43 protein-coding genes and 1 pseudogene (2 of these 44 cut by a window edge) are annotated in these 57,671 nt (G+C 60.8%); 22 read left to right on the top strand and 22 right to left on the bottom strand.

The window, feature by feature from the left end; all coding sequences use genetic code 11:
* On the bottom strand, positions 1 to 1,268 hold the 5' portion of the coding sequence (recQ, locus tag GKKCFE_RS05990) for a DNA helicase RecQ (protein ID WP_445577590.1). Its footprint begins 859 nt before the window's first position; the window shows 1,268 of its 2,127 coding nt (coding positions 1–1,268); the start codon lies at positions 1,266 to 1,268; its stop codon lies beyond the left edge, outside the window.
* A gap of 420 nt (positions 1,269 to 1,688) precedes the next feature.
* Between recQ and GKKCFE_RS05985 the strand changes: the two genes are divergently transcribed.
* Together GKKCFE_RS05985 and GKKCFE_RS05980 are read left to right on the top strand one after the other, a co-directional pair.
* The gene (locus tag GKKCFE_RS05985) at positions 1,689 to 2,276 is read left to right on the top strand and encodes a UPF0149 family protein (protein ID WP_047226200.1); all 588 of its coding nucleotides are present in this window, start codon (positions 1,689 to 1,691) and stop codon (positions 2,274 to 2,276) included.
* 8 nt (positions 2,277 to 2,284) lie between these two features.
* Positions 2,285 to 2,680, top strand: a complete 396-nt coding sequence (locus GKKCFE_RS05980; RefSeq protein ID WP_188251122.1) for a YbaN family protein — start codon at positions 2,285 to 2,287, stop codon at positions 2,678 to 2,680.
* A gap of 128 nt (positions 2,681 to 2,808) precedes the next feature.
* Here the strand turns inward: GKKCFE_RS05980 and GKKCFE_RS05975 are convergent, their stop codons facing one another.
* Positions 2,809 to 9,924, bottom strand: coding sequence for a retention module-containing protein (locus GKKCFE_RS05975; protein ID WP_445577589.1), 7,116 nt, complete (start codon positions 9,922 to 9,924; stop codon positions 2,809 to 2,811).
* Between the two features lie 452 nt (positions 9,925 to 10,376).
* Between GKKCFE_RS05975 and GKKCFE_RS05970 the strand changes: the two genes are divergently transcribed.
* The 3 genes from GKKCFE_RS05970 to GKKCFE_RS05960 all read left to right on the top strand — a co-directional run bounded on the left by GKKCFE_RS05970 (position 10,377) and on the right by GKKCFE_RS05960 (position 15,356).
* Positions 10,377 to 11,735 (top strand): TolC family outer membrane protein, encoded by a 1,359-nt coding sequence (locus GKKCFE_RS05970; protein ID WP_047227895.1) that lies wholly within the window; start codon positions 10,377 to 10,379, stop codon positions 11,733 to 11,735.
* 27 nt (positions 11,736 to 11,762) lie between these two features.
* A complete protein-coding gene (locus GKKCFE_RS05965) occupies positions 11,763 to 13,922 on the top strand; it encodes a type I secretion system permease/ATPase (protein ID WP_445577588.1) in 2,160 nt (719 codons plus the stop codon).
* A 69-nt stretch (positions 13,923 to 13,991) separates the two neighbouring features.
* A complete protein-coding gene (locus tag GKKCFE_RS05960) occupies positions 13,992 to 15,356 on the top strand; it encodes an HlyD family type I secretion periplasmic adaptor subunit (RefSeq protein ID WP_047227896.1) in 1,365 nt (454 codons plus the stop codon).
* A 150-nt stretch (positions 15,357 to 15,506) separates the two neighbouring features.
* Here GKKCFE_RS05960 and GKKCFE_RS05955 read toward each other — a convergent pair whose 3' ends face one another.
* Positions 15,507 to 16,103 (bottom strand): tRNA-uridine aminocarboxypropyltransferase, encoded by a 597-nt coding sequence (locus GKKCFE_RS05955; RefSeq protein WP_139050857.1) that lies wholly within the window; start codon positions 16,101 to 16,103, stop codon positions 15,507 to 15,509.
* Between the two features lie 9 nt (positions 16,104 to 16,112).
* A complete protein-coding gene (locus tag GKKCFE_RS05950; RefSeq protein ID WP_047227898.1) occupies positions 16,113 to 17,006 on the bottom strand; it encodes a LysR family transcriptional regulator in 894 nt (297 codons plus the stop codon).
* Between the two features lie 341 nt (positions 17,007 to 17,347).
* On the opposite strand from GKKCFE_RS05950, the gene speB reads away from it, so the two are divergent.
* The 4 genes from speB (at position 17,348) to GKKCFE_RS05930 (ending at position 21,883) form a co-directional block, all read left to right on the top strand.
* Complete coding sequence (gene speB / locus GKKCFE_RS05945) at positions 17,348 to 18,298, top strand: agmatinase (protein ID WP_003198979.1); 951 nt, start codon at positions 17,348 to 17,350, stop codon at positions 18,296 to 18,298.
* A gap of 9 nt (positions 18,299 to 18,307) precedes the next feature.
* Positions 18,308 to 18,733, top strand: coding sequence for a YybH family protein (locus tag GKKCFE_RS05940; protein ID WP_445577587.1), 426 nt, complete (start codon positions 18,308 to 18,310; stop codon positions 18,731 to 18,733).
* Between the two features lie 51 nt (positions 18,734 to 18,784).
* A complete protein-coding gene (locus tag GKKCFE_RS05935; protein ID WP_171061410.1) occupies positions 18,785 to 20,299 on the top strand; it encodes a purine-cytosine permease family protein in 1,515 nt (504 codons plus the stop codon).
* A gap of 195 nt (positions 20,300 to 20,494) precedes the next feature.
* A complete protein-coding gene (locus tag GKKCFE_RS05930; RefSeq protein ID WP_076385892.1) occupies positions 20,495 to 21,883 on the top strand; it encodes a sodium:solute symporter in 1,389 nt (462 codons plus the stop codon).
* Positions 21,884 to 22,197: 314 nt separating this feature from the next.
* Here GKKCFE_RS05930 and GKKCFE_RS05925 read toward each other — a convergent pair whose 3' ends face one another.
* Entirely contained in the window at positions 22,198 to 22,326 is a 129-nt protein-coding gene (locus tag GKKCFE_RS05925) for a PA1414 family protein (protein ID WP_256222727.1), read from the bottom strand.
* Positions 22,327 to 22,466: 140 nt separating this feature from the next.
* Positions 22,467 to 23,360 (bottom strand): putrescine utilization regulator PtrR, encoded by an 894-nt coding sequence (gene ptrR, locus GKKCFE_RS05920; RefSeq protein ID WP_139050859.1) that lies wholly within the window; start codon positions 23,358 to 23,360, stop codon positions 22,467 to 22,469.
* Positions 23,361 to 23,463: 103 nt separating this feature from the next.
* Between ptrR and GKKCFE_RS05915 the strand changes: the two genes are divergently transcribed.
* Positions 23,464 to 24,636 (top strand): MFS transporter, encoded by a 1,173-nt coding sequence (locus tag GKKCFE_RS05915; RefSeq protein ID WP_445577586.1) that lies wholly within the window; start codon positions 23,464 to 23,466, stop codon positions 24,634 to 24,636.
* Here GKKCFE_RS05915 and GKKCFE_RS05910 read toward each other — a convergent pair whose 3' ends face one another.
* On the bottom strand, positions 24,637 to 26,082 hold the full coding sequence (locus GKKCFE_RS05910) for an NCS1 family nucleobase:cation symporter-1 (RefSeq protein WP_445577585.1): 1,446 nt from the start codon (positions 26,080 to 26,082) through the stop codon (positions 24,637 to 24,639).
* A gap of 421 nt (positions 26,083 to 26,503) precedes the next feature.
* Positions 26,504 to 27,340 (bottom strand): CvfB family protein, encoded by an 837-nt coding sequence (locus GKKCFE_RS05905; protein WP_047227905.1) that lies wholly within the window; start codon positions 27,338 to 27,340, stop codon positions 26,504 to 26,506.
* Positions 27,341 to 27,692: 352 nt separating this feature from the next.
* Between GKKCFE_RS05905 and GKKCFE_RS05900 the strand changes: the two genes are divergently transcribed.
* The 3 genes from GKKCFE_RS05900 to GKKCFE_RS05890 all read left to right on the top strand — a co-directional run bounded on the left by GKKCFE_RS05900 (position 27,693) and on the right by GKKCFE_RS05890 (position 29,755).
* A complete protein-coding gene (locus tag GKKCFE_RS05900) occupies positions 27,693 to 27,881 on the top strand; it encodes a hypothetical protein (protein ID WP_018607615.1) in 189 nt (62 codons plus the stop codon).
* Positions 27,882 to 28,075: 194 nt separating this feature from the next.
* Positions 28,076 to 28,792: a TorF family putative porin gene (locus tag GKKCFE_RS05895; protein WP_139050861.1), complete on the top strand. Its 717-nt coding sequence runs from the start codon at positions 28,076 to 28,078 to the stop codon at positions 28,790 to 28,792.
* Positions 28,793 to 28,888: 96 nt separating this feature from the next.
* Positions 28,889 to 29,755 carry a DUF6279 family lipoprotein gene (locus GKKCFE_RS05890; RefSeq protein ID WP_445577584.1) on the top strand — a complete coding sequence of 289 codons (867 nt, stop codon included), beginning with the start codon at positions 28,889 to 28,891 and terminating at the stop codon, positions 29,753 to 29,755.
* 136 nt (positions 29,756 to 29,891) lie between these two features.
* Here the strand turns inward: GKKCFE_RS05890 and GKKCFE_RS05885 are convergent, their stop codons facing one another.
* Positions 29,892 to 30,284: a transcriptional regulator gene (locus GKKCFE_RS05885; RefSeq protein WP_076385904.1), complete on the bottom strand. Its 393-nt coding sequence runs from the start codon at positions 30,282 to 30,284 to the stop codon at positions 29,892 to 29,894.
* Positions 30,285 to 30,471: 187 nt separating this feature from the next.
* Between GKKCFE_RS05885 and GKKCFE_RS05880 the strand changes: the two genes are divergently transcribed.
* Positions 30,472 to 31,203 (top strand): DUF899 domain-containing protein, encoded by a 732-nt coding sequence (locus GKKCFE_RS05880; RefSeq protein WP_139050862.1) that lies wholly within the window; start codon positions 30,472 to 30,474, stop codon positions 31,201 to 31,203.
* A 199-nt stretch (positions 31,204 to 31,402) separates the two neighbouring features.
* Here the strand turns inward: GKKCFE_RS05880 and GKKCFE_RS05875 are convergent.
* Both GKKCFE_RS05875 and GKKCFE_RS05870 read right to left on the bottom strand, forming a co-directional pair.
* A pseudogene (locus tag GKKCFE_RS05875) lies at positions 31,403 to 31,528 on the bottom strand (BrnA antitoxin family protein); the annotation flags it as partial.
* 293 nt (positions 31,529 to 31,821) lie between these two features.
* Complete coding sequence (locus GKKCFE_RS05870) at positions 31,822 to 34,308, bottom strand: exo-alpha-sialidase (protein WP_445577583.1); 2,487 nt, start codon at positions 34,306 to 34,308, stop codon at positions 31,822 to 31,824.
* A gap of 288 nt (positions 34,309 to 34,596) precedes the next feature.
* On the opposite strand from GKKCFE_RS05870, the gene GKKCFE_RS05865 reads away from it, so the two are divergent.
* A complete protein-coding gene (locus GKKCFE_RS05865) occupies positions 34,597 to 34,872 on the top strand; it encodes a hypothetical protein (protein ID WP_139050863.1) in 276 nt (91 codons plus the stop codon).
* 231 nt (positions 34,873 to 35,103) lie between these two features.
* Here the strand turns inward: GKKCFE_RS05865 and GKKCFE_RS05860 are convergent, their stop codons facing one another.
* Complete coding sequence (locus tag GKKCFE_RS05860) at positions 35,104 to 36,450, bottom strand: DEAD/DEAH box helicase (RefSeq protein ID WP_445577582.1); 1,347 nt, start codon at positions 36,448 to 36,450, stop codon at positions 35,104 to 35,106.
* Positions 36,451 to 36,643: 193 nt separating this feature from the next.
* Here GKKCFE_RS05860 and GKKCFE_RS05855 point away from each other — a divergent pair, with 193 nt between their 5' ends.
* The gene (locus tag GKKCFE_RS05855) at positions 36,644 to 37,942 is read left to right on the top strand and encodes a mechanosensitive ion channel family protein (protein WP_047227913.1); all 1,299 of its coding nucleotides are present in this window, start codon (positions 36,644 to 36,646) and stop codon (positions 37,940 to 37,942) included.
* A gap of 117 nt (positions 37,943 to 38,059) precedes the next feature.
* Here GKKCFE_RS05855 and GKKCFE_RS05850 read toward each other — a convergent pair whose 3' ends face one another.
* The 3 genes from GKKCFE_RS05850 to GKKCFE_RS05840 form a co-directional block, all read right to left on the bottom strand.
* On the bottom strand, positions 38,060 to 38,926 hold the full coding sequence (locus tag GKKCFE_RS05850; protein WP_047227914.1) for a carboxylate/amino acid/amine transporter: 867 nt from the start codon (positions 38,924 to 38,926) through the stop codon (positions 38,060 to 38,062).
* A gap of 348 nt (positions 38,927 to 39,274) precedes the next feature.
* Positions 39,275 to 39,874, bottom strand: coding sequence for an FMN-dependent NADH-azoreductase (locus GKKCFE_RS05845; RefSeq protein WP_047227915.1), 600 nt, complete (start codon positions 39,872 to 39,874; stop codon positions 39,275 to 39,277).
* A gap of 151 nt (positions 39,875 to 40,025) precedes the next feature.
* Positions 40,026 to 40,340 (bottom strand): hypothetical protein, encoded by a 315-nt coding sequence (locus GKKCFE_RS05840; RefSeq protein WP_047227916.1) that lies wholly within the window; start codon positions 40,338 to 40,340, stop codon positions 40,026 to 40,028.
* A 50-nt stretch (positions 40,341 to 40,390) separates the two neighbouring features.
* Between GKKCFE_RS05840 and GKKCFE_RS05835 the strand changes: the two genes are divergently transcribed.
* The 5 genes from GKKCFE_RS05835 to aqpZ all read left to right on the top strand — a co-directional run bounded on the left by GKKCFE_RS05835 (position 40,391) and on the right by aqpZ (position 45,620).
* The gene (locus GKKCFE_RS05835) at positions 40,391 to 41,314 is read left to right on the top strand and encodes a LysR family transcriptional regulator (RefSeq protein ID WP_445577581.1); all 924 of its coding nucleotides are present in this window, start codon (positions 40,391 to 40,393) and stop codon (positions 41,312 to 41,314) included.
* Positions 41,315 to 41,328: 14 nt separating this feature from the next.
* Complete coding sequence (locus GKKCFE_RS05830; RefSeq protein WP_445577580.1) at positions 41,329 to 42,132, top strand: alpha/beta fold hydrolase; 804 nt, start codon at positions 41,329 to 41,331, stop codon at positions 42,130 to 42,132.
* Between the two features lie 4 nt (positions 42,133 to 42,136).
* Positions 42,137 to 42,700 carry a peptidylprolyl isomerase gene (locus tag GKKCFE_RS05825; protein ID WP_076385914.1) on the top strand — a complete coding sequence of 188 codons (564 nt, stop codon included), beginning with the start codon at positions 42,137 to 42,139 and terminating at the stop codon, positions 42,698 to 42,700.
* An 84-nt stretch (positions 42,701 to 42,784) separates the two neighbouring features.
* Entirely contained in the window at positions 42,785 to 44,617 is a 1,833-nt protein-coding gene (locus tag GKKCFE_RS05820; protein ID WP_076385916.1) for an ABC transporter ATP-binding protein, read from the top strand.
* Positions 44,618 to 44,930: 313 nt separating this feature from the next.
* Positions 44,931 to 45,620, top strand: coding sequence for an aquaporin Z (gene aqpZ, locus GKKCFE_RS05815; RefSeq protein ID WP_445577579.1), 690 nt, complete (start codon positions 44,931 to 44,933; stop codon positions 45,618 to 45,620).
* 16 nt (positions 45,621 to 45,636) lie between these two features.
* Here aqpZ and GKKCFE_RS05810 read toward each other — a convergent pair whose 3' ends face one another.
* From GKKCFE_RS05810 to aceK, 7 genes are all read right to left on the bottom strand, one after another.
* On the bottom strand, positions 45,637 to 46,761 hold the full coding sequence (locus GKKCFE_RS05810) for a GNAT family N-acetyltransferase (RefSeq protein WP_445577578.1): 1,125 nt from the start codon (positions 46,759 to 46,761) through the stop codon (positions 45,637 to 45,639).
* A gap of 143 nt (positions 46,762 to 46,904) precedes the next feature.
* Entirely contained in the window at positions 46,905 to 48,215 is a 1,311-nt protein-coding gene (locus GKKCFE_RS05805) for an OprO/OprP family phosphate-selective porin (protein ID WP_139050900.1), read from the bottom strand.
* A 221-nt stretch (positions 48,216 to 48,436) separates the two neighbouring features.
* A complete protein-coding gene (locus GKKCFE_RS05800) occupies positions 48,437 to 48,673 on the bottom strand; it encodes an anti-sigma factor family protein (protein WP_445577577.1) in 237 nt (78 codons plus the stop codon).
* Complete coding sequence (locus tag GKKCFE_RS05795) at positions 48,667 to 49,278, bottom strand: RNA polymerase sigma factor (protein ID WP_047227925.1); 612 nt, start codon at positions 49,276 to 49,278, stop codon at positions 48,667 to 48,669. The genes GKKCFE_RS05800 and GKKCFE_RS05795 overlap by 7 nt, the downstream gene beginning before the upstream one ends.
* 173 nt (positions 49,279 to 49,451) lie before the next feature.
* Complete coding sequence (locus GKKCFE_RS05790; RefSeq protein ID WP_047227926.1) at positions 49,452 to 50,573, bottom strand: beta-ketoacyl-ACP synthase III; 1,122 nt, start codon at positions 50,571 to 50,573, stop codon at positions 49,452 to 49,454.
* A gap of 262 nt (positions 50,574 to 50,835) precedes the next feature.
* Positions 50,836 to 54,747, bottom strand: a complete 3,912-nt coding sequence (gene hrpA / locus GKKCFE_RS05785) for an ATP-dependent RNA helicase HrpA (protein ID WP_339491762.1) — start codon at positions 54,745 to 54,747, stop codon at positions 50,836 to 50,838.
* Between the two features lie 207 nt (positions 54,748 to 54,954).
* Positions 54,955 to 56,676 (bottom strand): bifunctional isocitrate dehydrogenase kinase/phosphatase, encoded by a 1,722-nt coding sequence (gene aceK / locus GKKCFE_RS05780; protein WP_139050903.1) that lies wholly within the window; start codon positions 56,674 to 56,676, stop codon positions 54,955 to 54,957.
* A gap of 130 nt (positions 56,677 to 56,806) precedes the next feature.
* Here aceK and GKKCFE_RS05775 point away from each other — a divergent pair, with 130 nt between their 5' ends.
* On the top strand, positions 56,807 to 57,671 hold the 5' portion of the coding sequence (locus GKKCFE_RS05775; protein ID WP_047227928.1) for a DMT family transporter. Its footprint extends 53 nt past the window's final position; 865 of the gene's 918 nt are visible here — the first part of the coding sequence; the start codon lies at positions 56,807 to 56,809; its stop codon lies beyond the right edge, outside the window.

Below are 57,671 nucleotides of genomic sequence, written 5' to 3'. Positions count from 1 at the left end.
TAGCGCTGGCCGGTGCGATAAATCGCCGACAACGCCTGACGGGCCGGTTCGGTGGCGTCCCAGGTTTCCACGCCGTCGACGCAGTTGTCGCAATGTCCGCAAGGCTGGGGCATGTCTTCATCGAAATAGGCCAGCAAGGTCTGGCGCCGGCAGCGGGTCTCTTCGCACAGCGAAAGCATGGCGTCGAGCTTGTGCTGTTCAAGACGCTTGTGGCGCTCGTCGCCCTCGGAGTTCTGCAGCATCTGCTTGAGCATCACCACGTCTTGCAGGCCGTAGGCCATCCACGCGTCGGCCGGCAAGCCATCACGGCCGGCGCGCCCGGTTTCCTGGTAATACGCCTCGAGGGATTTGGGCAGGTCCAGGTGCGCGACAAAACGCACGTTGGGCTTGTCGATGCCCATGCCGAACGCCACGGTGGCCACCATGATCAGGCCTTCCTCATTGAGGAAGCGCTTCTGATGATAGGCTCGCAGGTCATTGGGCAGGCCGGCGTGATACGGCAATGCCGGAAAGCCTTGCTCGCAGAGAAACGCCGCCACTTCATCGACCTTTTTGCGCGACAGGCAATAAACGATGCCGGCATCGCTGCGCCGTTCGGCAATAAACGCCAGCAACTGCTTGCGCGGCTGCTCCTTGGGCACGATGCGGTAGAAAATGTTGGGTCGGTCGAAGCTGGAAAGGAAGCGTTCGGCGTTCTGCAAGTGCAGGCGTTCGACGATTTCTTCGCGGGTACGTTTGTCGGCGGTGGCGGTCAGGGCGATGCGTGGCACGTCGGGAAACAGTTCGGCCAGTTGCCCCAGTTGCAGGTATTCACGGCGGAAGTCGTGGCCCCATTGGGACACACAGTGGGCTTCGTCGATGGCAAACAGAGCGATTTCCAGGCTCTGCAGGAAGGCCAGCATGCGCGGCTGCACCAGGCGTTCCGGGGCCAGGTAGAGCATTTTTATTTCACCGCGCTTGATTCGCGCCGCCAGGTCCCGTTGCTGCTCGGCGCTGAGGGTCGAGTTCAGCGAAGCGGCTGCAACCCCCAGCTCTTCAAGGGTCGCGACCTGGTCGTCCATCAACGCAATCAGCGGCGAGACCACTACCGCCAGGCCGTTGCGCAACAGCGCCGGCACCTGGAAGCACAACGATTTGCCGCCGCCGGTGGGCATCAGCACCAGGGCATCGCCACCGCTGGCCACGCGCTCAATAATGGCACCCTGGCGGCCACGGAAACTGTCGTAGCCGAAGATGTCCTTGAGGACGCGTTGAGCCTGTTCGAGCATAAAAACTCCAAAAATCACCGAAACATCCCTGCAAGGCTGGTTCAGAATCAAAAACGCTGCACCGGCAAATCGTAAGTGCGCGTTTCGAAACGCCGGGACGCCGCAGGGCATCACAAAACGCGGCAGTATACCCGAGGGTTTCGTTGTGAAGGGTGATGCTGACAAGAGGTGTCGGGGGTCTTCCGGTTGCCATCAGTCCCTGTGGGAGCGAGCCTGCTCGCGATGACATCGGCCCATTCAACATCAATGCAAGCTGCTCCACCGCTATCGCGAGCAGGCTCGCTCCCACATTTGATCTGTGGGCGAGCGCAAATTTGTGTCCACCCCGGGCATTGGAGAGGCAAATACACCACGCGGCTGGCCTGGGCGCTCAAGAAGGCCTAGAATTCCCGCATTGTTTATTCCCCAAGGTAGCCTGTAATGTCCTTCGCTGAGCAACTGACCCGCCTGCAAGTCTTCCTCGACGCCGATGAGCTGCACGAAGAGGCGCTGGATTACGTGGCCGCTCACGGCTACCTGACCGCCCTGTCCATCTGCTCCGAACAGGTGCCGGAGCGTGAGTGGATCGACGCGCTGTTCGCCGAAGAGCCGCATTACGCCGACGATGCCGAGCGTGAGGTCATCGAAACCACGCTGGTGTTGCTCAAGGCCCACATCGCCCGTCAGTTGGCTTCCGACGAAGAATTCGAACTGCCATGCGAGCTGGACCTGGGCGATGACCCGGACGATTCGGAACTGCGTGGCTGGTGCATCGGTTTCATGGAAGGCGTGTTCCTGCGCGAAGCCGCCTGGTTCGAAACCGCCGAAGAAGAAGTCAGCGAAATGCTGCTGCCGATCATGGTCGGTTCCGGTCTGTTCGACGAGCAACCGGAGTTTTCCGACATCGCCGCCGACGCGAACCTGATGGACGACATGATCGTGCAGATCCCTGAAGCCCTCACCGCCCTGTACCTGCTGTGCAACGCCCCGGACGAGAAACCGGCGATCCTCAAGCCGCGCCACCACTGAGCCACCGGGTGCCCGCGCCCATCGGCAACCGCTCGCTGATCCTGCGCTACGCCCTGCTGGCCATTGGCTGGTTGAGCGTGGTGCTGGGGGTCATCGGGATCTTCATTCCCGTATTGCCCACTACCCCTTTCCTGCTACTGGCCGCGGCCTGCTTCGCCCGCAGTTCGCCACGTTTCTATCGCTGGCTGGTGGGCCATCCGCGGCTCGGGCCCTGGATCGCTGACTACCTCAGCGGCAACGGCATCCCGCTCAAGGGCAAGGTCTACGCCATCGGGCTGATGTGGGTGAGCATCCTGTTGTCCTGCTATCTGGTGCCCCTGCCGTGGGCGCGGGCATTCATGCTGACCAGTGCGGTGCTGGTGACGGTTTATATCCTCAAGCAAAAAACCCTGCATAAGCCCTGAAGCCGGCGCGAAGCTCCCTCGCCACAGGAGTATGGATGTCCTTCACCCGAAAAGCGTGCATCCCCCTCGGAAACAAAAACCCGCCATGTCCTATTTGAACATGACGGGTTTTGTCGTTTCAGCTCACCTCACACGGTGTCCACCTTCAACGAATGATCATTCAACATTCCGTTGATGATGGTCGCTGTATCCGCGCCGGCGATCATGCCGTCCACGCCCGGTGTGACGCCGTAGTAGCTGGCGAGGTTGACGCCGGCCAGGTCGATGGTCTGGTTCGGCGCGGCGCCAGCCGTGGAGCTGACGTCGATGCTGGTCATGACCGACGCACCACTGCCGGTGACGCTGAAGTGCAGGTAGTCGTCCAGGGACGCGCTGCTGCCGTTTTCCCCCAGCAACAGTTGCGACAGGTCGAGTTTGTCGAGACCTGGAGTGAAGTCCGTGACCAGGTCATGGCCGCTGTTGCCCACCTGCCATTGGAAGGTATCAGCGCCGCTGCCTCCGGTCAGGGTGTTGTTGCCCAGGCCGCCGATCAACACGTCATCGCCACCACCGCCATTGAGCACGTCGTCGCCCAGGCCGCCGTTGATGCGGTTGCTGGCACTATCGCCGGTGAGGGTGTCGTTGAAGTTCGAGCCGACCAGGTTTTCGATGCCCGCCAGGGTGTCGATGCCGGCGCCCACGGTGTTTTGCGCGGCTAACAGACCCAGGTTCACCGTAACCCCGGCACTGGCGTGGGCGTAGCTGGCGGTGTCGTTGCCGGTGCCACCGTCGAGCAGGTCGTTGCCGGCGCCGCTGTAGAGCAAGTCGTTGCCCGCCTCGCCGTGCAAGGCGTTGTTGCCCGAACCGGCGCTGAGTATGTCGTTGCCGTCGCCCGCGTTGAGGATGTTGTCCCCCTCACCGGCGATCAGCACGTCGTCCCCTGTCGTACCCGTCAGGGTGTGGCCTGCCTGATAGCTGATGCCGACCGCTGCGCTGTCGCTGCCACCGTGATTGTCGCTGGCGGTGTAGCTGCCATGGTAATCCGGCGTGCTGTCCTGGGCGCCGGCGTAGTTGACGGTCAAGGTCAGTTGGTAGTTTTCCGCGCCGTTGGGGTTGCCACCACTGCCATTGGCGATGTTGGTGACGTGGATCTGGTAGTTGCCATCCGCCGCCGCGGTGAACGAGGCACCGTCGGTGATCGCGATGAAAGGCCCGCCGTTGAGGGAGTACTCCAGGGCGATCCGTCCGGCCGCCAGGTTGTGGTCCAGGGTGAGGGTTTCCCCCTGCTTGAGGCTGATGTTGAGCCGGTCTTCATCGTTGGTGTTGTGGTTGGACACCATCCCCAGTGCGCCGCTGACCACCAGCACCGCGGTCATGGTCGCGGCATTGGCGACAAAAGCGCCGCGGTTGAGGTTGATCGACTGCACGTTGTTACCGGTGAAGCTGACCGTGCCGGTACTGCCGGTGAAGTCTGCGCCCCTGGCAACCCAGCCGGTGTTGAAGCCGGTGGGCGACGCCGTGAGCGGGTCGCCGTTGGCGTCGCTGTCGTTGCCCAGCAGCATTTCTCCCGGGATCACGATGTTGCCCGACAGGACGTTGGTGATGATGTTGTCGTCGACTGCCACGGGCGGGCTGTTGGGGAGAACCTTGATCACCAGGCTGGAACTGGCCAGGTCGCCGTCGTGGTCGCTGACAGTGAAGCCGATGGTCTCGGTGATCAATGTGCTGGTGGCGGTCTGGGAGGTGTAGCTGTACTCGCCGGTGTCGAGATTCACCACCAGGGTGCCGTCGTGGTCGGTGGCGATACTCAGCGTGTTGTTGGCCTTGTTGAAGGTGCCATGGTTGGCCCCGCCGCTGGCGGTCAGCGCACCCTGTCCGGCGTTGGCGGCCGGATCGTAGCTGTAGGTGGTGCCATCGACCACCAGGCTTTTGACAAACCCGCCGTCGGCGCCGAACGAGCCGCCCTCGCCCAGCAGGCTACCAGTGACCGGCACACCCTGCACGGTGCCGGAGAGCACCGAGTTGAGCTGGTTCAGGTCGGTGACCAGCACCGCGTCGGTGTTGGTGTGGGTACTGCCGTCGTAGGCCAGCGGGTCAAGGTGAGTGTCACTGACCCCACCGCCCAGACCGATGGCGTAGTTCTTGATGCCGTTGGCGTCGAGGAATGCTTTCCACGCCGCTTCGTCCGCCGCATCGATCCCCTGGCCCGTCGTGGGCTTGCCGTCGGAGAAGAAATAGCCAATGTTCTGTGCGCCGGTCAGTTGCCCCGAGGTGACAAACGCGGTCTTGGCCGCCGCTACCGCCGCATCGTAGTTGGTCCCACCGCCCGCTGACAGGCCGGAGAGGAGCGACTTGGCGGTCGCCACGTCCACCCACACGGAAGTCTGGTCGGTGGCGCTGCTGCTGAAGGTCACGAGCTGGACTTTCACATCCCCCAGATCGTCGTATTTATCGAGCAAGGCACTGATGGCCTGTTTCGCCAGGTCCAGCCGCGAGAGCCCCGGTACACCCGAGGGGTCGGCCATGCTCCCGGACACATCGAGCACAATCAACAGGTTCGAGTCGATCTCCACCGCCGTCACCGAACGCTCGGACGCGACGGCCGTGGGCACGTCGTCGACGATGCTCACCACCAGGTTGCCGGTGACACTGTTGCCCAAGGCGTCCGTGGCTTGGTAGGTGAAGCTTTCGCTCAATACATTTGGGCCGTCGTTGGCGTTGGGCGCCGTCGTGGCGGGCGAAGTCAGCGTGTAGGTGTAAGAGCCATCGGGGTTGAGCAACAACTGGCCGTAAGCGCCGGTGGCGTTGCCCACCAGACTGAACGTCAGCGCACCACTGGCACCAGTCACCGAACCGACCAGGCTACCGCTGGCGGTTTCGCTGGTGGCGCTCGGCTCGCTGCCGGTGACGGTACCGGGAGCCAGGTCCTGGCCGTCCTGATTCAGGTCCAGGGCTTTTTCGTAGACGGTGATGTCCTGATCGGTTTCGGCGACGAGGCAGCTGTTGTAGACATCAATGGTGATGGTGGTGGTGCTTTCATCGCCGTCGGCATCGCGCACGGTGTAGGTGAATACGTCAGTGGCCCCCGGCGCGCCGACGGCGTCCGGGTTGCTGTGGTAGACCGCGTTGCCATTGGCGTCGAGCGTGAGATAGCCGTAGGTGCCGTTGATCTGGGAGTTGAGGCCACCTATTGCAGGGTTTGAGGTGTCGTTGCCGGCACGTACGCCGATCACTGCGCCACCGTCGGCGCCGAGCACGTCGTTGTCCAGCACATTGCCATTGACCGTGCCGCCCTCCACTACCGAAGCCAAATCGGCCTGGGCGTTGGGCACGTCGTCGACGATGTTGATAACGATGGTGCTGGTGACGGTATTGCCCAGCGAATCAGTGGCTTGATAGGTAAAGCTTTCACTCAGGACATTCGGACCATCGTTGGCCGAAGGTGCGGTGGTGGCTGGCGAGGTCAGGGTGTAGGTGTACGAACCGTCGGGGTTGAGCATCAGTTGGCCATAGGCACCGGTGGCGTTGCCTACCAGGGCGAAGGTGACGGCGCCGATTGCACCTGTGACCGAGCCGACAAGACTACCGCTGGCGGTTTCGCTGGTAGCGTTCGGCGCACTGCCGGTGACGGTACCGGGAGCCAGGTCCTGGCCGTCCTGATTCAGGTCCAGGCCTTTTTCGTAGACGGTGATGTCCTGATCGGTTTCAGCGACGAGGCAGCTGTGGTAGACATCGATGGTGATGGTGGTGGTGCTTTCATCGCCGTCGGCATCGCGCACGGTGTAGGTGAATACGTCGGTGGCACCGGGTGCACTGACGGTGTTCGGGTTGCTGTGGTAAACGGCGTTGCCATTGGCGTCCAGCGTGAGATAGCCGTAGGTGCCGTTGATCTGGGTGTTGAGGCCGCCAACCGCCGAGGTTGAGGTGTCGCTGCCAGCACGCACACCGATCACCGCGCCGCTTGCGGCGGGTCCGTCGGCACCGCCCACATCGTTGTTCAGAACGTTGCCGCTGACCGTCCCGCCTTCGTCCACCGAGGCGGAATCAGCATGGGCGGTGGGCAAATCATCAACGATATTCACGTCCAGGTTGCCGGTGGCCGTGGTGCCGTTGTCGTCGGTGACCACGACGGCAAATTGCTCGCTAAGGCTGTTGGCGCCGTTGGCATTTGCGTGGGCTTCGTTGTCCAGCAAGGTGTAGCTGTAACTCACCACGCCCGTGGCGGCGTTGAAGCCGGTAATGGTCAGTGTGTTACCCAAGGCCGTGGTGATGGATTGTGGGAAACCGGCCGCAACACCACCCGTGACGACATTGATGCCACCCACGCTCAGGGTCTGCACACCGTCCAGCGCGGTGATGGTGAAGGTGCCGCTTTGGGTCAGCGCTGGAGCGTCCGGGCTGGTGCCGTCGCTGAGGTTTTTCTCCTGAAGGTTCAGCTCACCGCCTTCGGTGTCCAAGCCTTCGATGATCACCGGGTCGTCGTTGTTGTGTACCTGCAACACCAGGTTGGCGGTGCTGGTGTCGCCATCGGCGTCGGTCAGGGTGTAGGTGAAGGTTTCGCTACCGCTACCGCCGCCGTGCAGGCCTTTGAAGTCGGCGTCGGCGGTGTTGAGCGTGTAGGTGTAGGAACCGTCAGCATTGAGAACCAGCGTGCCGTAAGTGCCGGCGAAGGTACCGGGCGTGACCGGGCCGGACGCCACACGATCCGCGCCTTCGGTGTCATTGGTCAGCACGCTGCCCGTCAGGGTCAGGTTGGTTTCCGAGGCGGTGCCGGCGTTGCTGTCGTCCACGGCTTGAGGCAAATCATCAACGATATTCACGTCCAGGTTGCCGGTGGCCGTGGTGCCGTTGTCGTCGGTGACCACGACGGCAAATTGCTCGCTAAGGCTGTTGGCGCCGTTGGCATTTGCGTGGGCTTCGTTGTCCAGCAAGGTGTAGCTGTAACTCACCACGCCCGTGGCGGCGTTGAAGCCGGTAATGGTCAGTGTGTTACCCAATGCCGTGGTGATGGATTGTGGGAAACCGGCCGCAACACCGCCCGTGACGACATTGATGCCGCCCACGCTCAGGGTCTGCACACCATCCAGCGCGGTGATGGTGAAGATGCCGCTTTGGGTCAGCGCTGGAGCGTCCGGGCTGGTGCCGTCGCTGAGGTTTTTCTCCTGAAGGTTCAGCTCACCGCCTTCGGTGTCCAAGCCTTCGATGATCACCGGGTCGTCGTTGTTGTGTACCTGCAACACCAGGTTGGCGGTGCTGGTGTCGCCATCGGCGTCGGTCAGGGTGTAGGTGAAGGTTTCGCTACCGCTACCGCCGCCGTGCAGGCCTTTGAAGTCGGCGTCGGCGGTGTTGAGCGTGTAGGTGTAGGAACCGTCAGCATTGAGAACCAGCGTGCCGTAAGTGCCGGCGAAGGTACCGGGCGTGACCGGGCCGGACGCCACACGATCCGCGCCTTCGGTGTCATTGGTCAGCACGCTGCCCGTCAGGGTCAGGTTGGTTTCCGAGGCGGTGCCGGCGTTGCTGTCGTCCACGGCTTGAGGCAAATCATCAACGATATTCACGTCCAGGTTGCCGGTGGCCGTGGTGCCGTTGTCGTCGGTGACCACGACGGCAAATTGCTCGCTAAGGCTGTTGGCGCCGTTGGCATTTGCGTGGGCTTCGTTGTCCAGCAAGGTGTAGCTGTAACTCACCACGCCCGTGGCGGCGTTGAAGCCGGTAATGGTCAGTGTGTTACCCAATGCCGTGGTGATGGATTGTGGGAAACCGGCTGCAACACCACCCGTGACGACATTGATGCCGCCCACGCTCAGGGTCTGTACACCGTCCAGCGCGGTGATGGTGAAGGTGCCGCTTTGGGTCAGCGCTGGAGCGTCCGGGCTGGTGCCGTCGCTGAGGTTTTTCTCCTGAAGGTTCAGCTCACCGCCTTCGGTGTCCAGGCCTTCGATGATCACCGGGTCGTCGTTGTTGTGTACCTGTAGCACCAGATTGGCGGTGCTGGTGTCGCCATCGGAGTCGGTCAGGGTGTAGGTGAAGGTTTCAGTGCCACTTCCGCCGCCGTGCAACGCCACGAATTGCGGGTCGCTGGTGTTGAGGGTGTAGGTGTACGTGCCGTTGGGGTTCAGCACCAGGGTGCCGTAGGTGCCGGTGAACGTGCCGCCAATGATCGGCCCGCTGTCAGGACCGGTGGGGATGCGGTCGGCGCCTTGGTGATCGTTGGGCAAGACGTTGCCGGTGAGCGTGACAAGACTTTCCGATGCGGTGCTGGCGTGGCTGTCGTCAATCGCCTGGGGTACGTCGTCGGTGATGTTGACGTCCAGGGTCCCCGTAGCTGTATCGCCATCGCTGTCGACGGCCACGACGGGGAACTGCTCGCTGATGGTATTGGTCCCACCACCGGCTGGATGGCTTTCATTGTCCGTCAGGGTATAGCTGTAGCTGACCACACCGGTCGCGGGGTTGTAACCGGTGATGGTCAACGTGTTGCCCAGCGCCGAGGTGATGGATTGGGGAAAACCTGCGGGCACGCCACCGGTGATCACGGCGACTCCACCGATACTCAGGCTGCTCAGCCCATCGGGCGCGGAAATGGTGAAACTCCCGCTTTGCACCAGCGCGCCGGGATTGCTGGCGGAACCGTCAGACAGGTTCGCCTCATTGGCGGTCAATTCACCGCCATCCACGGTCAAGCCATCAAGGGTAACGGGGTTGTCCGGGGTTTCAGGGTCTACCGGTGGCACGATTGCATCGTCGCCGCCGTCATCCGGATCACCGGCCAGACGCAGGTCTGGAAACTCGGGTATCCCGTTGAACCCGGCGGTGGGAAAACCGATCTGCGGATCGACTTCCCCGCCGACCTCTTCCAGCAACACAAAACTGTGCCCGCCACCCACGCCCCCCGGATTACCGCCCTCGGCGCCTGCAGCCGTCGCCTCGCCGGTCTGGGTCGGGTCAGCGCCGGCGGCGATGGCTTGTTGCAGTTTTTGCACATCGGTCAGTTGCGCATCACTGGGTGTGGTGGCCTCAGGCGTATCGCTAGCAGAGGCCTGGTTGGCGAGCAATTGCGGGCTCAGCGTCAGGTCACTTCCGCGGCCCAGGGTCAACTCCTTGCCGTTTTGCAACTGCACAGCCACCGCCCCTTCGGCCCCGGTGATCAGGTGCTCGCCGGCATAGAGCCGATCACCTTCAACCAGAGGTCGCCGCAGACCGCCGACGGCTTCTGCGAAAACCTGTCCTACCACCTTGCTGACGGTACCGATGAGCGCTGCCATGTGCATTCCTCCGTTGCCAACCGCAGTCGGCACCTGTCTGGGTGAAGAATTGGTGCTCGGGTTGGCAGCCAGGGAATCTGGAAAATCTGCCAGCTTTCGGGGACGTAAAAGGCGCTAGCTATTCGCCACAATGACAAAAAACCGTCACTTAAAATCGCCTTTCAAGTCGTCCTTTTCGGCACCTCTTCACATCGCTTCAAAATGATTATGGAACTTTATTGACGCCCAAAATCCGTCAGGACCCGCAGATTCAAAGGCTTTCGCTTTGAACAATGTGCCGCTTTTTTCCAAGCACATAAGTTTTTTTTGGCATAAGTCTTATGAGAAATTCTTCTTAGGTTTTGCGCAGGATGTTCTTAGCTGTGTTGTTACAAGCTTGAAACGGTTTTGATCTTAAATACGTCAATATTTTGGCGACAGCGAAGCACAACAGACCTTAGGAGATGCACCCCATGCGCGTTCTTTCCCCCCTCTGCAGCGCGGTTTTGCTGGCCATGGCCTGCTCTTCTTCAGCGCAGGCCATGTCGTTGACCGAAGCGATCCAGAGCACCATTGCTACTCACCCGGAACTGGCGCAACGGGTCGATAGCCGTCTGTCGGCCAATGAAGACGTCAAGGTCGCCAGAGGGGGGTTCTTCCCATCGGTGGACTTGAATGCCGGCTACGGGCGCGGCTACAGCGACAACACCAACACCCGGGCGCTGGGCAATCACCACACCAATATCCTGACTTACACCCAGTCGGAGCTGCGCCTGCGGCAGATGCTGTTTGACGGGTTCAACACTGCCAATGAAGTGGAACGCACCAAAGGCGTGGTCAATTCCCGGGCCTACTACGCCCAAGGCACCGCCCAGGACCTGGCGCTGCGCACCATCGAGGTTTACCTGGAAGTGCTCAAGCGTCGCGAGCTGGTGACCCTGGCCAAGAACAACCTGCAGGCTCACCTGCGCGTCAACGACCAGATCGGCCTGCGCACCGAGCGTGGCGTGGGCAGTACCGCCGACTCCGATCAGTCCAATGCTCGCCGGGCCCTGGCGGAAAACAACTACGACACCGCCCAGGTCGACCTGGCCGACGCCGAGGCTAACTTCTACAGCGTGGTCGGACGCATGCCCGATGAGCTGGAAACACCGCCCTCGACCAAAGGCGAGATGCCCGCTGACCTGCGCGAAGCCCAGCAAAGCATGGTGGACAACAACCCGTACCTGAAATCGGCCCAGGCCGACGTGCAGTCCGCCGAAAGCCAGTATGAAGTGGCCAAGTCGCCGTTCTATCCGCGGTTCGACGCCGAGGCGGCGGTGGGCGCCAATAACAACCTCGGCGGCGAAGAAGGCCACGACAACAACTGGCGGGTCGGCGTGGTGATGAACTACAACCTGTTCCGCGGCGGCAGCGACAAGGCCCGGTTGGCGTCCAATGCCCACCAGATCAACCAGGCCATGGACATCCGCAACAACGCCCTGCGCCAGCTCAACGAAGACACCCGCCTGGCCTGGAACGCGATGCTCAACGCCCGCAAGCAGACCCCCACCGCCCGGGAATACGCCGAAACCACTTCCCGCGTACGCGCCGCCTATCAGGATCAGTTCGGTCTCGGCCAGCGGACCCTGCTCGATGTGCTCGACAGCGAAAACGAGCTGTACAACGCCAACCGTCGCTACACCGAAGTGCGCTACACCGAGGAATACTCGATGTATCGGGTATTGGCGAACATGGGCCAGCTGTTGAGCAAACAGCGGGTGGTGCTGCCGGCCGACGCGGTCGCTCAAACAGAAGTCAAAAACGAAGCGCGGCTGCCAGAACTGAAGTAGCCCCCCAAAAAAATGGGAGCGATCAATGTGACCAGCATGGAACCCGCAACCCCCAGCACCGATCCGCGGCTGAATGTCGATGATCCCTTGCTGGACGGTCTGTTGATCCTCTGCAAACTCCATGGCGCGACAGTCAGCCGCGCCAGCCTTGGCGCCGGGCTTCCAATGGCGCACCAACGCCTGAGCCTGGACCTGCTGCCGCGCGCAGCGGCCCGGGCCGGTTTGCAGGCGCGCTTGCTGCGCCGAGAACTGGCCGATATTTCGCCACTCAACCTGCCGGTGATGCTGATTCTGGCCGGTGGTCGTTGCGCCGTGTTGCGGCGCTGGAGCGAGGACGGCCAGGCGCTGATCCTGCCCAGCGAAGCCGATGGCGGCGAGCAGTGGGTCAGCCGCGACGAACTGAGCGCCGTCTACAGCGGCCAGGCTTTGTTCGCCCGGCCGCGCCATGAACTCGAAGACCTGCGTGCACCCTTGGTTCCACGGGTCGAGGCCTGGTTTCGTGACACCTTGAAACTGTCACGCTGGCTGTACAGCGACGCGATCCTGGCAAGTTTGCTGATCAACCTGCTGGGGCTGATGGTGCCGCTGTTCGTCATGCAGACCTACGACCGCGTGGTGCCGAACCAAGCCACATCGACGTTGTGGGTGCTGGCCGTGGGGCTGTTGATCGGCACGGGTTTCGAACTGGTTTTGCGCGTGGTGCGCGCCCATCTGCTGGACACCGCCGGCAAGAAAACCGACGTGATCCTCTCCGCGACCCTGTTCGAACGCATCACCGGCATGGCGATGAAGGCCAAACCGGTGACCATCGGCGGGTTCGCCCAAAGCATCCATGACTTCCAGGGTCTGCGCGAATTCCTGACCGCTGTCACCCTCACCAGCCTGATCGACCTGCCCTTCGCCGTGCTGATGCTGGTGGTGATCGGGTTGCTGAGTGGCTGGCTGGTGGTGATTCCGGTGGTGGCTTTTCCGCTCACCATTATTTTCGCCATGATCATCCAGGCACGCCTGCGTGACACCGTGCAGAAAAGCCTGGCCCTGGGCGCCCAGCGCCAGGCATTGCTGATTGAAACCCTCGGCGGCCTGGAAACCCTCAAGGCTTGCAGCGCCGAAAGCGAGCGCCAGTATCAGTGGGAAAGCACCCATGGCGCCCTCACCCGCCTGGACAGCCACGCCCGCAGCCTCTCGGCGCTGGCCACCAACGGCACGCTGTTTTTGCAACAACTGGCCGGCATGGCGACCATCGTTGCCGGGGTCTACAGCATCATCGCCGGTAACCTCAGCGTCGGCGCGCTGGTGGCGACCTACATGCTCGGCAGCCGGGTGCTGGCGCCGCTGGGGCAGATCGCCGGGCTGATCACCCGCTACCAGCAGGCACAGCTGACCATGCGCAGCACCGATGCGCTGATGGCGCTGCCCCAGGAGCGCGATGCCAAACAACGGCCGCTGGATCGCACCCAATTGCAGGGCGCGCTGGACGTCAGCGGCGTGACCTTCCATTACAACGGCCAGAACGCCCCGGCGCTGGCGAATGTGAGTTTCAGCCTCAAGCCCGGCGAACGGGTCGGGATCATCGGTCGCAGTGGCTCGGGCAAAAGCACCCTGGCGCGCCTGGTGATGGGATTTTATGAGCCCCAGGAAGGCCAGTTGCTGCTCGATGGGCTCGACCTTCGGCAACTGGACGTGGCGGACCTGCGCCAGCAGATCGGCTATGTCGCCCATGACCTGCCGCTGCTGGCCGGCAGCCTGCGGGACAACCTCACCCTCGGCGCCCGCTACATCAGCGATGCACGCATGTTGGAAGTGGCGGAACTGACCGGCGTTACCGAACTGGCCCGCCAGCATCCCCAGGGCTTCGACCGCCCGGTGGGCGAGCGCGGGCAGTTGCTCTCCGGTGGGCAACGCCAGGCCGTGCTACTGGCCCGAGCCCTGTTGCTCGACCCGCCGATCCTGCTGCTGGACGAACCCACCAGCGCCATGGACAACAGCAGCGAAGACGTGTTGCGGCAAAAGCTCCATACCCATGTGCAGGGTAAGACGGTGCTGCTGGTGACCCACCGCACGTCGATGCTGAGTCTGGTGGATCGGCTGGTGGTGCTGGACAACGGCCGGATTGTGGCCGATGGGCCGAAGGAAGCGGTGATCGATGCACTGCGTAAAGGACGGGTGGGGTCTGCGGCGGTGTAACAGCCCACACAGTTCCCTCACCACAAAAGCCGCACCGACCTTAGCTCTTTTAACTGACGGGTATCGCCCATGTCTGCTCAAACACCCGATTCAGCGGCCCGAAGCTACTTCGGCAGTTTCAGCAAAAGCGCCGAAAGCGAGTTCATGCCAGAAACCGCCGGTGCCGCGTTGCAGGATTCACCCCGTCGCTCGCGGGTCACGGTGTGGCTGGCGGCCGGACTGATCATCACCGCGTTGGTGTGGGCCAAACTGGCAGTCTTGCAGGAAGTCACCACCGGTGAAGGCAAGGCCATTCCCTCGAGCAAGATTCAGGTGATCCAGAACCTGGAGGGCGGCATCGTCACCGAGATTTTCGTGCGCGAAGGGCAGATGGTGAACAAGGGCGACACCCTGCTGCGCCTGGACGACACACGGTTTCTGTCGAACAAGGGCGAAAGCGAGGCCGACCGTTATGCCCTGACCGCCCAGGTCGAACGCTTGTCGGCCGAAGCCGAAGGCCGGCCTTTCGAACTGTCCGCTGAAGTCATCAGCAAGGCCCCGCAAGTGGCCGAGGACGAACGCTCGCTGTATGAACAACGACAGCGGCGCCTGGCCAGCGAACAGCGGACGCTGTCCGAACAACTGCGCCAGAAAACCCAGGAGCTGGCGGAGTTTCGCTCCAAGCAGGGCCAGTTCAGTTCCAGCCTGGCCTTGCTGCAAGAAGAGATGAACATGTCGGCACCACTGGTGCGCACCGGGGCGGTGTCGCCGGTGGAAATCCTGCGGCTCAAACGCAGCGCGGTGGAAATCCGTGGTTCGCTCAACGCCACCACCCTGGCGATTCCTCGGGCCGAATCGGCGATCAACGAGATCAAGAGCAAGATCGACGAATCGGAACAATCCTTCCGCTCCGAAGCGGCCAAGGAACTCAATGAGAAACGCACGGAGTTGTCAAAAATCACCGCTTCGAGCATTGCCATCGACGACCGCGTGACCCGCACCACCGTGGTCTCGCCGGTACATGGGGTGATCAAGCAGCTCAAGGTCAACACCATCGGCGGCGTAGTGCAGCCGGGCAGCGACATGGCAGAAATCGTGCCGCTGGAAGACAACCTGCTGATCGAAGCCAAGGTCCGCCCCCAGGACGTGGCCTTCCTGCATCCGGGCCAGAAAGCCATGGTCAAGTTCAGTGCCTATGACTACACGATCTACGGCGGGATGAGCGCCAGGCTCGAACTGATCGGCGCCGACACCATCACCGATGACAAGGGCAACAGCTTCTACCTGATCCAGGTGCGCACAGATAAAAATCACTTGGGCGGCGATGCCAAACCGTTGTTGATCATTCCTGGGATGGTGGCGACGGTGGACATCATTACCGGGGAGAAAAGTGTCCTGGATTACCTGCTCAAGCCGGTGTTGAAGGCGCGGACTGAGGCGATGCGTGAGCGGTAGGCCTTGAGCTGAGACTTTGGTTGATTGTGCTACCGCTATCGCGAGCAAGCTCGCTCCCACATTGGATCTGTGGTGTTAGCAGATTTTGCATGCCCTGGAGATCAACTGTGGGAGCGAGCTTGCTCGCGATGAGGCCAGCAAAGGCACCACTCATTTCTCGGCATGATTACGCCGAAAAACCTCCTCCCCCATCGCAGCGATCTGCCCCTCGATCAACGCCTCGAACGGCCTCAGCAACGGCTCAAAACGGGCCGGTGCCTCAAGGGTTTGCAGCGCCTGGACAACCGCCTCCACCGTCGACAACGCCCCTGGCCCTGGCGCCTTGCGCAAGCGGTATCGAGACACACTGCCCGCGGCCAGTGTCACCCTCGGCAGCGCCGCCAACAGAGGGTTGAGGTGCAGCAACTTGCGCGCCTTGCGCCAGGTGCCGTCCGGGACGACCAGTAGCAGCGGATCCTCAGACAGAGCATAAGCATGCATGGGCTGCGCCTCTTCGCCGGGAAACAAAAGCCGCGCCTGATAACCCGGTTGATTGAGCAGCCCAGGCAAATCCTCGAACACCTCGCCCACGATCAACTCGGCATTATTGAGCCCCAACGCCGCCAGCCGCGCGGTGTTCAGGGCATGGTTCACCTCGCTGGGATGCTGCAACAACAGCACCCGAGTGCGGCTGTCGAGGCTGGGGATCAGCGGGCACAAACAATGGCTTTGCGGCCTGTGGCAGCGCGGACAATGAATTCTGGACATGACGGCACCTCAGGCCTGGTTGAGCTGCGCCTTGAGCAGATCGCGAAAAGTCTGGATCAGCGGCTCACGGCTGCGGCCACGGCGTACGATCATCGAAAACGGTGCCTGATAACCAAAAGTGGCCGGCAACAACACGCGCAAATCGCCCTTGTCCACCCAGGCCTGGGCATAGTGTTCGGGCAGATAGCCGACGTAGGCACCGGACAATACCAGGATCAACTGCGCCTCCATGCTCTCCACCGTCGCCGCGCTGTGCTTGAAACCGTGGCGGGCCAGTTCGGCCTGGCTCCAGTAACCGCGCCCGACCATGCGTTGCTGGGTGATGAGTTGCTCAGGGATACGCCGCTCGTTGAACAGCGGGTGACGGTTGCTGCAATACAACCAGTGCTGCTCACGGTACAGCGGCATGTAGACCAGGCCGCTCATGCGCGTGGAAAACGCGCCGATGGCCAGGTCCAGGCGGTTGTCCTGCACGCCCAGTTGCAGTTCGTACGGGCTCATGACCGACAGGTGCAGGTGGACTGCCGGATGCTCCTGGCTGTAGGCGCCGATGGCTTCGGCGAACGGCAGGGCTTTGTCGCTGACGGTGGAATCAATCACCCCCAGGTTCAGCGTGCCGCGCAACTCGCCCTTCAGCGCGGCGGCGTATTGCTCGAACCCTTCAAGCTCGCCCAACAGACGCAGGGTCTCCTGGTGGAACAACTCGCCCTTGCTGGTCAGGCTGAACCCACCCCGCCCACGATGACACAGCACCAGGCCCAGGGCCGATTCGAGCTGGCTCATGTAGGTGCTAATGGCCGACGTGGAAAGGTTGAGCTCGTGCTGGGCATTGGCGAACCCCTGGTGCCGCACGACGCTGACGAAAATGCGCAACAGTTTCAGGTCGGGTAGAGCGTTGGCCATGGGGAACTCCAGATTACACAATGCATAGAACTTGCCGTGCCCTTGTGGCGAGGGAGCTTGCTCCCGCTCGACGGCGCAGCCGTCGCAAAACCTGTCGACGCGATTTAACTGATGCGCCGAGGTGAATGATTTTGGGGCTGCTTCGCAACCCAGCGGGAGCAAGCTCCCTCGCCACAGGGGACATCATGTCCCCCAGGACTGCGCTGAAGCGGAGTCTATCGCCCCATCCCGCATTAGTTTAGAAAAATCTGAACTAAGTATTTGCCCCCAGCGATTCTTCCACTCCCAGGCTTTTCGCAGAATCGACCCCTGATAAATAAAACAACGATGAGGCCCTACCCGTGGACAAGATTCTTCACCAACCACTGGGCGGCAACGAAATGCCGCGCTTCGGCGGCATCGCCACCATGATGCGACTCCCCCATTTACAAACCGCTGCCGGCCTGGACGCTGCTTTCGTCGGCGTGCCGCTGGACATCGGCACCTCCCTGCGCGCCGGCACCCGTTTCGGGCCCCGCGAGATCCGCGCTGAATCGGTAATGATCCGTCCCTACAACATGGCCACCGGTGCCGCGCCGTTCGACTCGCTGTCGGTGGCCGATATCGGTGATGTGCCGATCAACACCTTCAACCTGCTGGACGCCGTGCGGATCATCGAAGAGTCGTACCACAAGATTCTGGAACACAACGTCATTCCCCTGACCCTGGGCGGCGATCACACCATCACCCTGCCGATCCTGCGGGCGATCCACAAGAAACACGGCAAGGTCGGCCTGGTGCACATCGACGCCCATGCCGATGTGAACGATCACATGTTCGGGGAGAAAATCGCCCACGGCACCACCTTCCGCCGCGCGGTGGAAGAAGGCCTGCTCGATTGCGACCGCGTGGTGCAGATCGGCCTGCGGGCCCAGGGCTACACCGCCGATGACTTCAACTGGAGCCGCAACCAGGGTTTCCGCGTAGTCCAGGCCGAAGAGTGCTGGCACAAATCCCTCGCCCCGCTGATGGCCGAAGTCCGCGAGAAGGTCGGCGGCGGCCCGGTGTACCTGAGCTTCGATATCGACGGCATCGACCCGGCCTGGGCCCCTGGCACCGGCACCCCGGAAATCGGTGGTCTGACCACCATCCAGGCCATCGAAATCGTGCGTGGCTGCCAGGGCCTGGACCTGGTCGGTTGCGATCTGGTAGAAGTCTCGCCGCCTTACGACACCACCGGCAACACCTCGCTGCTGGGCGCCAACCTGCTGTACGAGATGCTCTGCGTACTGCCCGGTGTGGTCCATCGCTGAGGCGCGGTCATGAACGATCAGGCTCAAGTGCTCAAGGCCGCCGCTGAACTGGTGTCGGCCTTCGCCCGCAATGACCGTGACGCCTACTTCGGCACCTTCACACCCGACGCGAGTTTCGTGTTCTACACCCTCGAACAACCTCTGCTGTCTCGCAATGCCTACCAGGCGTTGTGGGACCGCTGGCGGTCCGAGGATGGCTTCGAGGTGCTGTCGTGTACCTCGAGCAACGCCTTCGTCAGCCTGCAAGGGGACGTGGCGATTTTCATCCATGACGTGGCCACCGAGTTGCGCATGCAAGGGGAGCGACACTTTAGCCAGGAGCGCGAAACCATTCTGTTCCGCAAGCAGGAAGGACGCACACAAGAACAACAGGGCCTATGGCTGGCCTGCCATGAACATTTGTCCGCTATGCCGGAAGGGCTGCCACCCCCTTAGCCAAACAGACGACGCTCGCACACGATGGGCGCGCCTTTATGATCGGAGCAGATCATGCATAACAATAATGACAAAAGCCTTACGCAAATCGAAACCAACGGGGTCGAACAGATCCCGGACCATGAGCGAACCGCTGGCCCGACGGATCTGTTTCGACTGATCTTCGGCGGCGCCAACACCTTCGCCACCGCCGTGCTCGGCAGTTTCCCGGTGCTGTTCGGCCTCTCGTTCCAGGCCGGGGTCTGGGCGATTGTGCTGGGGGTGGTGCTCGGTTCGATCATCCTCGCGCCCATGGGCCTGTTCGGCCCGCTCAACGGCACCAACAACGCGGTGTCCTCCGGGGCGCATTTCGGCGTACACGGGCGGATCGTCGGCTCGTTCCTGTCGCTGCTGACGGCCATCGCGTTCTTCTCCCTGTCGGTGTGGAGTTCGGGAGATGCGTTGATCGGTGGCGCCAAGCGCTTGATCGGCGTACCGGAAACCGACTTGAGCCTGGGCCTGGCCTACGGCCTGTTCGCCTTGCTGGTATTGACGGTGTGCATCTACGGCTTTCGTTTCATGTTGTGGGTCAACCGCATCGCCGTGTGGGCCGCCAGCCTGCTGTTTCTGCTGGGCATCGCCGCCTTCGCGCCGGCCTTCGACAGCCAGTTCGCCGGCACCGTCGGCCTAGGCCAGCCGGGCTTCTGGGCGGCGTTCATCGGCGCGGCACTGGTCGCCATGAGCAACCCGATTTCCTTCGGCGCGTTCCTCGGTGACTGGTCGCGTTACATCCCGCGCAACACGCCCAAGCGACGCATCATGCTGGCGGTGATCGCCGCTCAACTGGCGACGCTGATCCCGTTCCTGTTCGGCCTTGCCACGGCCACCATCGTGGCGATCAAGGCACCGGACTACATCGCAGCCAATAACTATGTGGGCGGCCTGCTGGCGGTTTCGCCGGGCTGGTTCTTCCTGCCGGTGTGCCTGATCGCGGTGATCGGCGGCATGTCCACCGGTACCACGTCGCTGTATGGCACCGGGCTGGACATGTCCAGCGTGTTCCCACGAGTTCTGTCGCGGGTCAAGGCAACACTGCTGATCGGCGTGCTGTCGATTGCCTTCATCTTCATCGGGCGCTTCGCCGCGAACCTGGTGCAGAGCGTATCGACCTTCGCCGTGCTGATCATCACCTGCACCACGCCATGGATGGTGATCATGATCATCGGCCTGCTGGTGCGCCGCGGCTTCTACTGCCCGGATGATCTGCAAGTGTTCACCCGTGGCGAAACCGGCGGGCGCTACTGGTTCAGCCACGGCTGGAACTGGCGCGGCCTGGGGGCCTGGATTCCCAGCGCGCTGGTGGGGCTGTGCTTCGTCAACCTGCCTGGGCAGTTCGTCGGACCGCTGGGCGAACTGGCCGGTGGCATCGACATCGGCCTGCCGGTGACCCTGGGCCTGGCCTCGGTGATTTACCTGGTGCTGCTTGGGTTGTTTCCCGAGCCGGCGGCGGTGTATGGGCCGGATGATCCGCGTAGCAAGGGTTCTTCGGTGCCAATCGAGAAACCCTCCCTCAGACAGACCGCCTGACCTGAGCAAACGAAATACCCGTGGCGAGGGAGCTTGCTCCCGCTCGACTGCGCAGCAGTCGCCATCAGGGGCAGCTTCGCAGCCCAGCGGGAGCAAGCTCCCTCGCCACAAAAGCGCGTTCACACAGAGGTTGCAGTGCCAGGGCACGGTACCAACCGACTTCACTATAAAAAAGATAATCGGAGACACGCCATCATGGCTTTGGATTTAATCGTCGTTCTCATCTATGCCACCGGCATGATTGCCCTGGGTTGGTACGGCATGCGCCGTGCCAAGACTCGTGACGACTACCTGGTCGCAGGGCGCAACCTCGGCCCGGGCTTTTACCTGGGTACCATGGCCGCCACCGTTCTGGGCGGCGCCTCCACCATCGGCACGGTGCGGCTGGGCTACGTCCATGGGATTTCCGGGTTCTGGCTGTGCGGCGCCATCGGCCTGGGCATCGTCGGCCTGAGCCTGTTCCTCGCCAAGCCGCTGCTCAAACTCAAGATCTACACCGTGACCCAAGTGCTGGAGCGCCGCTACAACCCCGCCGCGCGCCACGCCAGTGCACTGATCATGCTGGTTTATGCGTTGATGATCGGCGCCACCTCCACCATCGCCATCGGCACGGTGATGCAGGTGTTGTTCGGCCTGCCGTTCTGGGTGTCGATCCTGGTGGGCGGCGGTGTCGTCGTGCTGTATTCCACCATCGGCGGCATGTGGTCGCTGACTCTCACCGACATCGTGCAATTCTTGATCATGACCGTCGGCCTGGTGTTCCTGCTGATGCCGATGTCCATCAGCGATGCGGGCGGCTGGGACGCGATGGTGGCGGCCTTGCCGGCCAGCTACTTCGATTTCACCGCGATTGGCTGGGACACCATCCTCACCTACTTCCTGATCTACTTCTTCGGCATCTTCATTGGCCAGGACATCTGGCAGCGGGTGTTCACCGCCCGTAGCGAAGGCGTGGCGAAAGTGGCCGGTACCGCCGCAGGCCTGTACTGCGTGCTGTATGGCCTGGCCGGGGCCTTGATCGGCATGGCCGCCAAGGTATTGCTGCCGGACCTGGAAAACGTCAACAACGCCTTTGCCAGCGTCGTCCAGACCAGCCTGCCCAACGGCATTCGCGGGTTGGTGATCGCCGCCGCCCTGGCGGCCTTGATGTCCACCGCCGCGGCCGGCCTGCTGGCAGCCTCCACCACTGTGGTCCAGGACCTGCTGCCGCGTCTGCGCCAGGGTCGTGAAAGCGGCAATGGCGACGTTCATGAAAACCGCATCGCGACCCTGCTGCTGGGTGTGGTGGTGTTGGGCATCGCCCTGGTGGTGAGCGATGTGATCAGTGCCCTGACCCTGGCCTACAACCTGTTGGTGGGCGGCATGCTGATTCCGCTGATCGGCGCCATCTACTGGAAACGCGCAACCACGGCCGGCGCGATCACCAGCATGTCGCTGGGCTTTTTGACCGCGCTGTTCTTCATGATCAAGGACGGCCTGGACGCCAATACGCCGATCTACTACAGCCTGAGCGTGGCGCTGGTGAGTTTCGTGGTGGTGAGTCTGTTGTCACCACGGTCGAAAATGATGGCCAAGGCGGTCTGAAAGCAGTTTTTCTTCGAGGGTGTGGCGTCGGTTGCCACACCTTTTTTTTTTTGCTTTTTTACCGAAGCAGCCAGCCCAAACACTGTCCCCGTGGCGAGGGAGCTTGCTCCCGCTGGTGCGCGAAGCGCGCCCAAAGCCAGACACCTCGGGTGTGCCAGATAAGTTGAGCGCCCTGTTTTGGGGCTGCTGCGCAGCCCAGCGGGAGCAAGCTCCCTCGCCACAGGTTTAGCTACAAAACAAAAAAAGATCGCAGTCTCAGGCTGTTTCAACTGAAACAGCCTGAGACTGCGATCTCTCCGATATTCGCGGTGTTTTTACCGACGGCGCGGCTGGCGGCGGCGCTGCTCGTCATCGGTGCGGATAGGGATCGGTTGCATGGGCGGCTCGATCAGGCCGAGCGCGACACCCAAGTCGTGAAGCCAGTTCTGGATTTTCTCTTTCATCGTGGTGCCCCCTTCAGGGTGGTACGAGCGGCAAAATTCTGTGGCCCCTTCGCACTGATAATAGTCCGAAGTCCTACGCAATGCTCGTCACACATTGCAATGATCTGTTACTGAATTGATCCAAATCCACCTCCCGGAGTTCAAGCTGATCGCGTCGTCATCACGGGCGCCCGCGGCCAGGCCTGTTGCTGCAGTTCAATCCAGGCGGTGAGATTGGCCCCCACCATCCCTTTGCGCCACATCAGCCAGGTCGTGGCACTGGCAAACGGCTCGGCCAACGGATGCATCCTCACACGCTCGCGGCCCGGCAGGCTGGCGAGCATCGACTCGGACATCAGCGCCACCCCGGAGCCGGCAATCACACAGGCCAGCATCCCCTGATAAGACTCAATCTCCATCGCCCGGCCCATGGCCGCATGGTCATGGGCAAACCAGGCTTCCAGACGCATGCGGTAGGAACAGCCCTGGCGAAAGGTGAATACCGAGCGGCCCTGCACATCCAACGCACTGCGCACTGGCGGGTGGTCGGCCTCGGTGATCAGCACCAGCCGCTCGTCGCACAACGGCACCCCGTCCAACCCCGCCAGCTCCAGCGGGCCGTCCACCAGCGCCGCGTCAAGGCGCCCGGTGAGCAAGCCTTCGAGCAGTTCACCGCTGGGCGCCGACTGCACCTGCAAGTTCACCGCCGGGTACGTGCGGTGATAACCGGCCAGCAGGTCCGGCAAATGAATCGCCGCCGTGCTGTACATCGTACCCAACACAAAATCCCCGGCCGGTTGCCCGCCCTGCACGGCAGCATGGGCTTCGTCGTGCAGAGCAAAAAGCTTGATCGCATAGTCCAGCAGGACTTTTCCCGCCGGCGACAGCTGCAAACGCTGACGCTCGCGCAGGAAAAGATCCACGCCCAGTTGCTCCTCAAGCTGCTTGAGCCGGGTCGAGAGGTTCGACGGCACCCGATGCAACCGCTCGGCAGCGCGGGTAATGGAGCCTTCCTCGGCCACGGCCTGGAAAATCCGCAATTGGCTGAACTCCACGACATTCTCCAAAAATGAACAAGTTACTCACTATTATTCATTTTTAATGAAAGTCAATCAGTCCTAGCCTGACGGTCATTCGCCTCAACGCTGGAGACCCGCCATGTCACCTCTGATTCGCCTGCTCGGCAGTTTCATCGCCCTGATGATGGCCATGGGTATTGGCCGCTTCGCCTTAACACCGCAGTTACCTCATTTAATCGGCGAAGGTCAGATCGACTTGACCGCCGCCGGTCTGATTGCCGCGGCCAACTACCTGGGTTACTTCCTCGGCGCGCTGGACGCCATGTTCGCCCGCCGTCCGGAACAGGTGCGCCGGCGTTTGATCGGGGGGCTGTGGCTGTCCGTGCTGCTGACCCTGGCTTCGTTCTGGGCCTGGGGCTTCTGGCCACACTTGGCACTGCGCTTTGGTACCGGAGTGGCAAGCGCCTGGGTGTTGGTGATGATCACCGCCCTGAGCCAACCCTTGGCTGCGGCGGCGGGACGGCCACGGCTCGGCGCCCTGGTGTTTGCCGGCCCAGGGTTGGGGATTTTTCTGACCGGTTTGCTCGCCTTGGGCTCGAACCTGCTCGGCCAGACCTCCGCGACCCTGTGGCTGGTGTATGCCGGCGTGGCATTGGCGATGCTGCTGGTGATTCTGCCCATTCTGCCGCAACCCGCCGCAGCCGCGACCGCTACAGCGCCCGTCAGCACCTCGCCGAACCGTGGCATCGCTCGACTTGGCGTGGTGTATGCCCTGTACGGCTTGGGCTACATCATTCCCGCCACCTTCCTGTCGCAGATGGCCTCGGCGCAGTTCCACGGGCAATGGCAAGCAGACCTGTTCTGGCCCTGCTTCGGCCTGGCCGCCGCCACTGGCGTGTTGCTGGTCAGCTTGCGTCGCCCCAACCCGAACACCACCGGTCGCTGGCTGATCGGTACACTCTGGCTGCAAGCCGCCGGAGTGTTCGCCTGCCTGCTGGGCAGCGGGCCGGGACTGGCGCTGGGCGTAATCCTGTGTGGAGCACCATTCCTGGCCTGCATGCAACTGGTAATGCTGCGTTCCCGGGAACTGGCACCCCACGCCACCCAGCGCAACGCGGGCCTGTTGACCGCCTGCTTTGCCTTGGGCCAGCTCAGCGGGCCATTGCTGGCGGCGTTGAGCAGCCACTTCAGCGGTGGCTTGCAACCGGCGCTGATCATTGCCGGCAGTGGCCTGCTGCTGGCCGGCGGGCTGTTACTGCGGCCCGCCAGCCGGGCTACGGTGAGCCCTTGCGCCCAGACCGCCCTGCGTTAATCAGGCCTGGCCGAGCGATGGGCTCAGGTGCACGGTCGAGTCACGCCGTGCCAAGGCGAAATACAACACCCCGCCCAGGAAGCAACCGGTGAACCAGGCGAAATTGGCCATCGGTTGCAACATCGGCGTGAAGGTAATCGCCACGCCCATCAACGTCGCCGGCACCAGCGCCTTGACCGCCGTCCAGTTGATGCCGCCGCTGTAGTAATAGCGCCCGCTGGGCCCGTCATTGAACAGCGCATCGACGTCGATCTGCTGTTTTTTGATCAGGTAGTAATCCACCAGCAAGATTCCGAACAACGGACCGATGAACGCTGCCAGCACGTCCAGGGTGTAGTGGATCACTTCGGGGTTGTTGAACAGGTTCCACGGCGTGATGAATATCGATGCAATCGCAGCAATCATGCCGCCGGCACGCCAGCTGATCTTGCTGGGGGCGACGTTGGCGAAGTCGAACGCCGGGGAAACAAAATTGGCGACAATATTGATGCCGATGGTGGCAGTCACAAAGGCAAAGGCGCCCAGCAACACCGCCACGTCGTTGTCAATACGCGCCACGGTGGCGATCGGGTCATGGAGCATTTCGCCGAACACCGGCAACGTCCCGGAAACAATCACCACGGTCACCAGGGAGAATGCCAGGAAATTCAACGGCAGCCCCCAGAAATTGCCACGGCGCACGTCCGACATGCTCCGGCAGTAGCGACTGAAATCACCAAAATTGAGGGTCGGGCCGGAGAAGTACGACACCACCAACGCCGTCGCGACGATCACCTGACCGAACGCTTGCCAGCCGGACAAGGACTTCTCCGCCAGAGTGAAATTGATGTTGCTCCAGCCGGCTTTCCATACGATCCAACCCGCCAACAGGAACATCACGGCGTACACCACCGGTCCGGCCCAGTCGATAAAGCGACGGATCGACTCCATACCGGCCCAGAACACCAGCGCCTGGACGAACCACAAGCTGAGGAAACCGAACCAGCCCAAGTAGGACAATCCGGCAAATTGCGGCGTGGCATAGACTTCCATGGAAGGAAAAAACCGCAGCACCACAATGATCAGCGCGCTGGAAGCCAGGTACGTCTGAATGCCGTACCACGCCACAGCGATCAAGCCGCGGATCACCGCAGGAATATTCGCCCCGAATACCCCAAACGCCAGGCGACAGATCACCGGATACGGCACCGCCGCTTGCTGGCTCGGCTTGGCAACCAGGTTGGCGATCAACTGCACGATGCAGATGCCGCAGAGCAACGCAATCAACACCTGCCAACTCGCCAGCCCCAACGCGAACAGGCTTGCAGCGAACACATAACCGCCGACACTGTGCACATCACTCATCCAAAACGCGAAAATGTTGTACCAGTTCCATTTCTGCGGCAGCGGACCCAGGTCTTCGTTATAGAGACGAGGGCTGTAGCCGTTGGGCAGTTGCTCGGACATTGCGAGGCTCCTTTTGAGGACCGCCGTGCCCCCGTATCAACCTGCTCACCATACTGCGCACGGGAGCCGGCATGGTTTGTATACGGGTTGCTACGCAGAATGCGTGCCAGAGGTGGGGAATATGAGACAAACTGCGGTGTGTGGCGGGGACTAAAGCCGGGCAGGAGCAGGCACGCGCCCACGAACAGGGCGCGGGTGCATGCTAAAGGTGCAGGGTTTTGTATACAGAGGAGAGCCGAACACCGCTCCTGTGGCCAGGAGATTTTGAGGAACGGCGCACCGCTGTGGGAGCAAGGCTTGCTCGCGAAACAGGCGCCTCGGTATCAGAAAGACCGCATCGTCTCCATCGCGAGCAAACCTTGTTCCCACAGCGGCCTCCCCTGGCCACATGAATCCTTATTTGCCGTGGCTCGACTGAAGATCAGCTCAACTCAATCCGATCAGCATGAATGACAATTTGCCCATTCTTGTAGAGCGCACCAATGGCTTTCTTGAAGTTGCCCTTGCTGACACCAAACAGGCTGCTGATCAGCACCGGGTCGCTCTTGTCGCTGACCGGCAGCGTGCCGTTGTTTTCGCGCAACTTGGCGAGGATCTTGGCATTGAGGCTGGTCGCCGCTTCCTGACCCACCGGTTGCAAACTCAAGCTGATCTTGCCGTCCGGGCGGATTTCCTTGATGAAACCTTTTTCCTGCTTGCCGGCGCGCATGAACTTGAAGATTTCGTTCTTGTGAATCAGGCCCCAGTGCTTGTTATTGATGATCGCCTTGAAGCCCATGTCGGTGGCTTCGGCGACCAGCAAATCGACTTCCTGCCCCGGCGTGTAGTTGGCCGGGGTCTTGTCCAGATAACGGTCCAGACGCGCCGTGGCGGTGATGCGGCGGGTGTGCTTGTCGAGGTAGACGTGCACCACGCAATATTCGCCGGCGGTCATCTGGCGCTTTTCTTCGGAATACGGCAGCAGCAAGTCCTTGGGCAGGCCCCAGTCCAGGAATACACCGATGCTGTTGACTTCAACCACTTTCAGGCTGGCAAACTCACCGACCTGAACCTTGGGTTTTTCCGTGGTAGCGATCAGTTTGTCGTCGCTGTCCAGATAAATAAAAACATTGAGCCAGTCTTCATCTTCGCTGGGAATATCCTTGGGGATATAACGATTGGGCAGCAGAATTTCGCCGTCCGCACCGCCGTCCAGATATAAACCGAAGTGAGTGTGTTTAACCACTTGCAAACTGTTGTAACGCCCGACTAAAGCCATTTCCAATACCCTCATTGCGTGGGCGGCATTCTACCCGGTTTTGCGGCGTGATTCGTGGCCTCTGGCGCGGGCGGCCGGAAGGGCCTTGTGCAGCCGTTGATTTCCCTGGGTTTTCCTCGCGTATGCGGCCATTCGTCAGGCGGACAACGGCCCTCCAGGCCGTTTCGGCCAGCCGTTTTTAAGTTATACAGTCCAAAGGGTTGCTATTTAAAACAGTGGCTTAGGGCAATAATGACGGCATAAACCGCCCCTTATTCCAGCGCCCGGCGTGATAATTGAGGGAGTATATTTGCCAAGCAATTGTCAAGTATTTCCTGTACGATGCCTGGCCCAATTAATTATTTACAGGTTAATGGCCGTCATGCGCGTAAAAGCATCCAACAGCAAAGCAAAGCCCGCTCCAGCCGTGGAAACCAGCGAGTCTATCAACGACCAGATCGCTGCATTCCTCAAGTCCGGCGGTGAAATCCAGCAAATTGCCAAGGGCGTCAGCGGCCAGACATTCGGCCCGTCCAAGCAGATCAGCCTGGGCAAAAAGTAACCCGCGCGTCACCTGGTCCCAAAGCGCTTTGAGCTTCGAAGCGCTTGGACTGGAACCTCCCCGCTTACCCTCATCCTGCAAAAATCGACGAACGGCCCTCGCTGCCGAGCATTCGCCGGTATGCTTGCACCTCTCTAGCTCAAGTGTTTCAGCTTGATGACCGATCCTGCTCCTCGCTATCCATGGAGTGAAGCATGCGCATTCCCATTGTCTCCCTGACGCTCAGCCTGCTGGCGTGCCCCTTCGCCCATGGGCAGGTGTTTCAGCGCGAGCTCGGCGACTTCGACCTCAAACTCGGCACCACGCCCAGCCGCAGCATGGCCCAGGGCCTGGTCACGCCGTCGAGCACCGGCTCGTTTCATGGCGGCCTGGACCTGAGCCACGACAGCGGCTGGTACGTGGGCCAGTGGTCGCCCAGCGTTGGCCTGAGCCCATCGAGCAATCTTGAAGTCGATTCCTACATGGGCTTCAAACAGCCCTTCGACCAGACCCTGGGTTACGAAATCGGCCTGATCCACTACAGCTACCCCACCCTCGACACGCTCGACAGCCAGGAATTCTTTGGCGGCCTGACCGTGCTGGGCAGCCGGTTCGGCGCGGCCTTCAGCAACGACCCGGATAAACAGAACAGCACCTTGTTTGCCGACCTGGGCGGCAACGTGCCGTTTGGCATTGGTGTCAGCGCCAAATACACCACCCACCAGTACAACTCACCCGTGTCGGTGGAGGACGGTTATGTAGGCAGTTTCAGTGACTGGTCGTTGAAAATTTCCCGCCCCTGGAGAGGCATCGACCTGGACCTGATCTACAGCGACTCAAGCCTGAGCGGCAGCAGTTGCTCGGCGTACTCCGGCCACAACAGCGAATGCGACGGCCTGCTGACCCTCAAGATGGCCCACCCTTTTTACTAAGCGTTACTTATTCGACCGGCTGAACTGCCGCGCACCTGCCATGCTCAAACAAGACAGTTACGCCTTCGCAACCCATGCCTTCGCAAGGACTCGCTCATGTCGCGCTGGTTCACCCGCATCGCCCTGCTCATGGCCCTGCTGCTCACCGTCACCGCCTGCAGCCGCGTGGGCCTGGCCTACCGCAACCTCGACCTGATCATCCCCTGGACGCTCAACGACTATCTGGACATCAATGGCGAGCAAAAGGACTGGTTCAACGACCGTCTCAATGAACACTTGAACTGGCATTGCACCACACAACTGCCCGGCTACCTTGACTGGCTGGACCGCTTGAAGAACATGGTGCAAACCAACCAGGTGACCGACCAGGCCCTGCAACAGCGTACCCGGGAAGCCAAGGCCGCCATCGCCGAAACCGCCCGGGAAATCACCCCGTCGGCCATCGAGTTATTACAGGGATTGAACGACGATCAGGTCGCGGACATGGACGCCGCGTTCGTCAAAGACCAACGCAAACGCCAGCAGCAATACCTCAAGCCGACGTTGCAGCAGCAAATCCAGGAGCGCAGCGAACGCATGGAGAAACGCCTGAACGACTGGCTCGGCCCGCTCAGCGAAACCCAGCGCCAACGCGTGCAGGCCTGGTCCCGCGCCTTGGGCGATCAAAACCAGCAATGGATCGCCAACCGCGCGCACTGGCAAAACCAGTTCAGCGAAGCTGTGGCCCAACGCCACAACCCCGATTTCCCCAAGCGCATCGAGCAACTGCTGGTCGACCGCGAAAGCCTCTGGACCCCCGCCTACCGCCAGGCCTTCGACAAAACCGAAGCCCAGGCCCGCAGCCTGCTGGTGGACGTGATGGCCGACAGCACCCCGACGCAACGCGAACACTTGCTGAGGAAGATCGACCGGGTGAAAAAGGATTTCAGTGATTTGAAGTGCCTGAAGGCAGCACGCTCATAACACCACTGAGATGCATGTGGGAGATCGAATGTGGGAGCGAGCTTGCTCGCGATAGCGGCAGAACAGGCAACACACCTGTTGATGTCAGACCGCTATCGCGAGCAAGCTCGCTCCCACAGGGCTCAGTGCAGGCCTGTCAGGCAATCTGCGCCTTCGAAGCCACCTCATCAAAAGTAAACTCATCCAGCGCATCTTCCTGCTCATCCAGCACCTGGCGCGGATGATCATTGCCCGGGATGCTGCTGTCGATCAGGCTCAACAACCGCGAGCCACGGGGCGTCAGCACAAAGTTCTCGCCGTTACCGCCCTCTTCCTCCGGCCGAGGCTCGATATAGTTACGCTCCAACAGCAGCTTTTCGTACTCCCCGGCGACCGCTTTCAGATGATCGAGGTTCTCGATCGGCTCGCCTGCGGCTGCCTTCTCTGCCGCGTACTGCTCCGCATAAGGCCGAGGGGTAAAGCTGTGGCCGGCGCCGTTTTGCACTTCGTGCAACAACCGTTCGATCAAGTCCCAGTTATAAGTCGTCATCCTGGTCCATCCTCCAAAGAGTGAGATGCCTACTTAAAGTGTGACCCAGGCGCTGCGCTGCCGTTCAGCCGGGCTTACCGGTGGGCTATTGCCCAAGCCGACCAACGGCCTGTCGAATTCACACTGGGCCAAACGACCACTGACAGAAGTGCCGAATCAGCGGCTCTGCCACGCAGGAGAATTCACCATGAACGTAGAAAATCATGCCGTCGTCTCGCGGGAAGAATGGCTCACCGCCCGTCGCCAGCACCTGATCCACGAAAAAGCCTTCACCCGCGAACGCGACAAACTCAGCGCAGAACGCCGCGCCCTGCCCTGGGTAAAAATCGAAAAACCCTACCGTTTCCAGGGCCCCAACGGCGAACTGAGCCTGGCCGACCTGTTCGGCGGCCGCAGCCAACTGATCATCTACCACTTCATGTTCGGCCCCGGCTGGACAGAAGGCTGTGATGGCTGCTCATTCCTGTCCGACCACATCGACGGCGCCAACCAACACCTGGCCCACCACGACGTCGCCGTGGTCGCGGTGTCCCGCGCGCCGTTCGCCGAGTTCCAGCCGTTCAAACGTCGCATGGGCTGGGTCTTCGACTGGGTCTCGTCAGAAGGCTGCGACTTCAACTACGACTTCGGCGTCAGCTTCAAACCCGAAGACACCGCCGCCGGAAAAGCCACCTACAACTACGAAAAAACCGACACCACCGAAGGCGAACTCCCCGGCCTGAGCGTCTTCTATCGCAACAAAGCCGGCGATATCTTCCACACCTACTCCACCTACGCCCGTGGCCTCGACATCCTGGTCGGCACCTACAACTACCTCGATCTCACGCCCAAGGGCCGCAACGAAGACGAAATCATGGACTGGGTGCGGCATCACGATAAGTACGAAGAGGCTAAACCCCATAGCTGCTGCCACAGCTGACGCGCCAACCTGCCCAGTCGAGCGCGAACCCTGTGGCGAGGGAGCTTGCTCCCGCTGGATTGCGCCGCAATCGCCAGTTTTGCCTTAACCACAGCGCTGCGCGATAGGTTTGATGTCATCGGGGGAGGTGCGGACGCAGGTAACAGAATTAACGACAACGGGCGACTTCTCAGTCGCCCGCTTCATAGCATTAATTTGCTCACCGACGATGGCCCTGCTGATCCTGCATGTATTGGCGAAGAAGCTGATTGATGCGTGTCTGATAGCCCGCGCCCTTCCCCTTGAACCACTCGACCACATCGGCATCAAGGCGAATAGTCACCGCCAGAGGTGGAAACCTCCTGCGAAACGGACAGATATGTTGGCAAACAGGTCGTAGTAGGAAACGGGGGGACTGACTTCGCATCACGGTGAATACGAAGGAGGAAAGCCCCACGGTTGCTGATACGACTAAGCACAATCCTCAAGTCGATCATCGCTCCCTCGCCATAAAAGGCAGAGCCAAATTCAGGTTGGGATTTCAATAAAAAACCGGACTCAAGGTCCGGTTCTTTATCGAAAGGGCTATCGCGCCGGCCTCAGAAAGCAGGGCTATCTCGCTTCGCCGATGTTTGGCGGCTACTTGCTTGCCTCCTCGACGGCTGCCGTATTCTGAGGACCGAAAGAGTATTTCAGGGCCCGTGCCTTCGAGGTCCGCGGATCAGGTAAACCTACGGTCTCCGGGTTCGCAAAACCGGTGGTGCCCTTGGCAAGCGTGGGATTGATCGCATCGAAGAGGAAACTGAAACCCTGTTTCAGCGAGCTCTGGGCAATGCCGTGACAGCCCATACAGCCGCCCATGGTCAGGCTTTGAGTGCTGTGCTCGTAATCCGGCACCATGATGTTGGGTTGCTCACGCGCATTGGTCAGGGTGTTGTCATTCGGGATGGGGAACACGTTGCTCCCGCGAAACAGCTGAATGCCCGGCTGGCTGCTTTCGACCATGATATTGGCCAGGTAATAATCCGGGTCGGTTGAAGTCATCGAGGGGATAGCCTGCACCCCTTTAAGCCGATAGTGCTTCCAGACCGAATTGGTGAATTCGCTGCTGGCATCCATGAGCTGCTTGACCTGGTTGTTCACCGCTGCGACTTCGGAATAGATAGTCAGCGGTTGCACGACACGGATCGGGCCGGCTTGCCCCTCGGGGATTCCGTTAGTGCCGGAATAGACGGGCGGATCAAGGTTTGGATTGGCGACTGCGCCCGCTGCGGGCAGGGAAACCGTATAGTTTTTGTTACCGTCAGAGAACATCGCAGTCGGGGGATTTTTTTCATCGTAACCGGGGTAGGCGATCTCGTCATAGTTAGCGACGTAGTAGAGACCGGTCGGCGAGGTGCCATCGGGCAATGTCAGAGCATCTTCGTGCTCGAATGTGGCAAAGATGAAAGTCGGGTAGTTGGGTGTTTTATGGATGATATGCAGGGCTACCAGAGCGTAGTCTTCATTGTACGCCACCGGTGCATCATCTTTGCCCTGATAGGTCACCACAGTCGCCGTATGGTAGCGCGCGCGATTCTGTACCGGGATGTCTGCCAGCTTGCGCCATGCCGCCTTGACCTCTACTGCGCCGTCGGGCAGGAGTATGTGTTCCGGGTAACGGGTCAAGCCTTTGGCATACTCGTAAACGACGGGATTCGCCTTGGCTTCAAACAGGATCTGGCTATCGTTTGAAGGGGCATAGTCACTCCCTGTCTTGGCGATCTGCGGAGGGTTGACCGGGAAAAATATAGCGTTCTGGCCTATCTGGGTCGCTTCATCCAGATTGTTGTAATAAGCATAACTGGCGCCAGGCGCCAAAGGCGCACCGGTGGGAAACTTGATATAGCTGTATTGCGGCTCGGAAGTAAACGGACGCGTAGGACCACCCACGGAGTTTGGATTTAGCGCTGGAAACAACTCGCTGCGGTGGGCGAAGGTTTGCCACAACAACGGACTGGGAGATTTTGGAACCTTGCCCGAGTCGGCGAAGCTGCTTTCCGGATTGCCTACACCACGGTTAGCGGGCAATGGCGCCTTGGCCGTATTGTTCAGGGCGAAAAAGCTTCGCCAGGCGAAGGTGGCATAATCGGTATGGCTGAGGCCCGTCGCCAGATCTGCTGGCAGCTGCGGGTTGTCCATCGTTAGATCGTTTGGGGTAATGGTATAGGAAACGCCCAATCCCGATGGGCCGGTCAAATTGTCAGAGAATCGCCTGGAATAATAGGGACTCCAGTTGACCCCATCGCTTGAACCATAAGTGCTAGGGCCACTGCTGATAAAAACGCGGTTACCGGTGATGGTTGCGCGGTTCAGGAAAAGCTCGCTTTTTGCCAGGCCCGATAGTCTTTGCTCATCTCCCCAGTGACCGCCCCGGTCGTAACTGCGCACGGCAAAATTACTAAGATCATAAGAGTAATAGACCAACAGCTCACCGTTATAGACCACGGGCACCAAACTCAACACTCGGAAAGCGTTTGCACTGAACCCGAGATTTTCCTTACTCCACAGCACGCCATCATCCGAGGTGACATAGTTAATCGTGTGATCATCTTCCTCGCTGTAGAGGACAAATAACTTTCCGTTGTATACCACAGGACTGTTATTAGCGGCGTCGCTGGAGACCGCGATAGGTTTAACGTTGGACCAGGTTATGCCGTCTTCAGAGCTGATGCTATTTATGTGACTCTTGTCGGTAAAGGTCAGTACCAGCTTTTGCTGAAACACGGTCACTGAGACATTACCCAGGATGTCAGACACGGGAATGGGCTGTGGGGGGGACCAATTACTGCCCTGCGCCGAAGTGGAAAAATAGATAGTGGAATCACTATCGTTGGCCCAAAACATATAAACCTTACCCTTGAACGATTGCACCGCGGGTGTAGCCAACCCTATCGAGGTAAATGGCACCATGCCCGACGAAGAAGGTAAGGCGTTTACGGCATCAGGACTGTCAAACACATCAACTACGATCCCCTCATCGGGTCGCGACGTGGCGATAATCACACTTTCCGCATAAGCCGATGAGACCGCGAATAAACCACACAGGCACAACATCAGTCGACTGAGTATCGATCTAAGGTTCATGAGTTTCATTCCTTTGAATTGTTGACTATGACAGGCCGCGGGTACGTCCTGACAGCACTTACATCCTGTGTTAAAGAGCGCCCCTGCGTTGCCGGCACCGGGCTATCCTCGCATTCTCCATGGTAGACGAGTGTTTAATATCGGCGAGGGAAATCCTGAAAAAGACTTCCACTCATGGTTGCGCCTGCGCAGCAAGGGAACGCCAGCCAAGCGCCAGGCTAATGAACTTTCCACCCGGCAGCGGCCTCAACCCATTACCTGCTCAACAAGAAATACGAGGCCCCTGCCATGAAAACCCTCCTCAAACTCACCCTCGCCGCCACCCTCAGCTGCGCCCTGCCTGCCTGGGCCACTTGCACGCCCGAGCAAGCCACCGCCAAGCGTGAACAATTGGCCAAGGAAGTGACCAGGCTCACCGAACAGAACCCGGAGAAGGCTAAGGAAATGAATAAGGAACTGCAGGCCATGGACCTGGAGACCGCCAGCAAAGATGTGCCGGACAAGTGCCAGTTGATTGATGAGCGTCTTCAAGAGCTCAAGAATGCGGAGAAGAAAGCGGGGTGACGCCCGGAGCAGATACAGCTTGCTTTTGTGACGAGGGAGCTTGCTCCCGCTGGGTGCGAAGCGCCCCCTGAAATCGAAGCGTCAACTCGTTAGATGATTGTAAATTCCACTTTGTTGGGGCTACTGCGCAGCCCAGCGGGAGCAAGCTCCCTCGCCACGGGTTTCAGATTCAGTTATCCATAAAAAACCGGACTCAAGGTCCGGTTTTTTTTATCAAGCGCTGACGCAGCTTCACTCAGCCGCTGGCGCCTCCGGCTTGCGGCGCTTGAGTGGGGCCATGCCGTCCTTGCTGACCAGCGACAAAGCGTCGGTCTTCGGGCGGTTGGCGATCTTGCGCTTGGTCGGGGCCTTGGCGCCGGTTTTCTTCTTGTCGCCCTTGGCGTCGACCTTTTTCTTCTTCACGCCAACGGCCTTGCCCGAGGCCTTGACCTTTTTCGGTCCGCCGTAGGTGCCTTTGACTTCCTTGATCGTGCGGCGCTCGAAGCTCTGCTTGAGGTAGCGCTCGACGCTCGACATCAGGTTCCAGTCGCCATGGCAGATCAGCGAAATCGCCAGGCCATCGTTGCCGGCGCGTCCGGTACGACCGATACGGTGCACGTATTCGTCGCCGCTGCGGGGCATGTCGAAGTTGATGACCATGTCCAGGCCTTCCACGTCCAGGCCGCGGGCGGCGACGTCGGTGGCGACGAGGATTTTCACGCCGCCCCGCTTGAGGCGGTCGATGGCCAGTTTGCGGTCTTTCTGGTCCTTCTCGCCGTGCAGCACGAACGCCTTGTATTCCTGGGCCACCAGGCGACCGTAGAGGCGGTCGGCCATGGCGCGGGTGTTGGTGAACACGATGGCTTTTTCGTAAGTCTCGTTGGCCAGCAGCCAGTTCACGATCTGTTCTTTGTGCTGGTTGTGGTCAGCGGTGATGATCTGCTGACGGGTCGTGGAGTTTAGCTGGCTGACCGCATTGAGCTGCAAGTGCTCAGGATTGTTCAGCACCTTGGCGATCATTTCCCGCAGGCCCGAACCGCCGGTGGTGGCGGAGAACAGCATGGTCTGCTGGCGGTTGGTGCATTCGTCCACCAGGCGCTGCACGTCTTCGGCAAAACCCATATCGAGCATGCGGTCGGCTTCGTCCAGCACCAGTACTTCGACTTCTTTCAGGTCGAGGTTGCCGGCGTTCAGTTGCTCGATCATCCGCCCTGGCGTGCCGATCAGGATGTCCGGTACTTTGCGCAACATGGCGGCCTGGACCTTGAAGTCTTCGCCACCGGTGATCAGGCCAGACTTGATGAAGGTGAACTGCGAGAAGCGTTCCACTTCCTTGAGCGTTTGCTGGGCCAGTTCACGGGTCGGCAGCAGGATCAGGGTCTTGATGCTGACACGAACCTTGGCCGGGCCGATCAGGCGGTTGAGGATCGGCAACACGAACGCCGCGGTCTTGCCGCTGCCGGTCTGCGCCGTCACCCGCAGATCACGCCCCTGGAGCGCGAGCGGAATAGCCGCTGCCTGCACCGGCGTTGGCTCGACAAATTTAAGCTCGGCCACGGCTTTGAGCAGGCGTTCGTGCAGGGCGAATTGGGAAAACACGGGTGCTACCTCGAAGAAATGCAAAAAAACAGCTGCATAGGGTAACGGTTTCGAGCGCGAAGGCCGAGTTTCTTTATACGAACGGCGCTAATCAGTGGCTTTTTTGTGAGCCGATTCGTCATCAAGGGTCACTTAACCTGGCTTAAATGCTCTAATCGCACCGTCGCGTCTTTATAGAAGAACCGTTTCGTCCATGGACATCAAACAGCTCTGGGTCAACATTCAAGACCTTTGGGGTGCTCTCGATAAGCATCCCCTCCTGCATTCCAGCCTTGCACTGATACTGCTGCTGGTGATTGCCCTGGTGCTGGGGCGCGTGGCGCGCTACCTGATCCTGCACGGTGCCAAATTGCTGGGTCGCCAGCCGGCCCTGCACTGGGTCAACGACTTGCGCCAGAACAAAGTTTTCCATCGCCTGGCGCAGATGACGCCCTCGCTGGTCATCCAGTTCGGCCTGCACCTGGTGCCGGAACTGAGCAAGACCAGCATGATTTTCCTGGGCAATGTTGCCCTGGCTTTCACCATCCTGTTCATGGTGCTGGCCATCAGCGCCCTGCTCAGCGCCCTTCTGGATGTCTACGCCCGCACCGAACACGCCCGCACCCGCTCGATCAAAGGCTACGTGCAACTGACGAAAATGGTGCTGTATGTGTTTGGCGCGATCATCATTGTTGCCACCCTGATCGACCGCTCACCGCTATTGCTGCTGTCGGGTTTGGGGGCCATGTCGGCGGTGATTCTGTTGGTCTACAAGGACACCTTGCTGTCGTTCGTCGCCAGCGTGCAACTGACCAGCAACGACATGCTGCGGGTCGGTGACTGGATCGAGATGCCTCAGGTGGGGGCCGACGGTGATGTGGTGGACATCACGCTGCACACGGTCAAGGTGCAGAACTTCGACAAGACCATCGTCTCGATCCCCACCTGGCGCCTGATGTCCGAGTCGTTCAAGAACTGGCGCGGCATGCAGCAATCAGGCGGGCGGCGGATCAAGCGCAGCCTGTTCATCGATGCCGGCGGCGTGCGGTTTTTGCAGGACGAGGAAGAACAGCGCCTGACCCAGGTTCATCTGCTGACCGATTACATCAGCCGCAAACAGGCCGAACTCAAGGCCTGGAACGAAGCCCAGGGCAACGTCGCGGCGATGTCGGCCAACCGCCGGCGCATGACCAACCTGGGCACCTTCCGCGCCTACGCCTTGGCGTATCTGAAAAGCCACCCGGACATCCAGCCAAACATGACCTGCATGGTTCGCCAGATGCAGACCACGGCCCAGGGCATCCCGCTGGAAATCTACTGCTTCACCCGCACCACTGCGTGGGCCGACTATGAGCGTATCCAGGGGGATATTTTTGATTACCTGCTGGCGGTGATGCCGGAGTTCGGCTTGAACCTGTATCAACAGCCCAGTGGCATGGATCTGCGTTCGGGGCTGTTGCCCGCGGCATTGGGGGCCAGTCCTCTGCCGGAGCCGCAGAAGCAGGTGGTTTGACCTTCAAGTCGCAGAGATCCCCTGTGGGAGCGAGCCTGCTCGCGAAAGCGCAGTGTCAGACAACAGATACAGCGACTGATACGACGCCTTCGCGAGCAGGCTCGCTCCCACAGGGGGTCAGTGTGCAGGCAGCGGCTGGCGTACCCCCAACCGACTGATCCACACCGCCGCCAATATCACCGACCCGCCCAGCAGCAACCGCCCCAGTTCCTCGTGCTGGTTCCAGATCAGCAGGTTGACCAGCAACCCCACCGGCACATGCAGGTTGTTCATCACCGCCAGCGTGCCGCCGTTGACCATGCACGCGCCTTTGTTCCACCAGTAAAGCCCCAAAGCGGTGGAGACCAGGCCGAGGAATATCAGTACGCCCCATTGCAGCGGTGCTTCTGGCCAGAAATCCGCCTTGCCGAACATCAGGAAGGCCGGCAACGCCACCGCCAATGCGCCGAGGTAGAAGTAGCCGAAACGCCGGTAGTGCGGCAGGTCGCTGGGATGGCGAGCGACGAGATGTTTGTACAGCACCTGCCCGGCCGCATAGGTGAAGTTGGCCAGTTGCAGCAGTAAAAAGCCCATGAAGAAATCCGGGTTGATCCGGTCGTAACGAATCACCGCCGCGCCAGCCACCGCCACCAGCGCCGCGATCAAGGCCCAGGGATTGAAGCGACGATTGAGCGCGTCTTCGATCAAGGTCACGTGCAGCGGCGTCAGGATGGTGAAAAGCAGGACCTCGGGCACCGTCAGCACACGAAAGCTCAAGTACAGGCACACGTAGGTCACGCCGAACTGCAAGGCGCCGATCAACAGCATGCCGCGCATGAACGACGGTTCCACCTGACGCCAGCGGGTCAGCGGAATGAACACCAGCCCCGCCAGCACAACCCGCACCAGCACCGCGAAGTAACTGTCGACATGCCCGGCCAGGTATTCGCCAATCAGACTGAAGGAAAACGCCTGAATCAGCGTGACAAAAAGTAGATAGCCCATACGCCCCTCGTTTCGGATGGCGGCGAAGATAGCGGTTTTTGCCGGTTGTCGCTAACCGCAGTAGCCAACCCAGGCACTGAACCCTGTGGGAGCGAGCCTGCTCGCGATGGCGGAGTGTCAGGTGATTTCTCTTACACAGTCACACTGCAATCGCGAGCAGGCTCGCTCCCACAGGGTTGTGTGGCTGGCCTGGAATTGCAGGCAAAAAAAAGCCCGATCTCGCTAAAGCGTTCAATCGGGCGACTGCACTCAGGAGCAACAAGTGCAAAGGGAGGTTCGATGCGCAAAACAGCTTGAAGGGAGCGCCAGGCCACTAGACCACCTAGCGATTACCTGAGGATTAACGGATCAGGCGACCTGGGACAGCTTGGCGTTGGCCTGATTCAAGCCCTTCTCCTGGAAATCACCGCCCAGGTTCATGCCCTCGGCATGGATGAAGGTCACGTCGTGGATGCCGATGAAGGCCATGACCTGACGCAGGTAGGGTTCCTGATGGTCGGAGCTGGCGCCGGCATGAATGCCGCCGCGAGCGGTCAGGACGAAGGCACGTTTGCCGGTCAGCAGGCCCTGGGGACCGGTGGGGGTGTACTTGAAGGTCACACCGGCACGCAGTACGTGGTCCAGCCAGGCTTTCAAGGTACTCGGGATGGCGAAGTTGTACATCGGCGCAGCCATCACCAGCACGTCAGCGGCCAGCAATTCATCGGTCAACTGGTTGGAGCGTTCCAGGGAAGCGTTTTCGATGTCGTTGCGCTGCTCGACGGGCTTCATCCAGCCCCCGAGCAGATTGGCGTCCAGGTGCGGTACCGGATGGATGGCCAGGTCACGAACACTGATTTCATCGGCCGGGTGCGCAGCTTTCCATTGGTTGATGAAGGTCTGGGTCAGTTGACGGGAAACCGAGTCTTGCTGGCGGGCACTGCTTTCGATGATCAGAACGCGGGACATGGGTTGTAGCCTCCATCGGAGAATGTTGTCAGTCGATGGAATGAAGCTTAAACATGGTTACATCGATCAAAAAGCGCAAATAATTGCTGCAAAACATCGATAAATTCGTTTATAAGCGGAGCAAGGATTGGCTCGCTCCTGTGTCACCGACTTATTTCGGCTGGCAGGTCAGTGTGATGCGCAGCTTGATGATGTTGCGGTTGAACTTGGCGGTAGCGTTCTTGAACTTGCCGGCGGCGACTTCGATCTTGCGGGTGCGTGGCGCTTCAGGGCCGTTGCGAAATACCACGGTGCAGGCCGCGTCGGTGCCGCCGTAGTTGTTGACCTGAATGGAGCCAATGTCGGCGTCGGTGTCATAGGCGGTGTAGTCGATGCTCAGGCCGTTGAGGTGTTTCTCCACATCGATCGGGTACGCGAACGCAGTCAGCGGCAACAGGGCCAGCACCACACAACAGATTTTTTTCATTAGGCAGTCTCCACCAAGGGACCGCCAGCTTAGGACAAGAGGAGCTCAATATGAAAGCGCCCCGCGTGACCCTGGATCAATGGCGAACCTTGCAAGCGGTGGTCGACCACGGCGGCTTCGCCCAGGCCGCCGAGGTGCTGCACCGCTCCCAGTCGTCGGTGAGTTACACCGTGGCCCGCATGCAGGACCAGCTCGGCGTGCCGTTGCTGCGTATCGATGGGCGCAAGGCCGTGTTGACCGAAGCCGGCGGCGTATTGCTGCGTCGTTCCCGTCAATTGGTGAAACAGGCCAGCCAACTGGAAGACCTGGCCCATCACATGGAGCAAGGCTGGGAAGCGGAAGTGCGGCTGGTGGTCGATGCCGCCTATCCCAACGCCCGCCTCGTACGCGCCTTGACCGCGTTCATGCCGCAAAGCCGTGGCTGTCGCGTGCGCTTGCGCGAAGAAGTGCTATCGGGTGTCGAGGAAGTGCTGCTCGAAGGCGTGGCGGACCTGGCCATCAGCGGCTTCAGCATTCCCGGTTACCTGGGCGCCGAACTGAGCGATGTTGAATTCGTCGCGGTGGCCCATCCCGAACACGCCCTGCATCGCCTCAACCGCGAACTGAACTTCCAGGATCTGGAAAGCCAATTGCAGGTGGTGATCCGCGACTCCGGTCGCCAGCAACCCCGCGACGTCGGGTGGCTGGGTGCCGAGCAACGCTGGACCGTCGGCAGCCTGGCCACCGCCGCGACGTTCGTCGGCAGCGGCCTGGGCTTCGCCTGGCTGCCGCGGCACATGATCGAGCGGGAACTCAAGGAAGGCTTGCTCAAGCGTTTACCCTTGGAACAGGGCGGCACTCGCAACTCCACCTTCTATCTTTTTTCCAACAAGGAAAAACCCTTGGGCCCGGCCACGCAAATCCTCATCGAACTGCTGCGCACCTTCGACACCGCGCCGCTGGATGCGCCGTTCGCCTCCCCTGAACAAGCCTGACAAGGATTTTGCCAATGGCCTATTTCGCCCAGGAAGATTGCAACCTGCACTACGAGGAATACGGCCACGGCGCGCCCTTGATCCTGGTCCACGGGCTGGGCTCGAGCACCCGCGACTGGGAAAAACAGATCCCGGTATTGTCCGCCCACTACCGTTTGATCGTGGTGGACGTGCGCGGCCATGGACGCTCCGACAAACCTCGCGGGCCTTACAGCATCGAAGGTTTCAGCGCCGACCTGATCGCCCTGATCGAACACCTGGACCTGGGCCCGGTGCACTTGGTGGGCTGGTCCATGGGCGGCATGATTTGTTTTCAACTGGCCGTGGATGAGCCCGGGCGGGTCAGGAGCCTGTGCATCGTCAACAGCGCGCCGCAAGTCAAAGTCCGCACGCCTGATGACTGCTGGCAATGGTTCAAGCGCTGGAGCCTGATGCGCCTTCTGAGCCTTGAAACCATTGGCAAGGCCCTGGGCGCCAAGTTGTTCCCCAAACCGCAACAGACCGAGTTACGCCTGGAAATGGCCCGGCGCTGGGCAAAAAACGACAAACGTGCTTATCTCGCCAGCTTCGATGCCATTGTTGGTTGGGGGGTTCAGGAACGACTGTCGCAGGTGGCCTGTCCAACCCTCGTCATTTGCGCCGACCACGACTACACCCCCGTGGCCTTGAAAGAGGCCTATGTGAAACTGCTGCCCGATGCCCGGCTGGTGGTCATTGCCGACTCACGGCACGCGACCCCGCTGGATCAACCCGAACGCTTCAACCAAACCCTGCTCGAATTTTTGACCGCAATCGACTCAACTACTCAGGATCACTGAACCCATGCTGAAAAAAATCGCCCTCGCCGCCGGCTCCGTCCTGTTTGCCGCCAACCTGATGGCCGCACAGCCGACCAAGGCGCCCCACGTATTGCTGGACACCACCAACGGTCAGATCGAAATCGAGCTGGATCCGGTCAAGGCGCCGATCAGTACCAAGAACTTCCTTGAGTACGTGGACAGCGGCTTCTACAACAACACGATTTTCCACCGCGTGATCCCGGGCTTCATGGCCCAGGGCGGCGGTTTCACCCAACAGATGCAACAGAAAGACACCAAGGCACCGATCAAGAACGAAGCCAGCAACGGCCTGCATAACGTTCGTGGCACCTTGTCGATGGCGCGTACTTCCAACCCGAACTCGGCCACCAGCCAGTTCTTCATCAACGTGGCCGACAATGCGTTCCTCGACCCGGGCCGTGACGCCGGTTACGCGGTGTTCGCCAAAGTGGTCAAGGGCATGGACGTGGTGGACATCATCGTCAACTCCCAGACCACCACCAAACAAGGCATGCAAAACGTGCCGATCGATCCTGTGATCATCAAGTCGGCCAAGCGCATCGACTAAACAGCACAGGGCAAGCCTGAGCGGCGGCGGCGATCCCGCGCCGCTCACAGGAAAAAAGGAGAGCCCGGCCCGGGCTATGTACCCATGGTTTATCGCCGTTTCGAAACACTGATCGACATTTTCCGCGACGCCCCGACCTCGGCACCACCGAACCGCGTCCTGCCCTTCTACACCTATTACCTGAAACAAGTCTGGCCCAGCTTCGCCGTGCTGCTGGTGGTGGGCCTGATCGGCGCACTGATCGAGGTGGCGCTGTTCAGCTACCTGAGCCGCATCATCGACCTGACCCAGGGCACGCCGAACGTGGACTTCTTCAAGCTCCACGGCCTGGAGCTGGCGTGGATGGCGGTGGTGGCGCTGGTTTTCCGGCCGATCTTCGTGGCCTTGCATGACCTGCTGGTGCACCAGACCTTGAGCCCCGGCATGACCAGCCTGATCCGCTGGCAAAACCATAGCTACGTGCTCAAGCAGAGCCTGAACTTTTTCCAGAACGACTTCGCCGGACGCATCGCCCAGCGCATCATGCAGACCGGCAACTCCTTGCGCGACTCAGCGGTGCAGGCCGTGGACGCGCTGTGGCACGTGCTGATCTACGCCATCAGCTCACTGGTGCTGTTTGCCGAAGCCGACTGGCGCCTGATGATCCCGCTGCTGATCTGGATCGCCGCCTACATCGGTGCACTCTGCTACTTCGTGCCGCGGGTCAAGGAGCGCTCCGTCGTATCGTCCGATGCCCGCTCCAAACTCATGGGCCGGATCGTCGACGGCTACACCAACATCACCACGCTGAAGCTGTTCGCCCACACCAACTTCGAACAGCAATACGCCCGCGAAGCCATCCAGGAGCAGACCGAGAAAGCCCAATTGGCCGGCCGCGTGGTCACCAGCATGGACGTGGTCATCACCAGCATGAACGGGCTGCTGATCGTCGGCACCACGGCGCTGGCCCTGTGGCTCTGGACCCAGTCGCTGATCAGCGTGGGCGCGATTGCCCTGGCGACCGGGTTGGTGATCCGTATCGTCAACATGTCCGGCTGGATCATGTGGGTGGTCAATGGCATCTTCGAAAACATCGGCATGGTCCAGGACGGTTTGCAGACCATCGCCCAGCCCGTCAGCGTTACCGACCGCGACCAGGCCAAGCCTTTGGCGGTGGCCCGTGGCGAAGTGCGCTTCGAGCATGTGGATTTCCACTACGGCAAGAAAAGCGGGGTGATCGGCGACCTCAACCTGGTGATCAAGCCGGGGGAAAAGATCGGCCTGATCGGCCCGTCCGGTGCGGGCAAATCCACGCTGGTCAACCTGCTGCTGCGTCTGTATGACGTGCAAGGCGGGCGCATTCTCATCGATGGGCAGGACATCGCAGAAGTGGGCCAGGAAAGCCTGCGCGAGCGCATCGGCATGATCACCCAGGACACGTCGCTGCTGCACCGTTCCATTCGCGACAACCTGCTCTACGGCAAACCCGACGCCACCGATGCGCAACTCTGGGCGGCGGTGCACAAGGCCCGGGCCGATGAGTTCATCCCGCTGCTGTCGGACGCTGAAGGCCGCAGCGGTTTTGATGCCCATGTGGGTGAACGCGGAGTGAAGCTGTCCGGCGGCCAGCGTCAGCGTATTGCCATCGCACGGGTGCTGCTCAAGGATGCGCCGATCCTGATTATGGACGAAGCGACGTCAGCACTTGACTCGGAAGTCGAAGCGGCGATCCAGGAAAGCCTCGAGACCCTGATGCAAGGCAAGACCGTGATCGCCATCGCCCACCGCCTCTCCACCATCGCGCGAATGGACCGGCTGGTGGTGCTGGAAAACGGCCGCATCGCCGAGACCGGCAGCCATGCCGAACTGCTGGCCCATGGCGGGTTGTATGCGCGGCTGTGGCAGCATCAGACGGGTGGGTTTGTGGGGATTGATTGAATCAACCAGGCTCCACCTAACCCGTGGCGAGGGAGCTTGCTCCCTGGCCACAGGACCGGGTTTAAACCGCAAGGTCAGTGCAGTAAGACCTTTCTGAAAAATTCTGTCCAGGATCGATTTGCCCCACACCGCAACCGCATACTCCCCACCGTCCAAGGCCGAAACCGCCACAGTCCATGACTCTGGCGGTTTTTTAATGCCGCTGGATTTGTCGCAACGTTCTGCTGTACTCAGCCCAGGTTCTGGAGATGAACCTGTCGTAATTCTGCTGGATGCATAACCGATTATCACGACTGTTTTATCAAGGATGCTTATGTCTTTACTCAAACGTTCAACGACTGAGTTGTTGGGTACGTTCTGGCTGGTGTTGGGCGGCTGTGGCAGCGCTGTATTGGCCGCTTCCGGGATCGGCGTGCTGGGGGTTGCCCTGGCATTCGGCCTGACGGTGTTGACCATGGCGTTCGCCATCGGCCATATCTCGGGTTGCCACCTGAACCCGGCCGTGTCGGTGGGCTTGTACGTGGGCGGGCGGTTTCCGGCCAAGGAACTGCCTGCCTACATCATTGCCCAGATCATTGGTGGGGTGCTCGCCGCCGCGTTGATCTACTTCATCGCCAGCGGCAAGGAAGGCTTCGACCTGGTCGCTTCCGGCCTGGCAGCGAACGGTTACGGCGAACATTCGCCCGGTCAGTACTCCATGGTGGCCGGCTTTGTGACTGAGCTGGTCATGACGGCAATGTTCATCCTGATCATCCTCGGCGCCACCGACAAACGTGCGCCAGCCGGCCTGGCACCGATTGCCATCGGCCTGGCCCTGACGCTCATCCACCTGATCTCGATTCCGGTCACCAACACCTCCGTCAACCCGGCCCGCAGTACCGGTCCGGCACTGATCGTCGGCGGCTGGGCCATCGAGCAATTGTGGCTGTTCTGGGTGGCACCGCTGCTGGGCGCCATCGTCGGCGGTGTTGCTTACCGCTGGCTGGGCAAGGAAAACAGCTGAGTCACGCCGGCGAAGATCAGCACTGCCGATAAGGCAGTGCGGTCTTCGCCTCTTCGGCATACGCCAACACGCCCTCCTGCTCCCGGACCAGAAAGTCTGCAACCGCCGCCTTCAGGCCCGGATGGCGCAAGTAGTGCCAGGAACGGGTGATCACCGGCTCGAAACCACGAATCAGTTTGTGCTCGCCCTGGGCACCGGCATCGAAACGCTGCACGCCGTGGGCAATGGCGTAATCCATGCCCTGATAAAAACAGGTCTCGAAGTGCAAACGGTCGAATTCCGCCAGGCAACCCCAGTAACGCCCATAAAAACTGTCACCGCCCACCAGGCTGAACGCCATCGCCACCGGCCGTGAACCTTGCTTGGCCAACACCACGCGAATGGCCTCGGGCATGCGCTCGGCCAGCAGACTGAAAAACGTCCGGGTCAGGTACGGCGCTTGCCGACGCACCGCGTAAGTATTGGCGTAACAGGCGTAGACAAAATCCCACTGGGCCTGGTCCAGTTGATGACCTTCCAGCCATTGGAACTCGATACCCTGCCCCGCCACTTGCTCACGTTCCTTGCGCATCTGCTTGCGTTTGCGGGAACTGAGCGCGTCGAGAAAATCCTGGAAGTCCCGATACCCGCGATTGCGCCAGTGGTACTGGCAACCAATCCGCTGCAGCCAGCCCTCCTGCCCGGCCAGCGCTGCGTCGGTAAAGGCATCGGTGAAGTTGATGTGGGCACTGGAGAGCGATTCGATTTCCAGATAACCCGGCAGGCTGGCAAGCAACTCCAACCCGTCTTCCCCACTTGCCGCCAGCAGTCGTGGACCACTGACCGGGCTGAACGGCACCGCCGTCAACAGCTTGGGGTAATAGTCGATCCCGGCCCGGGCGCAGGCGTCGGCCCAGGCGTGATCGAACACGTATTCGCCGTAGGAATGCCACTTGCGATAACTGGGCAGAGCCGCCAGCACACGCCCGTCTTCAATATGCAGCAGATGCTCGGCCTGCCAGCCTGATTGCGGGCCCAGGCTGCCACTGTCTTGCAGGGCCGAGAGGAAAGCGTGGCGCAGGAAAGGTTGATTGGCGGGCACCAGCGCGTCCCACTCTTGCGGCGCGATGGCGGACAGGCTGTCCAGAACGTGTAGCGGCATGCGGCTCCCCGATATCCAGAATGCGGATGGGGCGAGTATCGCCGATCCTGAGCGGACGGACGTAAAAAAAAAAACCCGCCAGAGGCGGGGTTCAAAGGAGCTATAACGGATGAAACATGAAGCGTTGAATCAAATCAGCCGACTTAGAACACGTACTGGGCGCGCATGACAAAACCGTCACCATCGTCGTCGCCGTTGGCATTGGTCACGTTGTCGGCCTTGGCCTTGACGTAGGCAGCGGAGATTTTCACCGCTTCGTTGGCGTACCAGTTCACGCCCAGGTTGTGCACCTTGGCTTCGGCATCGCCCACGTCACGGGTCGCGGAGGCAGTGGTGATGTTGTCGTCTTCGACGGTCATGCTGTCGTAGCGATAGAACACTTCCCAGGCGCCGATGGACTTGTTGGCGGGCTTGATCGCGTCGAACTTGCCGATCTTATAGCCGCGGGATTCACCGGTGAGGGTGTAGGCACCCTGGACATAAAAGCCGTGACCTTTGATGTCTTCGAAGGCGTCGCTGTCAGCCTTGGTTTTACGCGAAATGTATTCACCTTGGATCGACGCAGGCCCCATGGCGAAAGCGGCTTCCAGGCCGAACGCCGTGTCGGTGTCGTACGAACCGGCCGGCGAGTTGTTCGCGCCACCCAGCAACGGACGGTTGCCGTTAGGGCCGGCATCGTTGCCACCCAGCGTTTCGACGCCACGCATGCCCAGGCGGGAACGGTAACGTGCATCGAATACGGTGTCGGAGACGTCACGGGAAGCGACGTTCACACCGAAGTGCAGAACGTTGCCGGAGTCGTGCATCGGCGCGAATACGAAGCGACCGTTGACCTGCTTGACGCTGTCACCGTCGGTGTCGTTGTTGTCCTTGGCGAATACGCCAGCGGAGGCATAGAACGAATCGGCGAAGGTGCTGGACGCTTGCAGACCCAGACCGTTCTGGTGGCCGTTGGCCCAGTCGATCAGATCGTAAGCGGCGTTACGCTCCGGCGCGGTCACCCACTTGGAACTGGTGGCTTTTTCCAGGCCGAAATCCGGGTCGAAACGACCGAATTTGATCGAGACCGGCTTGAAGCCGTTGTAGGCCATGGACGCTTCGTCAAAGTAACCGTCGTCTGAACTGCCGGCGTTATGCGAGAAGTCGTAGCTGATGGTGTAGGCCCAGTCCGTGTACAGCACGCCGGACAGTTCCAGGAAAGCGCGACGAAAGTAAGCGGCGTCGGCCGAATTGCCATTATCGGTGTAGAGACCGTCAAACTGGCTGTAGTCAGCCTGCAAACGACCGCCAAGCTTGAAGCTGAACTCTTTGTCGGTGGTAGCGACCTCAAGGCCGCCCTTGGTTTTGACCACGATATCGGCGCCATCGGTGGTGACGGTGCCGGCGAAAGCCTGGGCGGTTACTGCCATTGCCAGTGCGCTGGCGGCAACACCTGCGAAGTGCTTACGGATCATCGAAGAATTCCCCTGTTGGTAGTCTATGCCGTTAGAAAACACGCGGAACTGAGCCCGCTGGTGTTGGAGGGGATCTTGGCGATGGGTTGTGTCAGCGCAGTTGCTGTCAGATAAAGATTTTATGACAGGGGAACTTTTTACTTCGAAAGGGAATAACCCAGAAGCAGCTTCAAGAGGTGAGCTGCAAGCGGCAAGTTAGAGCGATCGACTTGTGCAAGGGGTTATGGGTGGTGACGTTTGCGCTCGGCCGCGAGTTTTTCAGCCAACTGATCCAGGTCGGGAACCGGCGATTCGGGCAGCTTTCTGAGCGTGGCCTGCATCAGGCGCATCTGGCGAATGAAACGCCGGCACGTGGCACAGAACATCAGGTGATGGCGCACCATAAGGCGCTCACGAAAACTCAGTTGGCCGTCGAGAAAATCGCTGGAGCGCGCCACTTGTTCCTTGCAGGTCAGCATTCGCCGGTTTCCTCGAAATGTTCCACGGTCGCAAAGACCTTCAGCCGTGCCCGATGCAACAGCACACGTACGTTGGAGAGCGAGATGTCCAGAAGATTACAGATGTCTTCCAGTTCCAGGCCCTGACGTTCGCGCAGGGTCAAGACACTGCTTTGCAGTTGCGACAGACTGAGCAGCGTGTGCTCGAGGCATTCGCGCAGCTCACTCATCGTGAGCAGCGCCTCCGGTGTGTCCTGATGCCAGGCGAACGGTGCTAGCAGCCAATGGCCATCCGCGGCGAAACGATCATCGCCCAGGGTCCCGTGGGGCGACGGCAGATCATCGAGCAACACCTCCCGACGGTTCTGCTTGTAGCGGCCCTTGGCGGCGTTGGCGGTGATGGTCAGCAGCCAGGTCTTGAGACTGGAGCGGCCCTGGAAGCCATTGAGGTTGCGCACCACTGACAACCAGGCGTCCTGCACCACTTCATCGGCATGCCGACTGCCCACGATGGCGTAGGCCACGGCGCGCATCGGGCTCTGGTAGGTGCTGACCAGCTCTTTGAAGGCCTGCTGCTCACCGGCCAGGAGGCGTTGGAGCAGTTGTGTGTCGTCGGTGACGGTCATTCAACGCCCATTGCTGAATAGATCGCGGTTGTGGCGAGGGGGCTGATGTGGGAGCAAGACTTGCCCGCGATGCGGGCGACGCGGTCCTTCATAAACCGCGCTGCCTGTTTCTTGAGCAAGCTTTGCTCCCACATGACCTTGCTCCCACAAAAAATTTCGTCGCCGCCAGAGGATCAATGTTTACGCAGAATCACGCTGCCAATCGAATACCCGGCGCCGAACGAGCTGAGTACGGCGACCGAACCGCTGGGCAAATCATCCTGGTAGGAGTGAAACGCAATCACCGAACCCGCCGAGCTGGTGTTGGCGTAGCGGTCGAGGATCACCGGCGCTTCTTCTTCGGTGGCTTCGCGACCCAGCAGCTTGCGCACGATCAGGTGGTTCATGCTCAGGTTGGCCTGGTGCAGCCAGAAACGCTTCACTTCACCGACGCTCAGCTGATTTTCTTCCAGGTGCACGCCAATCAGTTCGGCCACCATCGGGCAGACATCGCGGAAGACTTTACGACCTTCCTGGACAAACAGCTTGTCACGACTGCCGATGCCCTCTTCCCCGGCGCGGTTGAGGAAGCCGAAGTTGTTGCGGATGTTGTTGGAGAATTTGGTGAGCAGCTTGGTGCTGACCACGTCGAACTGATACGGCGAGGTCGCCAGGTCCGCCCGTTCGATGATCACCGCGGTGGCCGCGTCGCCGAAGATGAAGTGGCTGTCGCGGTCGCGGAAATTCAGGTGCCCGGTGCACACCTCAGGGTTGACCATCAGGATCGCCCGGGCCTGGCCCAGTTGTACGCTGTTGGCCGCGGCCTGGATGCCGAACGTCGCCGAGGAACAGGCCACGTTGATGTCGTAACCAAAACCTTCGATGCCCAGCGCTTCCTGGACTTCAATGGCGATGGCCGGGTACGGACGCTGCAGGTTGGAACAGGCGACGATCACGCCATCGATGTCGGCGGCGGTGCGGCCGGCGCGCTCCAGCGCCTGTTTTGCCGCGCCGACAGCCATTTCACACAGCACCGACCACTCATCGTTGGAGCGCTCGGGCAGGCGCGGGGTCATGCGTTGCGGGTCGAGGATGCCATCCTTGTCCATGACAAAGCGGCTCTTGATGCCGGAGGCTTTTTCGATGAACGCCGCGCTGGATTCGGTCAACGCCTCGACTTCTCCCCGCTCGATGGCTTGGGCATTGTCGGCGTTGAATTGCGCGACGTAGGTATTGAAAGACTGCACCAGCTCTTCATTGGAGATGCTGTTGGCCGGGGTGTACAGGCCGGTGCCGCTGATGACGACGTTATGCATGGTCGTGTCTCTGATCTGTTCAGGCAGAAAGCGTTGGCACCGACGTACCAACACACAAGGGGTCTTTTCCCATCCAGGGGAAGCAGACCTGGCAGCGCTTTATTCCGATCCGCCCGTGATTATCGACGCTAAAAACCACGGGACCGGCATTTATAGGCGCGAAGTTTGCCATAAACGCTGGCGTTTGGCCCATTCTCAGTGAATTACAAAACCAAACCCTGTGGGAGCGAGCCTGCTCGCTCCCACAGGTCTTGCGCCGGGGTCAGGGCTCCACCTGCCCCCACTGCTTGCTCAAGCGCTTATCCGAAATCGGCACCTTGGTGCCCAGTTGCTGGGCGAACAGCGACACCCGGTACTCCTCCAGCCACCAGCGGTACAGCTCCAGTTGCGGGTCGCGCTTGCCTTCCTGGGCGTGTTTGCTGGCGCGGGTCTGGTACTGGGCCCAGAGGTTCGACAGTTCACCGCTCCAGACCCGGTCCTTCTGCACCTGGCTGCCGAGTTTCTCCAAGCGCTGCTCGATGGCCTTGAGGTAGCGTGGCAGCTCCTTGAGCCACTGATGCGGGGTTTCGCGCACAAATCCCGGGTACACCAGATGGCTGAGTTGCTGCTTGATGTCGTTCAGGGCCACGGCCTGGGCCAGGTCGATCTTGCCCTTGAAGCGTTTTTGCAGGCCGTGCCAGAGTTTGAGGATCTCCAGGGTCAGCTTCGCCAGGCGTTCGGCGTGTTCGGTCCAGCCGCCGCGTTTGCGCTCGGCCAGGGATGCCAGTGCGGCGCCATCACGGGGCAGGCTCGCCTCGCCTTCCAGCACGCAACTGTCGAGACTGACCAGCAGGATGTCTTCCACCAGGCTGTCGATGCGTCCCAGTTCGCGGTACAGCAGGCCCAGTTCCGTCAACCCGGGCAGTTTGCCGCGCAGGAACTTGGCCGATTCTGCCAATTGCTGCATCAGCAACCGCTGCAAGGCGCGACGGTGCTGGAACTCGGCTTCAGCCGGGGTCGGGAAGCGGCCTTCCTTGACCACACCGCCCTCTTCCACCAGCGCCGGGTACACCGTCATCGACAGCCCGGCGATCTTCTGTTGGGTTTTCTCGGCCACCGGGGCGAAGATTTTCGCTTCCACCGGCGCCTGGCTTTTCGCCGTCTGCGGCACGGCCAAGGCGGCCTGGCTGGCTTCGGCAAAGCGCGCCGTCAACTCGGCCAGGTCACGGCCTTCGCCGAGAAACTTGCCCTGGCCATCGACGATTTCCAGATTCATGCGCAGATGGCTTTCCACCTGCTGCGCAGCTTCCGTCCAGGCTTCGTCGCTAACCCGCGCGCCGGTCATGCGCAGTAGCTCGCGGCCCAGGGATTGCGGCAACGAGCCCTCGGCAAAGGTGATGCGTTGCAGCGCGGCCTTGACGAAATCCGGCACGGGCACGAAGTTTTTGCGCAGGGCCTTGGGCAGGTTGCGCACCAGGGCGATGCACTTGGCTTCGATCATCCCGGGCACCAGCCATTCCAGACGCTCCGGCGGCAACATGGGCAGCAGCGGTGCCGGCACGCGCAAGGTCACGCCGTCGCGGGGATGGTTGGGTTCAAAATGGTAGCTCAGCGGCAAGGTCAACTCACCGACGCGCAACGTGTCAGGGTAGTACGCGGCAGTGACTTCACTGGCCTCGCGGGCCAGCACGTCTTCTTCGCGCATGATCAGCAGTTGCGGGTCTTTCTGGCTGTTGATCCGGTACCAGCTGTCGAAGGTCGCGGTCTGATGGATCTCGGCCGGTAAGCGCGCATCGTAAAAGGCGAACAGGGTTTCCTCGTCCGCCAGGATGTCGCGACGGCGGGCCTTGGCTTCCAGTTCGTCGAGTTGCTCCAGCAGTTGGGTATTGGCACTCAGGCACTTGGCCCGGGACTGGATCTCGCCGCGCACCAGCGCCTCGCGGATGAACAGTTCCCGCGACACCACCGGGTCCACCGGCCCGTAATGCACCGGCCGGCGACCGACCACGATCAGCCCGAACAGGGTGATCTGCTCATACGCCACCACCTGCCCGCGCTTTTTCTCCCAATGGGGTTCGAAGTGGTTTTTCTTGATCAGGTGGCCGGCCAGCGGTTCGATCCAGTCCGGTTCGATCTTGGCCACCATGCGCGCGTACAGCTTGGTGGTTTCCACCAGTTCGGCGGTCATCAGCCATTGCGGACGCTTCTTGCCCAAGCCTGACGAGGGGTGAACCCAGAACCGTCGTTGACGGGCACCGAGGTAGTCGCCGTCTTCGGTTTTCTGACCGATCTGGCTCAACAGGCCGGAAAGTACCGCCTTGTGCAGTTTCGGGAAATCAGCCGGCTCTTTATTGAGGCTCAACTGCATGTCCCGACAGATCAGGCTCAACTGGCGATGGGAATCGCGCCACTCGCGCAGGCGCAGGTAGTTGAGGAAATTCTTGCGGCACCAGTTGCGCAGCGGGCTGGCGGTCAGGGCCTGGCGCTGCTCTTCGAAACCGCGCCACAGATTGACCAGCCCGGCGAAGTCCGAGTCGGGGTCTTTCCACTGGGCGTGGGCCTGGTCAGCCGCCTGCTGACGCTCCGGTGGACGCTCGCGCGGGTCCTGGATCGACATGGCGCTGGCGACGATCAGCACTTCCTGCAAGCTGCCCAGTTTCGCCGCTTCCAGCAGCATACGGCCCATGCGCGGGTCCACCGGCAAGCGCGCCAACTGGCGGCCCAGCGGGGTCAACTGACTGTTGCGGTCCACCGCCGACAGCTCTTGCAGCAAGTTGAAGCCGTCGCTGATGGCCTTGCCGTCCGGCGGTTCGATGAACGGGAAATCGGTAATCTCCCCCAGGCGCAGGTGCAACATCTGCAGGATGACCGCCGCCAGGTTGGTGCGCAGGATCTCGGGGTCGGTGAATTCCGGCCGGCCGAGGAAATCCTCCTCGCTGTACAACCGCACGCAGATCCCCGGCTCGACCCGCCCGCAGCGGCCCTTGCGCTGATTGGCGCTGGCTTGGGAAATGGCTTCGATGGGCAGGCGCTGGACCTTGGCGCGATAGCTGTAGCGACTGATGCGCGCGGTGCCGCTGTCAATCACGTAGCGGATGCCCGGCACGGTCAGCGACGTTTCAGCGACGTTGGTCGCCAGCACCACGCGACGGCCCGGGTGGGACTGGAAGATTCGCTGCTGTTCGGCCGGTGACAATCGCGCATACAACGGCAGGATTTCGGTGTGCTTGAGCTGGGCCTTGCGCAGCATTTCCGCCGCGTCGCGAATCTCCCGCTCGCCCGGCAGGAACACCAGCACGTCACCGGGGCTGCGGCGTTCGCTACGCTCATAGGCGGCGATTTCATCGAGGGTGGCGAGGATCGCCTGGTCGACGGTCAAGTCGTCCTCGACGCGGTTGCCCTCCTCGTCCTGCTCCAGGGTCAACGGGCGATACCAGGTGTCCACCGGGAAGGTGCGACCCGAGACTTCCACGATCGGCGCGTCATCGAAGTGCTTGGAAAAACGCTCCAGGTCGATGGTCGCCGAGGTGATGATGACTTTGAGGTCCGGGCGACGCGGCAGCAGGGTCTTGAGGTAGCCGAGCAAAAAATCGATGTTCAGGCTGCGCTCGTGGGCTTCGTCGACGATGATCGTGTCGTAGCGTTCCAGGTAACGGTCGTTCTGGGTTTCGGCTAGCAGGATGCCGTCGGTCATCAACTTGATCAGGGTGTTGGCGTCGCTCTGGTCTTCGAACCGCACCTGGTAACCCACCAGCGCCCCCAGCGGCGTGGCCAGCTCCTCGGCGACCCGGCTTGCCACGCTGCGCGCGGCGATCCGGCGCGGCTGGGTATGGCCGATCAAACCGTGCTGGCCGCGACCGATTTCCAGGCAGATTTTCGGCAGTTGCGTGGTTTTGCCCGAGCCGGTTTCGCCGGCGATGATCAGCACCTGGTGCTTGAGCAGTGCGTCCTTGATTTCGTCGCGCTTGGCGGCGATCGGCAAGCTGTCGTCGTAACGAATCACCGGCAGGCTGGCCTTGCGCGCCAACACCTGATCACACGACGCCTGCATGCGCGTCACCCACTGGGCCAGCTTGGCCTCGTCGGGTTTCTTGCGCAGCTCGAGCAACTGACGCCGCAACCGGTGACGGTCGGCGAGCATGGCGTGGTCGAGGTTTTTCAGCAGCTTGTCGATAGCGGGGGCTTGGTCAGTCATCAGGTACGCAAGGGTCGTCGGTTTGTGCAGGGGGCCGATTGTCGCAGATTTGCGCAGGCTGCGCCGACCCATGGCAGCCCGCCCGCTGTTCCCTTGTGGGAGCGAGCCTGCTCGCGATAGCGGTGTGTCAGTCGACATTAATGCTGGCTGATCCACCGCTATCGCGAGCAGGCTCGCTCCCACAGAGGTTTTGCGCAGATTTCGGGGTTATTCGCTGTCCAGATCTTTACGCCGATAGGGGAACACGTCGATCACCTTGCCCGCCCGAATCGCCTCTTGCAGGCCCTTCCAGTAATCGGCGTTGTACAACTCGCCGTGCAGTTGATCGAACAGTTTGCGTTGCCCCGCGTCGGCGAACAGGAAAGGTGGGAACTCTTCGGGAAAAACGTCCAGCGGCCCGATGGAATACCACGGCTCGGAGGCCATTTCGTCTTCCGGGGTCCGCGGCTGGGGAATGTGACGGAAGTTGGCTTCGGTGAGAAAGCAGATTTCGTCGTAGTCGTAGAACACCACGCGGCCGTGGCGGGTCACGCCGAAGTTCTTGAGCAGCATGTCGCCAGGGAAGATGTTGGCCGCCGCCAGTTGCTTGATCGCCAGGCCGTAGTCTTCCAGCGCCTCGCGCACCTGGTCCTGGTTGGCGTTTTCCAGGTAGAGGTTCAGTGGCGTCATGCGCCGTTCGGTCCAGCAGTGACGAATCAATACCGTGTCGCCTTCCACCGACACCGTGGAGGGCGCCACGTCCAGCAGTTCCTCCAGGCATGCCGGTTCGAACTTGCTCAGGGGAAAGCGGAAATCGGCGAATTCCTGGGTATCGGCCATGCGCCCGACCCGGTCGACGCTTTTCACCAGCCGGTACTTTTCGATCACGGTCGCGCGGTCGACGTTCTTCGACGGCGAGAAACGATCCTTGATGATCTTGAATACGGTGTTGAAGCCCGGCAGGGTGAATACGCTCATGACCATGCCACGTACACCAGGGGCCATGATGAACTGGTCGTCGGTATTCGCCAGATGGTTGATCAGCGCCCGGTAGAACTCGGATTTGCCGTGTTTGTAGAAACCGATGGAGGTGTACAGCTCGGCGATGTGCTTGCCCGGCAGGATGCGCTTGAGAAAGCCGATGAATTCCGCCGGGACCGGCACGTCCACCATGAAGTACGAGCGGGTGAACGAGAAAATGATCGACACCTGCGCCTCGTCGGTAATCAGCGCATCGATCTGGATGCCCCGGCCTTCGCGGTGCAGCAGCGGGATCACCAACGGCCATTGGTCGTCCTGCGTATAGATCCGGCCCACCAGGTAGGCGCCCTTGTTGCGATAGAGCACCGACGAAAACAATTCCACCGTCAGTTGCGGGTCCTTGCAGACCCAGTCGGGCAGGTTCTCCCGCAATTGGGCTTCAAGGCGCTGCAAATCGCCCGGCAAGTCGGCGTAATCCTCGCTGAAACGGTAATCGGCGAAAATCGCCGCCAGCATCCGGTCCAGCTGGCCCTCGGGTTTGTAGGTACGGGTCTGGGCGGCTCGGGCGCGGCGCAGGCTGGGCCGGGTGGTATGGATGAACATGGTGCCGTCGCTGATCAGGTCATGGCTGAACAGCCCGCAGAAGATCGAGTTGTACCAGGTCTCGGACAGCTCATCGTCGAAACGCAGGTCGATCAGGCTGATGTAGGCGCTTTTGACCAGCGGCCAGCAACTAACGTCCATCAGCGCCTCGGCTTCGAAAGCCTTGCGCAAGCGGGCGACGGTTTCGAAGACCTTTTCTTCATACAAGTTGATCCGCGCCGCAGACGCCTCTTGTGCCTCCTGCCAACGGGCCTGCTCGAACCGGGCGCGGGCGCCATCGGTGATCTGCCGGAAATGCTCACGGTAATCGTCAAAGCCTTCGAGGATCGAACGGGCGATATCGGCGGCGGGCCATGGCTGCGGCATAGGGTAAACCTCGGCGGGTCATGCTTGTTATTGGCGACTGAGCTTAGAGGCCAATCGCGCGGCAACGCAACCATTGCCATCGGTCTTGAGCAAGGCGACACTTGCGACCCGATCAAGGAAGGAATGTGCTGTGAACCCCGTTGATATCCTGCGTTTGCTGTCATTGGCCGCCATCTGGGGAGCCAGTTTCCTGTTCATGCGCATTATCGCCCCTGTCATTGGCACAATCCCCACTGCATTTTTTCGCGTGTCCATCGCTTTTGTCGGCTTGCTGGTGATCCTGGCATTGATGCGTATCGACTGGAATTTTCGCGGCAAGCTGAAAATCGTGATGGTGCTGGGCCTGATCAACTCGGGCATTCCAGCCACGTTTTATTCGCTGGCGGCCCAGGTGCTGCCGGCCGGTTACTCGGCAATCTTCAACGCCACCACACCCTTGATGGGGGTGTTGATCGGCGCGCTGTTCTTCAGCGAAAAACTCACCATGACCAAGGTCAGCGGTGTGTTCCTGGGATTGTTCGGCGTCGGCATCCTGACCGGCGCGGGGCCGGTGGCCTTCGACCTGCAATTGCTGATGGGCGCCCTCTCCTGCCTGCTCGCCACCACCTGCTACGGTTTCGCCGGGTTCCTTGCCCGCCGCTGGCTTGATCATCAAGGCGGGCTGGACAGCCGTCTCGCGGCCCTGGGCAGCATGTTCGGCGCCACGGTGTTGCTGTTGCCATTGTTTGGCTACAGCGTCATCAGTCACCCTCCGGCCAGCTGGGGTGGCTGGAGCGTCTGGCTGTCGCTGCTGGGGTTGGGCCTGGTGTGTACAGCGCTGGCGTACATTCTTTATTTCCGCCTGCTCAGTTCCATTGGCCCGGTCAAATCCATGACCGTGACCTTCCTGATCCCGCCGTTTGGCGTGTTATGGGGGGCGTTGCTACTGGACGAACCGTTGGGGATGGCGCACCTGTATGGCGGGGTGCTGATTGCGGCGGCGCTGTGGCTGGTAT

The sequence above is a fragment of the Pseudomonas sp. E141 genome (assembly GCF_052659885.1).
Note: the sequence above shows the minus strand (reverse complement) of the source record. Positions and strands in the feature narration are given on the sequence as shown.

Excerpts from the sequence above, each read along its gene's own strand:
- GKKCFE_RS05985 (WP_047226200.1), top strand. The coding sequence starts at position 1,689 with ATGTCCTTCGCTGAGCAACTGACCCGCCTGCAAGTCTTCCTCGACGCC.
- GKKCFE_RS05975 (WP_445577589.1), bottom strand. The coding sequence starts at position 9,924 with ATGGCAGCGCTCATCGGTACCGTCAGCAAGGTGGTAGGACAGGTTTTC.
- GKKCFE_RS05970 (WP_047227895.1), top strand. The coding sequence starts at position 10,377 with ATGCGCGTTCTTTCCCCCCTCTGCAGCGCGGTTTTGCTGGCCATGGCC.
- GKKCFE_RS05960 (WP_047227896.1), top strand. The coding sequence starts at position 13,992 with ATGTCTGCTCAAACACCCGATTCAGCGGCCCGAAGCTACTTCGGCAGT.
- GKKCFE_RS05955 (WP_139050857.1), bottom strand. The coding sequence starts at position 16,103 with ATGTCCAGAATTCATTGTCCGCGCTGCCACAGGCCGCAAAGCCATTGT.
- GKKCFE_RS05950 (WP_047227898.1), bottom strand. The coding sequence starts at position 17,006 with ATGGCCAACGCTCTACCCGACCTGAAACTGTTGCGCATTTTCGTCAGC.
- GKKCFE_RS05940 (WP_445577587.1), top strand. The coding sequence starts at position 18,308 with ATGAACGATCAGGCTCAAGTGCTCAAGGCCGCCGCTGAACTGGTGTCG.
- GKKCFE_RS05930 (WP_076385892.1), top strand. The coding sequence starts at position 20,495 with ATGGCTTTGGATTTAATCGTCGTTCTCATCTATGCCACCGGCATGATT.
- GKKCFE_RS05925 (WP_256222727.1), bottom strand. The coding sequence starts at position 22,326 with ATGAAAGAGAAAATCCAGAACTGGCTTCACGACTTGGGTGTCGCGCTC.
- GKKCFE_RS05915 (WP_445577586.1), top strand. The coding sequence starts at position 23,464 with ATGTCACCTCTGATTCGCCTGCTCGGCAGTTTCATCGCCCTGATGATG.
- GKKCFE_RS05910 (WP_445577585.1), bottom strand. The coding sequence starts at position 26,082 with ATGTCCGAGCAACTGCCCAACGGCTACAGCCCTCGTCTCTATAACGAA.
- GKKCFE_RS05905 (WP_047227905.1), bottom strand. The coding sequence starts at position 27,340 with ATGGCTTTAGTCGGGCGTTACAACAGTTTGCAAGTGGTTAAACACACT.
- GKKCFE_RS05900 (WP_018607615.1), top strand. The coding sequence starts at position 27,693 with ATGGCCGTCATGCGCGTAAAAGCATCCAACAGCAAAGCAAAGCCCGCT.
- GKKCFE_RS05895 (WP_139050861.1), top strand. The coding sequence starts at position 28,076 with ATGCGCATTCCCATTGTCTCCCTGACGCTCAGCCTGCTGGCGTGCCCC.
- GKKCFE_RS05890 (WP_445577584.1), top strand. The coding sequence starts at position 28,889 with ATGTCGCGCTGGTTCACCCGCATCGCCCTGCTCATGGCCCTGCTGCTC.
- GKKCFE_RS05885 (WP_076385904.1), bottom strand. The coding sequence starts at position 30,284 with ATGACGACTTATAACTGGGACTTGATCGAACGGTTGTTGCACGAAGTG.
- GKKCFE_RS05880 (WP_139050862.1), top strand. The coding sequence starts at position 30,472 with ATGAACGTAGAAAATCATGCCGTCGTCTCGCGGGAAGAATGGCTCACC.
- GKKCFE_RS05870 (WP_445577583.1), bottom strand. The coding sequence starts at position 34,308 with ATGAACCTTAGATCGATACTCAGTCGACTGATGTTGTGCCTGTGTGGT.
- GKKCFE_RS05865 (WP_139050863.1), top strand. The coding sequence starts at position 34,597 with ATGAAAACCCTCCTCAAACTCACCCTCGCCGCCACCCTCAGCTGCGCC.
- GKKCFE_RS05855 (WP_047227913.1), top strand. The coding sequence starts at position 36,644 with ATGGACATCAAACAGCTCTGGGTCAACATTCAAGACCTTTGGGGTGCT.
- GKKCFE_RS05850 (WP_047227914.1), bottom strand. The coding sequence starts at position 38,926 with ATGGGCTATCTACTTTTTGTCACGCTGATTCAGGCGTTTTCCTTCAGT.
- GKKCFE_RS05845 (WP_047227915.1), bottom strand. The coding sequence starts at position 39,874 with ATGTCCCGCGTTCTGATCATCGAAAGCAGTGCCCGCCAGCAAGACTCG.
- GKKCFE_RS05840 (WP_047227916.1), bottom strand. The coding sequence starts at position 40,340 with ATGAAAAAAATCTGTTGTGTGGTGCTGGCCCTGTTGCCGCTGACTGCG.
- GKKCFE_RS05835 (WP_445577581.1), top strand. The coding sequence starts at position 40,391 with ATGAAAGCGCCCCGCGTGACCCTGGATCAATGGCGAACCTTGCAAGCG.
- GKKCFE_RS05830 (WP_445577580.1), top strand. The coding sequence starts at position 41,329 with ATGGCCTATTTCGCCCAGGAAGATTGCAACCTGCACTACGAGGAATAC.
- GKKCFE_RS05825 (WP_076385914.1), top strand. The coding sequence starts at position 42,137 with ATGCTGAAAAAAATCGCCCTCGCCGCCGGCTCCGTCCTGTTTGCCGCC.
- GKKCFE_RS05820 (WP_076385916.1), top strand. The coding sequence starts at position 42,785 with ATGGTTTATCGCCGTTTCGAAACACTGATCGACATTTTCCGCGACGCC.
- aqpZ (WP_445577579.1), top strand. The coding sequence starts at position 44,931 with ATGTCTTTACTCAAACGTTCAACGACTGAGTTGTTGGGTACGTTCTGG.
- GKKCFE_RS05810 (WP_445577578.1), bottom strand. The coding sequence starts at position 46,761 with ATGCCGCTACACGTTCTGGACAGCCTGTCCGCCATCGCGCCGCAAGAG.
- GKKCFE_RS05805 (WP_139050900.1), bottom strand. The coding sequence starts at position 48,215 with ATGATCCGTAAGCACTTCGCAGGTGTTGCCGCCAGCGCACTGGCAATG.
- GKKCFE_RS05800 (WP_445577577.1), bottom strand. The coding sequence starts at position 48,673 with ATGCTGACCTGCAAGGAACAAGTGGCGCGCTCCAGCGATTTTCTCGAC.
- GKKCFE_RS05795 (WP_047227925.1), bottom strand. The coding sequence starts at position 49,278 with ATGACCGTCACCGACGACACACAACTGCTCCAACGCCTCCTGGCCGGT.
- GKKCFE_RS05790 (WP_047227926.1), bottom strand. The coding sequence starts at position 50,573 with ATGCATAACGTCGTCATCAGCGGCACCGGCCTGTACACCCCGGCCAAC.
- hrpA (WP_339491762.1), bottom strand. The coding sequence starts at position 54,747 with ATGACTGACCAAGCCCCCGCTATCGACAAGCTGCTGAAAAACCTCGAC.
- aceK (WP_139050903.1), bottom strand. The coding sequence starts at position 56,676 with ATGCCGCAGCCATGGCCCGCCGCCGATATCGCCCGTTCGATCCTCGAA.